Raw genomic sequence first — 46,507 nt, 5'->3', positions numbered from 1 at the left:
CTCAGGCTTGGGATACTTTTATGTCCCTTGTTGCTACTACTCGTAAGTTAGGAATCAGCTTTTTTGAATATATCCGTGACCGCATTTCTCAACTTGGGAATATTCCCTCTTTATCAACTATTATTCAGGAAAAATCTGCTCTTAATCCTTTTGGTTTTTCATGGATGACTCAAGAACTCCTTACCCCGGAATATTGAGGGGATACGAAATTTATATACAAAGATGGCAAATTGAATTGCTATGGAAGTTCTTAAAAATGCACCTAAAGTTAGACAGACTTATGACAAAGAATGAGAATGGAATTAGAATTCAAATAATGTGCTGTTTAATCGCTTATTTGATATTGCAGCTAATAGAAATCCCTAGAGAATTTGGCAAAATATTATTAGATCAACTTCGTTATCTTCAGGCATATATGTGTCAAGAAATGAGTTATGTTCACTGGTTTAAAAAACTTATTTGGATCAGATAAAAATGGTACTTATAGGCTAGGTTTATCTTAATATGTAAAGTTTTGTTACGCCATTCAACATTTCTGCTTACACTTTAATCTGAATAACTCTTTCCCCGATATATTGAGGGGATACAAAAAAACCTTATGAAGAGTATGGAAAATAGCTTTCGAGTTGAACTATGTGAGAGCCAGGATGAATCACAATATCCATTGCGTCATGTGATAACTGCTACAACCAAAGAGCAGCTACAGATTTTGGTAGGCTGGAATAATACTGTAACAGACTATCAATGTATTCATGAATGGTTTGAGGAACAAACTCAACAAACGCCAGATCATATCGCGGTCGTGTTTGGTAATGAACAACTGACTTATCAGCAATTGAATCAACGAGCGAATCAACTAGCTCATCACCTACAAGCATTAGGAGTTGAACCAGAGACATTAGTGGGGATTTGTATTGAGCGATCCTTAGTAATGCTTGTAGCACTGTTGGCTGTTCTCAAAGCCGGGGGAGCTTATGTGCCTCTCGATCCGTCTTATCCGAGTGAACGTCTTGCCTATATGCTGGCAGATGCCCAAGTTTACTTGCTACTGACTACGACAAGGTTGTTAGAAACTTCCTCAGTAATTTCCCATATTGCGGAGGGATATTCCATTGTTGATCTGGATAGAGAATGGGAGACCATCTCACAAGTATCGAATCATAATCCAGTCAGTTTGGTTAAGCACCACAACTTAGCCTATGTTCTTTACACCTCCGGTTCCACCGGAAAGCCCAAAGGGGTGATGATGGAGCATTTGGCACTTCTTAATCTCATTGACTGGCATATCCATCATCGCATCACTGGTGCAAAGACCCTGCAATTTGCTCCTCTTAGTTTTGACATCTCCTTTCATGAGATTTTTTCCACTTGGTGTTCAGGTGGCACGTTAGTCTTGATATCTGACGAACAACGACGTAATCCTGAAGCTCTCTTAAATATCATTTGGGAACAAGGGATTGAAAAGCTATATTTGCCCTTTGCAGCACTTCAGCAGTTAGCTCAAGTGGCTATCCGTAGACCGTTGCAAACAAAGCTGCGAGAAATTATGACAGCAGGAGAACAATTGCAAATTCTGCCAAATATTGCTCAATTCTTCCAGCAAACTGGTTGTAGACTGCACAACCATTATGGAGCTACTGAATGTCAAGATGTCACAAGCTTTACATTGTCATCAGACGTGAACGATTGGGATCTCCTTCCCCCTATTGGTCGTCCTATCCATAACACTGAGATTTATATCTTAGATGAGTTGCACCAACTTCTTTCTCCTGGGGTTGCAGGCGAGTTGTACATCGGTGGAAAGGGAATTTCTAGAGGCTATCTTAATCGTCCAGAACTCACCAAAGAGCGATTTATTACCAATCCTTTCGGTTCTGGTCTTCTTTATAAAACAGGAGATTTAGCTCGCTGTTTGCCAGATGGTAACCTTCAGCACTTAGGACGTAGTGATAGTCAGGTGAAAGTGCGAGGATTCCGAATTGAACTAGGTGAGATTGAAGGGCTGTTAGCCAAGCATTCAATGGTGCAAGAGAGTGCTGTCATTTTGCGAGAGGATGTTCTGGGTAACAAGCGGTTAGTAGCCTATATAGTATCATCCCAGGATACGATTACTCATGATTTGGAAGTGATTGTCCACAGTTATTTACGCGATTGTCTGCCTGACTACATGATACCTGCGGCTCTAGTGTTACTTGATCAAATGCCCCTGACACCCAGTGGTAAGTTAGATCGACGAAGTTTACCTGTTCCTAAACGATCGCTGTCGGTATTGACAACTGAACTAGTTCTCCCTCAAACTGAAACAGAAAAAAAGATTACTGAGGTTTGGCAGTATATCCTACAGTTAGATGAGGTGAGCGTCAATCACAATTTTTTTGAGGTGGGCGGCACTTCTTTGTTACTGCTGCAAGTCTATGAAAAACTTACAAATATTTTTGGCGATCGCCTGACAACAATTACAACTTTATTTGAATATCCAACAATCCAAACACTAGCCCAACAGTTAAGTCAGAACACATCAAAACCTAAAGCTACAAATCAGAACTTACTTTCTGGTAACCGCTGCTTTACGGTAGCTCAACAACAAAAGAAACTCCGACAAGCACATCGTGCTCGTCAAAGATAGGAAACGCGATCTATGGTGACTACTTTAATGGGTGAAACACTGATTAATCTACTATTGCTGTGTATTCTTTTGGGGATATGTCTTGTAGCTGAATGGACTTCCCACAAATGGCAGGAAGCTATTCTTTGGCTAAGTACCGCAGGATTACTGATTTTATTGGTTACAGCAATAATTTTACATGACTGGACGCGTGTAGGAATTTTGGTGATTGGCATTTTTTTAGAATCTCTATGGTTCCGACAATCGAATCATTGGACATCGAAGGAGACACTCATAACTTTGGGTATTAATGCGTTTTCCGGGATGATCACGATCTCCCTTCAGGCATTTCTGTTTGGTGTATTGCTCAAAGAGTTTCCGTCAGGAACAGGTCATTGGGGATTAGTTGCCTTATCTACACCTTTGACGTTACAAATTGTTATTTACTTAATATTAGAAGATTTCAAACGGTATTGTTTTCACAGATTAGATCATTCTTCCGCGTTTTTTTGGCGGTTTCACAAAATACATCATGGCGTGACTGAACTCAACTGTATTACTGGCAGCCGTGACCATCCTGTTTTTAATCTAGGTCACCTCACCTCAGATATTGGGCTGGCCTATCTTCTGGGTGTTACCAATGAGGCGTTAGTGATTGGTCTGAGCATTCGTATGGTTTTTGGAGGTATTCTCCCGCATTTAAATGTGGACTTTCCCAATACGAAAAAGACCTTTCCTTGGTGGGCTTACCTGATTGCTACTCCCAACTTTCACGCTTGGCACCACACAGTTCATTGCCGCTATGATGCCAACCTCGCAGATGTTTTTCCCATCTGGGATGTCCTGTTTGGAACCTTTGAAATGCCCCGTGGGAGTTCTTGTGATTGGCAGTTTGGCTTGAATAAGTCTGAACAAATTCCCCAATCAGTTGTCGGGCAAATTGTTTCTCCCTTTCAGACCAGTAACACTATTGCCCCAAACAACTCAATTTAAATTTTCTCTGCACCAGAGTTAATAGGACTTACGCACTATACAAATTAGACATGATATGCGTCAACGGAAATAATCATTTCCAGCTTTATTAGTAGGGTGCGTCAGATGGAAAAATATGGCGAATGTGGTTAAATTATCGGGTCTGACGCACCCTACAAAAGACGAAAAACCGCAATCCATATTTAGTAAATGTTGTCAATGCGTAAGTCCTAGTTAAGTACCTGAGCAAAATTAATTTAACATTTTTAGAACAAACAAAAATCTCTGTATTTCTTATCTGTTCCCTGTTCCCTCTCCCAAATATAAAATTTATTTTGCACGACTACTTACCAAGTTTTCTAGGAATTAAAGATCGATGAGTCTTCTACCAAATAACGATTCACAACAGCAGTTTAACGAATCAGATATTGCCATTGTGGGAATGTCATGCCGCTTTCCAGGCGCAGAGAATATTGATGAGTTTTGGAAAAATCTGTCTAATGGGGTAGAATCAATTTCCTTTTTTTCTGATCAAGAGCTTGACTTCTTTGATCCCAGCCTGCTGAGTCATCCAAATTACGTCAAAGCGGGGGCTGTACTAGCCAATATTGACCTGTTTGATGCCGACTTCTTCAGCTACAGTGCCAAAGAAGCCGAGATTATGGACCCCCAGCAGCGAATTTTCTTGGAATGTGCCTGGGAAGCTCTGGAGAGTGCTGGCTATAACCCAGAAATTCGCAAAGAGTCAGTAGGGGTTTATGCAGGGTCAAGTCTGAGTACCTATTTAATCAATAATGTTTGTCCAAGTCGGGGGTTTTCACCCCAGCGACCATTTCTCAGCCATCGCCTGTTTAGAGCCGCCAGCGATTTACATATAGAACAGGGTAATGGCTCAGATCATTTACCCATGAGGGTTTCCTATAAATTGGGTTTAACAGGTCCGAGTGTAAATGTGCAAACCACCTGTTCTACTTCCTTGGTTGCGGTGCATTTAGCCTGTCAAAGTTTGCATTTCGGTGAATGTGATGTGGCATTAGCTGGAGGTATTTCCATATTTGTTCCCCATCGCATTGGCTATCTTTATCGAGAAGGCATGATTTTGTCGCCAGATGGACATTGTCGAGCGTTTGATGCTGATGCTCAAGGAACTGTTTTTGGGAATGGTGCCGGTGTTGTTGTTCTCAAATTACTGAGTAAAGCTCTTGCAGAAGGCGATACCATCCATGCTGTCATCAAAGGATCAGCAGTGAATAACGATGGGGCGCACAAAATGAGCTACACATCTCCGAGCATTCACGGACAGGTTGCGGCAATTTCGGAAGCCTTGGCGGTATCGGGAGTTGATGCCAGTACAGTCAGCTATGTAGAAGCCCACGGAACCGGAACTGCTCTGGGCGATCCCATTGAAATAACCGCTCTTACCCAAGCATTTCGCCAAAGTACAGAGGAGAACACAGACAAAAATGGATTCTGTGCCATCGGTTCAGTTAAAACCAATATTGGACATTTAGATGACGCATCAGGGATTGCAGGACTGATTAAGACGGTGTTATCGCTCAAACATCATGCTATTCCCCCTAGCTTAAACTTTAGCCGACCGAATCCCAATATTGACTTTGCGAATACACCCTTTTATGTAAATACCGATTTAGCAGAATGGAAGCGCGGCGAAATGCCTCGTCGTGCAGGGGTCAGTTCCTTTGGCATGGGTGGTACGAATTGCCACATAGTTTTAGAAGAATCTCCTCAGACAAGAGCGCGATTACGTTCGCGGAGCGTCCCGGAGGGAACTAGCACTACTGCAAGCAGTTCGCACTCACTAGAACGAAAATTACATTTATTAACATTATCCGCCAAAACAGAGACAGCACTAAAAGAGTTAGTCCAAAGGTATGTGGATTATCTAGATACCAATCTCGATGTGGATATAGGGAATATTTGCTTCACTGCTAATACAGGACGTAAACACTTTCATCACCGATTGGCTATAGTTGCTGACTCTAAAGCGAATGTGCGATCGCAATTGCAGGTATTTATTCAAAACGAGTATAAAAAGCAGAAATTAACGCGCCCCAAAGCTCATGTACTCAAAGCTGTGACTACCAAGAAAATTGGCTTTCTCTTCACTGGGCAAGGCTCACAGTACATTAGTATGGGTCGTCAACTCTACGAGAGTGAGCCGACTTTTCGAGAAAATCTGGATCGCTGCAATCAGATTTTAAATGAATATCTAGAGGTTTCTTTACTAGAAATACTATATCCAGACAATTCAGACAGTCCTTCAGAACTAGATAGTACAGCTTACACACAACCTGCTCTCTTTGCACTAGAATATTCTTTAGCTCAGTTATGGAAATCCTGGGGTATTCAACCCGATGTGGTTATAGGTCACAGTGTTGGTGAGTATGTGGCAGCTTGCATTGCGGGAATTTTTAGCTTAGAGGACGGATTAAAGCTCATTGCCCATCGAAGTAGATTGATGCAAGCATTACCCCAAAATGGTGAGATGGTTGCAGTATTAGCTCCTGAACAAGAAGTGCTATCAGCAATTCGTCCCTATGCTCAACAGGTGTCTTTGGCAGCAATCAATGGAACACAAAGTATTGTTATTTCTGGGCATCAGGAAGCAATTCAAGCCACCTGTGCTATTTTTGAAACCCAAGGGGTGAAAACCAAGAAACTCAGAGTTTCCCATGGGTTTCACTCACCCCTAATGGAGCCAATGCTGGCTGAATTTGAGCAGGTGGCTCGACAAGTCCACTTTTCACCACCGCAGATTCCCCTGATTAGCAATGTTACAGGAGAAATAATCACAGATGCAATTACCACCCCAGAGTATTGGTGTCAGCATATTCTTCAGCCTGTTAGATTTGCTCAAAGCATGGAAAGGCTGGGACAACTGGGGGTTGAAGTATTTATAGAAATTGGTCCTCAATCCACTTTGCTGGGTATGGGTCGTCAGTGTCTCCCTGCTGACGATTATAGATTGTGGCTACCTAGCTTACATCCAGAGCAAGGAGATTGGCAAACATTACTCACAAGTTTAGCTGAACTTTACCTACATGGTGTGACAATCAATTGGGAGGGCTTTGACCGAGACTGCCTACGGCAAAGGGTAGTCTTGCCCACCTATCCCTTCCAACGCCGTCAGTATTGGGTAGACGCTCCAGCTACACATCAAACGCCTGTTGCGTTACCTTTGAACAATTCTAGTACACTCGATGGTTCGCACCATCCTTTACTAGGTGAGCCTTTATCCTTGGCTGGAACTCGCGAGTTACGTTTCCAGGGACAAATTAGCAAATATTTTCCGGTATGGTTAAGCGATCATCGTGTTTTTGAAACCACGATTTTGCCGGGAACTGCTTATTTGGATATGGCATTGGCGGCAGGAGCCACGATTGCCCAATCTGGTCAAAGTTGTCGGCTTGAAGGAGTAACCATCCAGAAGGCGCTGGTTATTCCGGAGGAAGGCGAAACCAAGCCCCTACAGATGGTGTTGCAACCAGAAGACTCGACAACTTACGCCTTCCAAATTTTCAGCCCAGATCCGTCACCACCAGAGGACAAAGGACAACCTGCTTGGAACCTCCATGCAGCAGGCAAACTCTATTTGTCCAAGACAGAAACGCCAGCGACGGTGAATTTAAAGGAACTACAACAGCAAATAACAGAAGAAATTTCCGTTGCTGACCTTTACCACAAGTTTCAACAACAGCAAATTGACTACGGTTTAAGTTTCCGGGCAGTGAAGCAAGTATGGCGGAATCAAGACAGAGCGCTGGGTCACATCGTCCTCCCGGAGTCTGTGGCACTAGACCTAGACAATTATCAGCTACATCCAGTATTATTAGATATCTGTTTACAAGTTTTAGATGCAACGCTTTTAGAAGAACAGGAAGAAACTTATGTCCCTGTCCTTTTCCAGGAGTTACGGTTTTTTGGTCAGCCCAGTAACCAGATGTGGTGTGATGCCAACTTGCATAAGCGTGAATCTGATCGCCCAGAAACCCTTAATGCAGATATTAAGTTGTTCAGTCCTCAAGGACAACTCATTGCAGAGATGAATGGGCTGCAACTGAAACGGGTTCGCCGTCAAACGATGTTCGGCAAGAACCAGAATACTGAGCAGGATTGGCTCTACGAAGTGGAGTGGCGTGAGCAAAACCACAAGTCCATAACGATTGATAACTATCACTCCCAACCTCGCCATTGGCTCATCTTTGCAGATAGTTCTCATATTGGTCAGGAGTTGGCTGCTCTGCTGCGTGATCAGGGTGAAATTTGCATTCTTGTCCTGCCTGGTCAGGACTATGAAGCAATCTCCGCCCACGAGTACCACCTCAATCCTGCGGCCCCTGAACATTTTCAGCAACTGTTGGTATCTCTACCGTTGATTGAGGGAATCGTTCACGCTTGGGGCTGGGAACAGCCAGAAACCCTAACACCAGAGATCCTTGAGCAAAGGGCTTTGCTAAGTTGTGGCAGCGTGTTGCACTTGGTGCAAACCTTGGCAAAAAGCAATATATCTGTACCGCCGCTGTGGATAATCACTAAAGGTGGACAGGCGATCCAAGAACATTCGGTGCAGGCGTTAATACCTTCCCTAGTGTGGGGGATGGGTAAAACAATTGCCTTAGAGCATCCAGCTATGCGAGTAATTCGGATCGATTTAGATCCGGGGGTAACAACTACTGAGTCAGCTCTTGCTGTGTTCGCGGAAGTATTCCCTCCTCTGTCAGCAGATACTATGGAAGACCAAATTGCCTTCCGTAACCAGGTCCGCTATGTAGCTAGATTGGTTCGCCGCCAAAGCTCCAATGCGTTAGGCGGGCAAACGGCATTGGCAATTCCTGAAAATCAGCCCTTTCGGTTGGCGATCGCCAATCGAGGAACACCAGATAACCTGCAACTACAAGCCACTAACCGCCAACAAATTGCAGACGGGGAAGTGGAAATAAGAGTTTACTCCGCAGGACTTAACTTTATTGATGTCTTGAATGTCTTGGGACTCTATCCCGGTGAACCGCCCCTGGGGATTGAATGTGCAGGTGAGATCGTTGCCATTGGTGCAGGAGTGATTGGGTTAGAGATTGGGGATGCAGTGATAGCGATAGCCAGCGGCGGCTTCAGTCAATATGTGACAGTGGATGCTAACTTAGTCGTGCTAAAGCCAACTACCCTCACCTTTGAGGAAGCTGCCACAATCCCAGAGTCTTTTTTAACAGCATACTGGAGTCTGCATCACTTAGCCAAGATTGCTCCTGGTGATCGGGTGCTAATTCATGCTGCTGCTGGCGGGGTAGGTCAAGCTGCTGTGCAGTTGGCACTTCTAGCAGGTGCAGAGGTATTTGCTACTGCTAGTCCCAGCAAATGGGCTGTCCTGGAAGCGATGGGGGTCAAGGTGGTGATGAACTCTCGCACCCTGGATTTTGCCCAGGAGATCATAGCACTCACTCAAGGGCAGGGAGTTGATATTATCCTCAATTCACTCACAGGAGAGGGTTTCATTGCCAGTAGTTTGAGTGTACTTGCCGAAAATGGGCGCTTTCTGGAACTCGCCAAGCGCGATATCTGGAGTCCTGAGCAAATGACGCATTTACGACCAGATGTGTCCTACTTCAAGATAGATACTACCAAAGCTTGCCAAGAGGAAGCACCAGCAATCCAGTTGATGCTGCGCCATCTTGTGCAGCAGTTTGAGAACCATGACTTAAAACCGCTGGCGAAAACTGTCTTCCCCATCCAGTCTGCGGTAACTGCGTTTCGCTATATGCAACAAGCAAAACACATCGGTAAGATTGTTTTAACTTTGCCAGCATCAGCTTTGGTGCAAGGCGATGGCAGCTATCTGATCACGGGTGGCTTCGGAGGATTAGGATTGCTGGTTGCTCGTTGGTTGGTAGAACAGGGCGCACGTTATCTTATTTTGATGGGACGTAGTGATATTCCAGCAGCAATCGCTCCTCAAATCAGTGAGATGGAGCAAGCGGGAGCTACTGTGATCACCATTCAGGCTGATGTGTCTAATTTATTAGAAGCTACAGCAGTATTTTCCCATTTGACTAAAACTGCTCCGCCGTTGCGAGGCATTATTCATGCGGCAGGTGTCTTGGATGATGGGGTACTGCAACAACAAACCTGGCAACGCTTTATACAGGTTATGGCTCCTAAGGTGCAAGGGGCTTGGAATCTCCACACCTTAACTAAGAACCAACCGTTAGATTTCTTCGTGCTGTTTTCTTCCAGTGCATCCTTGCTAGGCACAGCAGGACAAGCCAACTATGGGGCGGCAAATGCTTTTCTCGATGCCCTAGCATCCTACAGACGCAGACAAGGGCTATCTGGCTTAAGTATTAATTGGGGTCCGTGGGCAGAAGTGGGAATGACCGCAAAACTGCAACTGGGCGATCGCCTCCGCCAAAAAGGCGAAGATAGCATTCCCCCCCAACAAGGTTTGCAAATCCTGGGGAAGCTCCTACACCAGTCACCCGTGCAGGTAGGAGTTATGCCGATGAACTGGGAACGTTTTCTAGAAAGACAACAGAGGCTCACTCCCTTTTTCAGCGAGTTGTACGATCCCTTAGCACAGAGGGTTGGGCAGTTATCTGCCATTGAGTTTCGTAAACACTTAGAAACCCTACCTCTTGAAGAATGCAAAGCAGCTTTGAAAACTCATGTGTGTACCCAAGCGGCAAAAATTCTCGGTATCGGGACTCCACAGCAAGTGCCTACGGACCAACGGCTGGTGGATTTAGGACTGGACTCCCTGATGGCAATTGAATTTTTGAGTTTGGTGCAATCGAGTATGGGAACTTCGTTAAGTTCTGTGTTGTTGTTTAATTATCCCACTGTAGATGCACTGGTTGATTATTTGTGCCAACAATTTGTTGCTCCTGAAGATGCTGATAGCCTTCCCATTAGCCTGGGGAAGGGCAGTCATGGGGCTTTGCAGGTGACAAATAATGGGGTTAACACTCAACATCACTCTACGATCATTGCCATTCAGCCCCAGGGGACAAAAATACCTTTGTTCTGTGTAGCTGGCATTTTGGGAAGTGTGTTTGATTTCTATGGCTTGGCACGCCACATTGGTGCAGATCAACCCTTCTACGGATTGCGATCGCTGGGGCTAATGGTTGGGGAGCAAGCCTTAACTCCCATGGCTGATATTGCGGCTTACCATATTAAGGCGATCCAAGAAATTCAACCGCAAGGCCCCTACCAATTGGCTGGGCATTCGTTCGGAGGAAAAGTCGCTTTTGAGATTGCTCAACAACTTAGCCATCAAGGACAGGAAGTATCTTTACTGGCGATCATGGATATTCCTGCGGTACTTGCAGGAAGCGATCGCGTGATCGCAACTTGGGATGATGTACAGTACATCACAAAATTGGCAGAAATTTATGGAGGTGCTAGTGGTAAGCAATTAGAGACTTCCCCAGAGATTTTGTCCAAGTTAGATACAGAGGCTCAACTAAAGCTGTTATTAGAGCAAGTACAAACAACTGGTCAGAAACTAACTCTACCTGAATTGCAACAGATTTTCTCCGTTTATCGCGCCAACATGATTGCAGATACAGCCTATGTCCCGCAGCCTACGGACATTCCTATTACCCTCTTCAGAGGCAAGGAAATGGGGCAGCTCGATTTTCTCCCCGATGCTGCTACAACCCAAACAGATCCCACTTGGGGTTGGCATCAGGTTTCTACTCAACCCATCCAGCTTCATCTTGTCCCTGGCAATCATTTCACAATGGTAAAAGAACCGTATGTGCAAGTTCTGGCTCAAAAACTCAAGACTATTCTGGCATTAAAGGTTGCTGATGGTAAGGTTTAGATTCAAGTTAATAGACCTATTTGTGACTTGAAGCATTTTATGATTCAAGTCACACTATTTGCAAAAGTCTAATACCAATTTTATGTGAGGCTGCACAGTCTAGCCAAATAGATTGATCCCTCTTTATCTGTGTTTATCTGTGTTCATCTGCGGTCGATTATTCTTGATATTTTATTCGCTGTATTGATAATTTACCTGGAAATAATTTCAAAATTGTGAGTGAATAAAAATAGACCAAAGCTGAGAAAAAATCATGTTGACATTTGACGCGAAAGTTCATACTGTACGACCTCTTTCCCAGGAGCAAATTGCTCAATATCACAAAGATGGTTTTCTGATCGTGCGAGGATTTTTCGACCTAGATGAAATTGAGCCACTGCGTAAAGCTTGCGAACAAGACCCAAATGTCATGGGCTATCAAACCAACATCGTTGATAGCTTTGGCAAAATTTATAAGGTGACAACTTGGACTGATTTAGAACAAACCTATCTAGGAGTTTTGCCGAGAATTGCCCGCATAGTAGATGGAACAGAAGCTCTCTTGGGAGAGGAGAGCTACCATTGGCATTCCAAGATTCTCAAAAAAGACCCCTACAGTGAAGGGACTGTAGATTGGCATCAGGATTGCGCCTTCTGGTACCAAAATGGTTGTCTATTTCCCCATTTTGCAACTTGCACGATCGCCATTACTGCAAATACCAAAGAAAACGGCTGTATCCAAATGGTCAAGGGGTCTCATCTCGCTAGTCGCTTTGATATGTCCAGAGGAGATCAAGCGGTATTTGCTGATCCAAAACGTGTCAAAGAAATTCTCAAGCGCCTAGAACTCGTGTATTGCGAGATGGAACCAGGCGATGTGATGTTTTTCCACGGTAATACTTTGCACTGTTCTGGACCCAACCTCACAGATCAAACTCGGACAGTGGTTCATTGTCATTACAATGCTGTTTCTAATGCACCCTTTTGGGTTGAAGGACAGGAGCATCATCAGTACAAGCCCATTCAAAAACTACCTGATTCTGTGATTAAAGATGGTAGCTACACATCCGTATTTGAACAACACAACTTCCATCCAAGTGAAGAGGGAGAAACAGGAGATGGTGGACTCGGTATCTTCAAGAAACAGGATTGGTATGTTAGCTCGGAAGAAGACTACAGCGGCAAAGAAAGCCCCTTTGCCAATCTAGAAGTTTCTGTTTCTGGTTGATTTTTGTCTTGTTGATTCACTTTCATAGGATTAGAATATGTTGTGTAAAGATAACCACGTATTAACTCGCGAAGAAAATAGTGTTTTGAATCTGGAGGAATATCGCCAGGGCAAAACCCATTTAAACAGCCGTCCGCTGTATGTCATGGTGGAATTGACTCAGGGTTGCAACTTGCACTGCACGATGTGTCGTCCCGAAGTCATCACGATTCAGTCCCGAATGATGTCAGAAGACATTTATCACCGGATTGCTCAAGAACTCTTTCCCACCGCTGAAATGGTAGATTTGCGAGGAGATGGTGAAAGCCTGATCCTGCCACAGATTTGCAAATACATTGAAGTGGCTGCTGAATATGGAGTGGCGATTCGCTTTGTCAGTAATATGTCTTTCCAACGCGATGAAGTCATTGATTTACTGATCAAACATGGTTGTTACCTATCAATTTCAGTTGATAGCCCCGATCCAGATGTCTTTGCTCACCTGCGTCGTGGCGGTAATCTGAGCAAGGTAGAACGAAATCTGCGAAAGTTGGCTGCGGGCTATCGCGAACACTGGGGTTCAACAGATCGCATCAATCTCACCACAACCGTGCAACGCCCAGCGCTAGAGTCACTACCCGATCTCGTTGATTTTGCTGCGGATATCGGCATTCAAGAAATTCGCCTAGCCTCAGTTCATGCCTCGCCTGATTCGCCCTTAAGTTTATATAATCATGATGCTGAGGTGGACGCGACCCTCAAGCAAATGCAAGAGCGCAGTCGGCTACATGGGGTGAAAGTCGTTGCCGCCACCCAAATCGGCACTATCCCGCAAAAACCCGACGATAGCTCCGCTTGCTTACATCCCTGGAGTTATGTGTCTTTTAAATATGACGGGTTTATTGGGTTCTGTGATCACTTGATTGGGTCAGGATCAGAAGTTTACCACCTGGGTAACATTGACGAATCTTCTTTCGAGGAAGTTTGGAATGGTGAGAAATGGCAAACTTTACGCCAGGAGCATCTCACCAGCCGTTGTTCCCATGCACCGCATTTTAAAGAGTGTAGCTGGTGCTACAAGAATCGCTATATTGATTTTGAGCATTTCTTCTTACCCGAAGCCAAGGGTCAGATTTACGCACTGTAATCCTCAATGACTCCATAAATCTGATCGTGAGTTCTTTCTCGAAAATGTCTGTTTTATCCGATGCTTCACCAGAAAAGTTACCTATCAAGTCGGAAGATTTGTGGTCTTTTATCTCATTGCTAGGATCACTGATCGCGTTTTCCTTCGTTCCTGTTTTTACCAAATGGGGTGCAATGGAAACGAGTTCAGGAACCGCAATCTTTGACCGCTTTTTTCTAACAACGATCATCTTAGGTTTGATTTGGGGATTACTGGCTATATATCGTCAATTGGCTAATTGTCCAAATCAATCTCCCCCCCTATCTCCGCCGCTTTATCACCGTGTTCAATTACTGGGATTATTTCTGGTAACGGGGAATTTTTTGGCGGGAATGTTGATCACCTTAGCTTGGTCTTTAAGTCAAACCACTGTAGCCAATTGTGAACTAATAAATAATCTCACGCCTGTTTTCACAGTTCTGGGGGGATGGTTACTATTCAAACAGTGCTTTGACAGGCGTTTTCTTATAGGGTGTGCGATCGCCGTTTCAGGATTGTTGATAATCGGATTTAATGACTTTCAAATCGGTATTGATAAGTTACAAGGTGATTTTCTAGCACTTGTCTCGGCACTTTTCCTAGCAGCATATTTACTAGGAGCAGAACAACTCCGAACTCAGTTACAGACAGATACTGTACTGCTAGGATGCTTTGCTTGTGGAACACCATTGACGTTAATGGTTCTGGTAATAACCCAAGAAAATCTACTGCCGACTTCGTTACCAGGCTGGATAGCTATTGTGAGTATGTCAGTTTCCGGTTTGCTTGCTCAAGGACTACTGTTATATAGCCTCAAGCGGCTTTCATCAGGATTTGTCGCCCTGGTTTTTTTACTAACACCATTTACGACTGCCATAATCGCTGGGATAATGTTCTCAGAAACTTTAAGCTTGTCTAATTTACTTGCTTTTTGCGTAGTTGTACTGGGGCTATCTCTGAGTATTTCTAGCTCGTCTGGGGTTAAGGAAATTGAGGAGAGTGTTTAATTTTAGTTCGCTCTCTTTCTGAGAAAGATATTTATAAAGGGACAAAAGATGCTGCTACAAACCAAGCAATTGGGACTTCCGGCAAAATATTATACAGATTCAGAAATCTTTGCTCATGAGCTAAAAACCGTTTGGCGTAGTACCTGGCAATTGATTGGTCGGCAAGAAACTATTCCCGAACCAGGTGATTACCTGACTTATACCTTGGGAGAAGAGCCAATTTTTGTGATCCGGGCAACTGATGGGTCTCTTCAAGCCATGCACAATGTCTGTCCCCATCGTGGAGCAAAGTTATTAGAGGGAGAAGGTAACTGTGCTCATCACAAAATTACCTGTCCTTATCACGCCTGGACATACAGCTTAGACGGTCAGCTTATAGGCATTACCAAGCCTAAGCTTTTTCCGAACCTAGACAAATCCCAAATTCACCTAGTTCGAGCAAGAGTAGAAACCTGGGGTGGGTTTATTTTTGTCAATCCCGATGCCAACGGAGAATCCCTCGATGATTACTTGGCGGGTATGCCTGCTTTCTTGGAACATTATGATCAGGATTGGAATTCCCTCCGAGAAGTTGACCGTTGGTTCTATGATCAACCGATTAACTGGAAATTGATCGTGGAAAATTATGTTGAGGATTACCATTTTGAGGTAGTCCACAATCAGGGGTTTGGGACAGTTTACGATAGTGATAACATCCGCAGCCTCCCCACAGGTCGCCACCTCCGAATTGAGGTTCCCTATACGAATAATCAGGGAGGAGAATTCTTTACCAGTTTTTCAGAAGCAGGGAAGGTTTCACATCAGGGCTATATTTTCCCAAATATGATGCTGAACCCACACAAAAAATTTCTCTCTGTCTTTCATCTGATTCCCTTGGATGCGGGTAACACTAGGGTGGAGATCATTATTTACCAAGCTCCTTCTCAATTTGCAGGTATTCCCTATCGCTCCCAAGAGTTTCGTCAGGGATTTGATGTCCTCATGGAAGAGGATTTTTCCATTTGTCGGCAAATTCAAGCCGGACTCCATTCACGCGCCTATCAGGTAACACAACTTGCCGAGGAGCATGAACTGGGAGTTGATCATTTTCACAACGTTCTCTCGGAATATATCTGACTAATTCGGTCTTGAAACTAGTTATTTGTCAGCAAATATTCAAAGATAACAAACTACAAAGCACAAGCTAGAAGTTTATCCAGGAAGGCAGGAAGGAGGAAGAAAACTGCGCTCTGTTTCCTGCCTCCTTCAACTAAAATCCCATTTTTCCAGGAATCAAATGTCATGATTATCAGAAAATTAAGCGAAATTATCAACTCTGAACGCGATGTTGCTTGGGGCAATGGGCAAAGTCGCCGGTTTCTGCTTGCTAGAGATGGTATGGGTTATTCTCTCACAGATACGATCATAGATGCAGGCACGGAATCTCTTTTGGAATACACAAATCATCTAGAAGCTTGCTACTGCATTGAAGGTGAAGGGGAAGTCGAAGTTGATGGGATTGTCTACTCGATGGAGCCGGGTACTATGTATGCTCTGAACCAACAGGAAAAGCATTATCTGCGGGCAAAGACTCGGATGCGGCTGATTTGCGTCTTTAATCCCCCACTTCAAGGTCATGAGTCCCACAAGTTAGGAAATAAAAACAGTTCCAGTTATCAGATTCAGGAGTTGCCGGCAACTCGGTAGGATTATTCCATATGCAAGGACTAAAGTCATCTCTGATATTAGTTGTGCTGATCGTCCTTTTGTGGCTAGGGTTGAGTTCTTTAGGGTTTCCTACCTTAGCTTCACCACTGACGATTCTGCCTCAACCAGACCGTCCTTTTGGCGGCAAAATCAGTCGAACAGATCAAGATCCCCCCTGATGGGGCTGAGGGAAGTCTCATGACTCATGGTGGACGATTTGGTGGCTATGGGCTGTTTATGGAAAATGGCAAGCTAATTTACGTTTATTTTAGAGAATAGGGAGATTTAATGCAGCAGATAGCTTATAATGTTATACTCAAAATTACTGGCATTGTGGCGATCGCGTCCATCTTTACAGCTACCCTATCCCTCCTTTCCCATCTCAATCTCGACTATTTCGTATTAGCCTACCTATGCGGATTAGGTGTGCTAATGAGTGCAGTGTTTTTTATTTACTTCATCATTGTAAATATTCATACTGTCAGTCCGGTTAAGGTAGAGCAATTAAGTTCAGAAACGCCAGAAGTTGCCGTTATCGTTCCTATTTATAACGAAGATATTCATTTTTTAAAGGCAACAGTTGACAGCATTGTTGAGCAGGATTATCCCATAGATAAAATTAAGCTGTTCATTGCTAATGATGCTCGCAGAGATGAGATTGCAACGTTTACAACCATTTTGCAGTCTGCTTACCCAAAACTCTCCTGCTATCATGTTCTACCACCTTCTAAAGATTCTTCAGATCGGGAAGGTGAGGCAAAAGCTGGCGCACTCAATGCAGCTTGGAAGGAACTTCGTAATCTTTTTCCCGGTATAAATTACATAGAAACACGAGACTGTGATGATTGTGTAGGTGATCCACAGTTTCTGAGAAAATGTACAACCTATCTGATTAATCACCCCACTGTAGGCTTAGTACAAACTTATAAAGAAACGCAGCTTGTAGACGAGTCAGATCCCTTTGATACGCGAGAGGTATTTTTACAATCTTATGTTCTACCGGGGAAAATATGGTTAGGAGGCGTGTTTTCACTGGGATCAGGGACTGTCTATCATCAGCAATCACTTGTGGATGTAGGGGGCTTTGATGCTTGGAATATGGTTGAAGATGTAACCACTACAGTCCGTATTCTCCAAAAAGGTTGGACTTCTCAAGCACTTGATTTGGTAGGTGTCTCCACTCAAGCCCCTGTGACTGATCTGGAAAACTTTTTAAAGCAACGTTCTGTTTGGTCTTTAGATGCTTTGCGATTAGTATTTTTTGCTGATTTGTCAGGACTGAGCCTTAAGCAACAGCTAGCTTTTTGTACAAAAGGGATAAAAGAACTGCTCTATCCTATATCAATATTTCTCTTGAATGTGACGATCGCTATTTCTTTAATAATTGGTAAACCAATGTTTCTGAGTGTACCGCCAATTGTCTTTGTAGCGATCGCCGCAATAGCTCTTTTCGAGTTAGTTACTCTCAAAGGTAATATGATCTTTGGTTGGAAACACAAAACCCTGGAATTAGCTCTTCTATTTGCCAATCTTAAAATGATTGGGGTTGCTATTATGAATGGCAAGAACAAGAAACCCAAATACGTTGTAACCAGAAAGACGGCTAAATATCAATCCTATCTTCACTATTGTCAATTTCATGCTGCACTCTTAGTTCTATTGCTTTTAGGACTTGTTCGAGTTTTAATCACAGGAATAGTCCTAGAACATAGCATATTCTTTGTAGCTGCTATTTACTGGTCAATCAGATTAGTTGATGTCATGCGTTTAGCTTTGTATCAACCTCGCCCAAAGGATATAATGGCGTGAATAAACATAGTGAATTGATTACTTGGTTGTCGCTCACCTTAACATTTTTGATCATCTAGTATTTGTTTAATTAAGATTGAGAATTCAAACCCATGAAAATGCAAGAATCTGGTGTGACTGTTTGGTTTACTGGTTTAAGTGGTGCTGGTAAAACTACTATTTGTAGAGATGTAGAGCAAAAGCTTCGGGAACAGGGCAATAAAGTTGAAGTTCTTGATGGTGATATTGTCCGTCAGAACTTAACTAAGGGTTTAGGTTTCAGCAAGGAAGATAGAGACGAAAATATTCGTCGTATAGGCTTTGTTGCTCAATTATTGACTCGCAATGGTGTGATTGTTTTAGTTGCAGCCATTTCTCCCTACCGAGATATCCGTAATGAAGTTCGGCAGAAAATTGGTAATTTCATTGAGGTTTATGTCAATACTCCGTTAGATGTTTGTGAACAACGAGATGTCAAGGGCTTATATCAAAAAGCTAGATCAGGGGAAATTAAAAACTTCACTGGAATTAATGATCCCTATGAACCACCAACTTATCCAGAAGTTGAATGTAAAACAGATCATGAGAACCTAGATGAGAGTGTAAGCAAAGTTTTAAAGGCAATATTTGAAGTTAATAACGATACTGCTAGATTGCTTACTCACGCACAGGTTCATTGTGTATAGTTATTCTATCTCTAATACACCTATAACTTGGTTGAAAAGTTGCTCTTGATGATCTGTTGAGGATGACTAGAGAATTGATTTAATTCATGTCTATTTCAAATGGCTTAAAAAATGAAAATTGCAATCATTATAGTCTATTTTGGGCAATGGCCTGTATGGTTTCCAGCTTTTCTGGAATCCTGCCGATATAACTCTTCAGTGAATTGGCTATTTTTTACCGACACAAGGCTGAAATCATGTATCTTCACTTCATGACTTGGAAAGATACATTAAAAACGTGCCATTTTGATTACTCAAGCAAACCTGATTCTTTTTATATCTCCTATTCTCATATTGGATTAACTCACTCTTCTCTCGTCTAACGATTCTTATCCCACTGTCAAAGAAGTAACTTTCCCACCTGATCCGACTACTCCCGTGGATCTAACTCAATACCGTATTCAGTCCATTAACTCACATAAGACTTTATATATACATCATGACTCAAACAGCAATTTCTCAATCTGAGAATAGTGTCGATATTGGCTTACTAGCTCGTGATGCTGGTATTGCCTTAATTTTACAGGCGAGTGGTGATGCCCTTGCCTATATGCTTCAATTTGCACTGATCTGGTGGATGGGGTCAACCGAATATGGTGTTTATAATTACGCACTCTCTTGGTCCTACTTATTAGCAATTTTTGCAGGTTTAGGTTTGCCTCATGCGGTTTTGCGCTTGGTTTCAGAATACAAGGTTCAACAAAATTGGGGGATGTTGCGGGGGATAATTCGGGGAAGTTGGCTACTGGTTTTTCTATCAGGCTGCGTGGTTTCTCTTCTAGGAAGTGTGATTGTTTTAATCATTAATCGGTATTACGAATCGGACTATACGACTCCTCTGCTCATTGGTCTGTGGATGGTGCTATTACAGGCTTTAACTCAGCTACAGTTAGAAACTTCTAGAGCCTTGGAAGATATTACACTAGCCTTTGCACCCTCACGTATTTTATCGCCTGCCTTAATTCTGCTTGGAGGTTTTCTTCTTTTCACCAAAAACCATTCTTTGAGCAGTGTACCAGTAATTTTGCTGTCAACACTGATCTTACTGGGAGTTGTTTTGTTGCAGTTATGGTTGTTGAGAAGAAAGCTCAACCAAACTGTTGAAGCTGCCACGCCTACCTACGCTTATCGTGAGTGGTTAAACCTTGCTCTCCCTTTATTGCTTCAATCTGCTTTCATTGTGATTTTGTTTCGTACTGACATTTTGATGATTGGTTCGTTAGTTGGTGCAGAAGCAGCAGGCGTTTACTCCGCAGCTAGCAACACTGCCGTGTGGGTTGCCTTCTTTTTGCAAATTATCAATATTGTGGCAGCACCTGCATTTGCAACTCTCCACGCTCGCGGTGATCACCAGGGACTACAAGCGGTTGTATCAACTACAGCTTTGTGGGTTCTCTGGCCATCTCTAATTATTGCAGCCATCTTGATCATTTTTTCCCGGCCAATTCTAGCGATGTTTGGACCAGAGTTTGTCGCAGCCGACTGGGTGCTAAAAATTCTAGTGATTGGTGAAGTGATTAATGTTTTATTTGGTCCTGTGAGCTTTTTACTGGGGATGACCGGACATCAAAATAAGTCAGCAATCGTATTTGCATTTAGCGCTTTAATTAATCTAATTCTCAATCCGATTGGAATCATGTTTTTTGGAATACTGGGTTCCGCAATGGCAACGGTTTTTTCCATGTTCGTTTGGAAAGTTTGGTTAAGTATTTTAGCAAAGAACAATGTGGGAGTTAATTCTTGGGCTTTGTATGGTTTATTTAATTTAGAAGAAAAGAGGAACCAGGAAAAGCACGCGCCTTGAACACAGAATACCGATTCAGTATTTCTGTTATAGTTGCCTTACCAGAATCATCATTTAGTATGATTGAATAGAATATTAATTTGGTCTATTTAACAAAAATGAAGCTCAAAGGATTGTCAGCTTATCTTCAGGAAAAGAAACACATACCAGCACTAGCTAATATAGATGGAGATAGGGAAAAGATAGTTAAAGATTGCATTTTCATCACAGCTCGCTATAGAACAGGTTCAACTTACCTGTATTCTTTGTTTTCGAGCCTAGCCAATACCATTGCTTTTTACGAGCCTTTGAACTATCACGTATTGGATTGGTTGGAAAAAGATGATTTGGAACATCAAAAAACTCAACTGTGGCTGTCTCATAACCTTCAGGATGGTTATTTTTATGAGTACAAATCTCTTGAGCGTGAGGTTTTAACAAAATACTTCAAGCGAAAGTTTGGAATTGAAAGGATGGTTTTGTCTGCAACTGAAGATCACTCTGAGTTGAAAGATTATCTCAATTTTTTACTTTCAACCTATCCTCAAAAATTGAAAGTTTTACAATTTAATCGCATTGATTTTCGTCTGGCTTGGATTAAAGCTAATTTTCCGGGAGCCTTAATTGTGAATTTAAGACGTAATCCTAGGGATATTTATGCTTCTTTCGTTGGACTTTACTTACGTTCTGGCAATGGCGATCGCACCAATTTAAATGATGGAATTGAGAAAGTCATTGACTTTGTAGGGTTAAATGAAGAACTAAATGCACTATCAGAAGTGTCAGTTCCTCAATTTTCTCTCCATGACCTTAACAGCTATGAAAAGATATATCTACTCAATCAGTTGAGTCATCAATGGTCCGATCAGTTTGCTGATCTCGTGCTTGAGTATGAAGCATTGATTCAAGACCCTGTTGGGGAATTGTCTAAAATCATATCCCACATTCCAAAATTTGAATTAAAATTTTCTGGTGAAATGCCAAAACCAAGAAAAGACAGAATAAATGTTTGGCAAGAATATCATCCAGAAATCTGGTTTCAAGAGTGTGAAGTTAAGTGTAATTCCTTACTAGAAAAACACTTTTAGTTGAAGATAAAATCTTCAAATAGAGAATCTATTTCATGATAAAATACTGTAGTAAAAAGTGAAATTATTAAACTCAAAACCAGAGCTTATCTTAACCAAACTGCTTCAAAATGGCTTGCGTCAATTGGGTTTGTTAGAGCCTCATTAAGATATCTCTTTTGGTATTTATTTGGTATCAAGACCTCAAATTTTTTCTCAAGGCGAAAACTTTAGAGACTGTCTTTGATGTGGATGCCCATGTTGGACAAACAGCTAAGCTAATTACTCAACACTTTCCTGATAGCACAATCTATTCATTTGAGCCTGTTCCCAAAACGTTTGACTTATTGACTGAGCGGATGAAGCCTTTTACAAATGTTAAGTCAGTTAAGATCGAGTTTTTGTACTCTATCTGTGGATTTTTCGCTTGCGTGCCGCCATGTTTTTTACGTGTTATACTAAGTTGTCTTGGATTGTATTATTGGCTTGGAAGTCAATGCAGTAGTGAATTTAATTGCAAATAAAACTAACTTTGGTAATTTAGTATCATGTTCAAATTTTAGGTGATTCTTGCCATTGTGGCTCGACTGACGTTGATTTACTTTTTTCCCGATCTTCGGCTTTGTTTGCATGTGGGAACGGCTCATTTGGGATTTCTTTTTCTAAAAAGGGACACAGACGCTCCCATCCATCTCCCTTTGCCAAATTTAAAATCAATAAATCACTTGGGCGTTCTTTAAAGTAAGCGAGAACTTCCTTATTGTGGTTTTCAAATCTGTTAACATATATTTCTTCATTGCCCTTCGGACAACCAACACCATATATCCATTTTCTCATGGGAGTTTCCTGAACCCCGAAGTGACGCACTTGACTTCTAATCCAAGACTTTGAATCTCTTAATGTAAGTATAAATTTACTACCGGGATATTTTGTGTCCAATTCTTTGTAAATGATTGGCCAAGGGTTATCTTGAAAGGCATCGTACTGCTCTACAAGAGCATAGGCCATGACAAATACGTTTTGGCTAATATTCAGGTCTTGTACACCATTTGGGCCAGTGACGCTATAGCCAAGCTTCTTTAATGCTACAGCAAGGGATGTTGTGCCAGTTTTGTGAAAGCCAATACAAAATATTTTTGTTAACATGGGGTTGTTTGCATAACCCCTCGAAAAAGGGGATTAAGAGTTTAATGGCTGAAAAGTGGCAGATATATGTCTCATTACTCCTTAGACTTTGAGGGAATTGCATTTTGAGACATAAAAAGAGAGATAATAAAGGTCTGTCTCAGAAAGTACAGTTTCTGAGACACGGTTATGGGAAAATCTTTGCTAACAAGGATTTGAAGGTAATAATGCCAAACCTCGTTTTTGCTATTCCCCCTTTTCGAGGGTTTGTACAAAAAACCCCAGAAGCTTTTGCTCTACTGCTTTGCAAATAGTAGTTTTACCAGCACCACTTAAACCAGTAAACCAAACAGTCACACCAGATTGTTGCATTTTCATGAATTGAAATCCTGATTTAATTTAAATTAGACCAATATTGATGTTAATTGTCAATATTTACAGCTTATGTGTGATACCAATTATTTGTGAGGGTGCATATTATTTATTTCCACCCCACCCCTAGCCCCTCCGGTGCAAGCGAGGAGGGGAACTGGATTTCCAGTTAAATTGTATTTATGCATCTTGCTCTTCAATTGGTCTGAGGTTGATACAAAGCTAAACGCATGACATCAACTAATCTAATTGACCAGTAAATAGCCGCTACCAAGAATATGCTATGTTCTAGAGCTATTCCTGTGGATATAACTCGCACAATTCCCATGATTAATAGAATTAAGAGAGCAATATGTAATCGACAATAGCGAAGATAGGATTGATGTTTAGCCGTCTTTCTTGTCACAACGTACTTGGGTTTTTTGTTTCTGCCATTGACAATAGCAACCCAAACCATTTTGAGATTAGCAAATAAAAGGGCTAATTCTAGGGTTTTGTGTTTCCAACCAAAAAGAATGTTACCTTTAAAAACCAATAACTGGGGTCAAATGAGCAGCCATACAGAAAGTTACGATAAGGACTTTATGAACTGCTAGTAACATCCTGATTGGCATGGATAAAACTGTACCATTTGAACGCCTCTAGTTTTTGTAGCCTGAAATCCTTATGGCTACGTTGTCAAATGCTGTATTAAATAAACTTGGGGTTAATTGGTACGTTGAGAATTACCAAAAATATTGATTGACAGAATGCTTATCCAGTATAGGTTGCAACCTTAGCGTAACTTTCTGTACGATTGCTCATTTACCCCCGGTATTAACAGAGTTTTGAATTAGAAATTTTATTGTGATCAAATCAATCACCATCATTTACTTTTGTACAATTGTATAAAAGTAGAATAGTTCAAAGATATAAAAATATAGTAGTCTAATAATAGTAAAGTATTTTCGTACTTAGATACAATCGTATTATGTCAAACACGCCAACAGTTGTCAGCTTGGGTCTAGCAGGAGGACAGGGGAAATCGACAGTAGCACTGATGCTAGGGAGATATTTAGGGAAATTAGGAATTCCCGTCTTGTTTGTCGATGCAGATCCCCAATCAAGCTTGACTAGTTTTCTGGGAGTGAAAGTAGAACCTAATACCCCAACCCTACTGGAAGTTTTGACTCAGCCAGAAGAGAAAACGAGAATTATTGATGCCATTGCCTCAGTCCCAGACGGACAAATAGGAGAACGCACCATTAGCAATGCCAACTTGTTTTTGATTCCTTCCGATGATGGACTCGAGAGTGCTAATTACAAACTGGCATCTAGCGGACTGAGCTTATTTATCCTCAGAAATCGCCTGCAACCAATCATCAATAACTTTGGCGTAGCAATTGTAGACCCACCGCCAGAGAGATCACACTTAGCACAAACATCCTTGGGGGCAGGAGATAAGTGGGTAATTCCCGCAGAATCTAACGTCAAGGGAGTGCAATCACTCTTGCGGACATTAGAACTAATCAAAGAATTTAAACCAGCACTCCCCTATGGCGAACTGCTAGGCGTAGTCCCATTTCGCGCTCGCTGGACTGGACTGCATCCGACAAAAGCCACCCAATCCAGCATTGATACTATGCGGCAGTTAGTAAAAGATGAATTGATGTTGCCCCATATATTAGAGTCAGATGTCTACAAAAATGCTATCAATTATCGGGTTAGCCCTTCAGACTTAGGACAAGCATCACTTGAGTACGCGATTCAGATTTTAGCACAACGTTTAAAACCAGCCTTGCTAGAAAAATATGCCAAATTAATCCCCACAGAAACAGCTTAATCATTCTTACTAAAAGGCAGAACATGAATAATTTAAACGAGAACGTTAATAACATGGATATGTTAGAAGAAATCCGCCGCAGAGCTACTCAACCAACAGTGCCAACAAGACAAGATGTACTAGTACAGACCCAGCCAATTACTCCAGATACTCAAATAGCAGAGAACTCTACCGTTGTTAATAATGAAGGGTCAGAACTAAAACAACTAGCCGAGAAACTAGCCAGCTTTCCCGAAATTTCCCCACGCATCCCAGTCAGAGTAGAAGTGCCAATCAAGGAAGAAATAGACCAACTTTGCGCTCAAGAGAAAATAACCATTGAAACCTTATTAGAGGCTTTTTATATCACCTGCAAAGACAAAGATACTGTGTTCAAACAAGTCCTAAAAGAAGCTAAAAAAAGACTGAGAAATCGCAAAGAAGCAGGTAATATTCGCTCCAGCATTACTCGTTTAACTAACTTGACTAAAAGACAAAAATAGCAGCAAGCTTGTAACAGATAAATTAATAGATTGAGCAAATAAGGAGGCTGTGGCGTTAACAATTTAACTTTCAAAACTGGGAACTCCACCACCCTGGCTCATCCCAGATTTCTCACAAGAAAGAGAAGTAACCGCTCAATAAATGGGGGCGGACTACCTATTCGGGAACGATTTTACGCCATTTGAGGCTTGTCATTGAACGATTTACCCCGGATTATTGAGCGGTTACAAAGAGAAGCCAAATACATCTTTTGTTAGTTGCATGGTAATGGGTAGCGGCTCTGTTAAGTAGGTGAACAGAAAAATTTACAGGTATGTAACGGTATGTAAAGTTGTCTCAATGCGATATTCTGATTGAGTTTCAGGCATTTTGCAAAATGCAATACTCCTCATTTTTATTTTGTTCACCTACTTACCGCCAACGATTCTGTCGAAAAAGCAGACATCGCTCTCCTGATGATGTAAAATATCTTTTACATTTTATAGTATAATTAGATAAAATAAGGTCAACAACTTTGACATCTGACCAGACACCGCCCTTGAGCCTAAGAGAGATAGCGAAGCGCTCCGTAGGAATCAGATCACTCAAGGTATCGGATACCTTTGGCGAAATATTTCTTAACGCTGGAAACCCTTATGCCATTGTGGAAATCCCTCAACGAAAGTTTCCAAAAATCGCCTTTTTATGAATTCGCCAACAGTATCAGGCATCGCTCTTAAAAACCAGCCATGAAAGAAATTATTGCAGCCAACCTGCTCCGCTACCGTAAAAGTCTAGGCTTGTCTCAAGAGCAACTTGCAGAACAAGCCTCTGTAACTCGCCAGAGCATCAACAACTACGAAAACGCCAAAACCTTACCAGACAGCAAAATCCTCTCCGCCCTGGCTCGTGTTTTCGGCGTGACACTTGATGACCTGCTACGTCCCCCCAGCGGAGGACTGCCCAACTTCCGGTTTCGCGCCCATGCCTCCTTTGACAAAAACCCCCAGTTTGCAGCCCAAGTATTACGAATGCTGCCAACTTATAACGCCCTAGAACAAGCCGTTGGCTTACCGACCTACACCCCAGAAAGTACACCTTGCCACCAAGTAGAAGGCAACGAAAAGCGCATTCAGGCAATAGCAGCTTTATTTCGCCATCGCCTGGGCTTGGGAGATGCCCCCATTGCCAACTTATTTCAATCAGTAGAAGAAATCGGCTTAAAAGTTTTACGTCAACCCATTCCCATCAAAGGTTTCTTTGGTCTGAGTGCTTGCAGTGACATTGAAGGTGCATTTGTCTTAGTCAACACCCATAACATCACCATTGAACGTCAATTGTTTACCCTCGCCCATGAAATTGGACACCTCATCTTTCACCGCGTAGAGTACCAAGACACCTTAGTTGAGTCAGAAACCTCATCTGAAGAAAAAGCCCGCGAACAGGTAGCTGATTACTTTGCCAGTCATCTACTGGTTCCCCAAGCTGAATTTGAACGGATGTATGCACTTACCCAAGATATTGTCAAACTCAAACGGCATTTTCGGGTAAGTTACCTAGTCATCTTGAATCGTTTAGCAGCAATGGGAATCATTGACTTGGCCAAAGAGAAAGCCAAAATTTGTGCAATTTATAAAAAGCAACATAATGGTGAATCTTTGCAAAACTCAATGGAATTACCCCCAGCCCTAGCAGCAGCAGAATATCCAGAAAATGAACGTTATGAATTTCTAATTTGGCAGTGCTTAAAATTGGACAAGATTTCCGCAATCAAAGCCGCAGAACTGCTCAATTTAACTGTGGAAAAACTGTGGGTGCGTCATCAAGAGAATGAAGTTTATGCAGTTGCTTAATGGCACAATTCTCGACGCAACAGCACTGATTGATTTTTGCTGGCTCAACGAGTGGGGATGGCTACAACAGCACTATAACCTCTGCCAAGGTTTTGACAGATTGGAAAACAAGTTTACAGAAATATGGTAACTGATATCAGCTTCGATATCAAAACAGGTAAATACAGATATAGCATAGACAAATGACACCTGACAACTTCCGTAAGGAGTATTTAGTTAATTCGGGAATGTTATTACTTTATGTTTTATGATAGTCGTTATTGAAAACGTACATTATCACGAACGAACCAGTGAGGAAAAATGGCTAATCAACCACGGGTGGGAGAAATTGTCAAGACTGAGTTGGAAGCGTGTTTGGATGCCAAGATCACTCGGTATTTTGACGCGCAGTTAGACCAAGACCCGGATGTGTTGGCACAGTTGTTGGCAGATAAGCGCAATCCCAATACCAAACGGGCGTATGAGAAGGATATTCGGGATTTTTTTACGAAGATGACGGGCTTGTTGCCATCTACTGATAGTGTGCTGGAGTTTCTGCACTTGCAGCGGGAGCAAGCAGTGATGGTGGTGCTGAAATATAAGGCGATGTTGATTAAATCTGGGGTGCGGGAGGCGACGATTAATCGGCGGTTGGCGGCGATTAAGTCCTTGGCGAAGATGGGGCGGAAGTTGGGGGTATGCAACTATTCCCTGGAAGATGTGGAGGGGGAAAAGGTGAAGGCGTATCGGGATACGCGGGGTGTTGATACTAAGACGATAGCCAAGGTGATTCAGCAGTTTGATAGAGAAACGTTGATTGGTAAGCGCAATTATGCAATTTTTATGGTGCTTTGGGGTTTAGCGTTGCGTCGCCAGGAAATATGTCAGTTAAATGTGGGCGATTTTGATTTTTATGGTCGCAAGTTGCGGATTTTGGGCAAGGGTCAGGGAACGAATGAAGAGTATTTGGATATGTCTAAGGATGTGGGCATTGCCATTGCCCAATGGTTGATAGCTAGGGGGGATGTGCAGGAGAATTTACCGATTTTTACGGCGTTGGATTTTCATAATTCTGGGCATAGATTGACGGCGGATGGGATCTATAAAATTGTGTCGGCGAGTTTTAAGGCGGTGGGGGTGAAGAAACCTATGTCACCGCATAGGGTCAGGCATTCGGCGATTACGGCGGCGCTTGATGCGACTGATGGGAATATTAGAAAGGTGCAGAAGTTGAGCCGTCATGCTGACCCCAGAACGTTGATGATTTATGATGATAACCGCAATAAAGATTTATGGGAAATGTCGGAATTGTTGACAGGAATGTTAAATAATCAGGAGTGATGAAAGGTAATCTGTTAACTAGCAGGTACAGCCTCCACATAATAAACTTAATTGAGATGTATCTAAGGAAACTTTAGTCACACCCTGTAAAGCATCACTTAGCTTCATTGAGGCTGTCTCCATGGTTCACGGTCTTCCCACTCATCCCGCAACTGATTTACCCATTCCTGGGCATCCATTCCCTCTAGTAAATTGGGAGCTATGCCATAAAAATCAGTTACCTTATACTTAGGCTTTGGAGTTATCGCAACAGCTTCCACAGATTGCTTCATCTGCTTCACTAAATGCTCTAATACCTGCATCTGTTCCACTAGAGTCAATTGATCTATTTCACTTAAAACACGCTCAATTGAAAGGCTCAAAATTTTCTCTCCCTAAATGTGGGGGCAGAATTGATATTATCTAGTTCCGACAGTTTCAGATATTTCCTTAACTCCATTTTTATCTAAACTTTTATCTCCCTGTTTAAACTCATCTAGTAAATTATAAAAATATTCAAACCCTGCCTTTTCATCTTGACAATAAACCATAATCATCTTCGCCCAAGAACTGACGGTTGTTATCCCCAACTTCTGCTGTAACCAAGGCTGAAACTCACCATAAAAATCATCATCCTCCTGAGTGGTTTCAATTTCTAACTCACTACGGGCGCATTCATACCCCACCAAAAACATAAATAAATCGCTCACCGAAGGACGACCAATATACATTCCTGGCTTAGTTCTAATCTTTTCTAAAATCTTAAAAACTCCACTCATTATCTTTTCCTCCTTGGCAAAGCTGTTAATTCAATACTACTCGATTCAGCCTTTATTGGGCATTACAGATAACTATATTTCAAGTGTTTCAGTCTTCTTCCTCCTCGTTAACCGAGCAGTATTGGCTGTTCATTTACCTTCACTTCTATTTGATAACTCTTTTTTATAACGTATCTAACTCCTCTAAATAAAAGCCACCACTGCGACAAGAAAAATCTTTTTTCCACTCATCACGGGGTAATCCTTGACGGGAGAGATTGTCAAAAACTAATCCTAAAACTTCTACTCCGTAATGAACTCCGTTATCTGTGATAGATTCGTTAGGGCTGTAGCGATCACTAACGATAAAAAAATCATTTCGTCTTTTCGTCTTCAACTGAAGAATTTTCCCCTCAATCCCATTTAATTCTAACCATTGCATCACGGCTTGAGCGCATTTGTCACATTGTAGATTTGTAAATGGCGAGACAATTTCGCCAATCTGTTGATAAATCTCCTCCCTAGAAAAACGACTCACACACACCCCCTATTTTGGCTCAAACTCACCAGCAACAATCACCCACCATTTACAAGGGTTTCAAATCACTGATTTTTCACCAACTTTAATGGTGGGTTTACTTGCGCTCTTGCTGTACTAGTCATCACGTCAACTAGTTATCCTTACCATAACACCAAAGGAGGAACTGACCTCGACTTCTTTGCAGATTTCCCCATGACCAAAACTGTTAGCTAGGCTATATCTACTGATAATTTATTGGCTACCGGTTGACCCACATTCCATACTTGCGCTTTGCTAATTTCTTCATGAGCTTTTTTAAGAAAACTATGTAAACGCTGCTGACCCAAAACACCTAACTCAGCAGTTAAGAAAGCTTGAGAAAAGTTGATCCGGGTTGCATCAAGTAAATCCCGCTCTCGATAACTAAACTTAGGAAAGTTAATTATAGGGACTTTTTGAGCTTGAATTAACTCTTGTAAATCCTCTCGTTCATCCACGTGTTTCCAGTCATCGCATAAACCAAAATTGCGAACAAATACGTGCTTAATTTTGCCTTCAAAGTGGTTTAAAGATTGAATCAATAACTGAATGCTATCATATCCACCGTTACCAACAAACCACTTGCAGATATCAATTTTATGCTTAGTTCCCATTTCTAGGATTTGATTGCGCTCAATCCAATCATTAACTGTTTTAGTTACGTGAGCAGGTAAATTGACAATCACAGGAGTTGTCAGTGCTAAATTAAAAATTGTATCAGCAGCATAAGCTTGACGTTCTGATTCACTAAAAATTGCTGTTTGGATATTTTCAGGGTAAAATACACCCACGTCTGGGTTACTTTGGTCGGCTTCTACTAGCACGTATGGTAATTCTTTATCAAGACAATATTGCACCATGACTCGTGCAAATAATGACTTACCTACTCCACCTTTTTCACCATCAATAAAGTGAATTGTTGCCATTTTTCTAATTCCTTATTGCTAAATACTAATTAATTAGTAAATCACTGGCGATATAAAATTGTTATGTTTACTGCACCTGCGTTTGTTTGTGGTAAATTACTCTTTTTCCCTAAGATGAACCAGGGTCAAAGGTTAATGTGAGGTCAGACATCAATTGGAGAGTTGTAAGTTGAGCATACACTCAGGTTAATTGTTTGTTTCAGTAATTACCATCGTCCAATTGGCTATTAAATGGTTATCCAATTGGCTAATTTCTCGGCTTTGATGTCAAGGGCGAAGATGCAAGATGATTTCCGTATCAAGTCAATCCTATTCGGTTAAGCCTTTTTTGGGCATTATAGACAACGATATTTCAAGGGGTTTAGTCTACTTTATTTCCTTAACCGATTTGTATTGCGTATCAAGTCGCTTGAGGAGAATGAGGAGTTTGCCCTCGCTGAACCGTTGAAATTCTCCTTTCATCAAATGAGATACGAATGGCTGAGGAATGCCAAGAATTTCACTAATTTCTCGCTGTTTGAGGTGGCGTTGTTTCAAGAGGCGCAGTACCTGAATCCCTATCTGGCCTCGCGTAAAAAGTTCATCTGCATTTGTCAAACCGAGGTCGGCGAATACGTTGCCACTGCTTTCTTCAAAAACTGTTTCCTGTGTCATTGTTGTTTTTTCCTTGCTACTGCGTGCTTATAGCGTTATTCAACAAACTGCAATACTACTTATAACTCCAGTTCAGACTCACGTTTACGCTCACGCTGTCGTTGTTGCTTCTGGTGTTGTTGTGTTTCTTGTTCCCTCTGTTGCCACCGTAGCAATGCCAACAATTCCTCATGCCAATTCTGCGCTTGTGGTTTAACTCTAGTAGCTTGGGGCAACAATTCACCTACAGCACCAGCTATCTCATCTCCAGCAGCATTGTTATCATAAGCACAAACTAATTCAGGGATATCTGGCAATAACTCCATAGGTAAACCCCTGGGACTATCCACAGTCATGAACATTGTTCTTTCTTGTGGTACTCCTCCTGGTAGTCCTCGGTGTCTTTCAACTTCCAACATTGCAAAAGACAGCACATCAAGGGGTGACTTCAACAACACTACTTTTTGGATTTCATCAGTAGGTTGTCCTCCCCATTGGAGATAAAACCAACCATCACTGCGTTTTGTACCAGTGGCATATCCTGTAAAACCAGTAGCATCTCCTGTCAAAGTATTGTCTTCTTCTAAAGTAGAATCTTCTGCTCTTGTCCCTTGCAAAAACGCACCTTTAGTTTCACCATTGAGGTTTTTCAACAAAAACACTGCATTTTGTTGAGCATCAGCATAAACGCACCCCCGCTGATATAATTCTTGCACCAACTCTGTTGGCAATCCCCACTTTGTAGTTAAGTAATTGTGTACTAAATGCCAGTTCGATTTGTCTGGTACTGGGGGGACAAACTGTGGTCCAGCCTCATCTTTGAGGATATCTTGCGCTTGTTGTTTAGTATAGTGAGTGACAGCCCTCTGCATCCCATCTTCACCAAATCTATCATTCAACCAAGCGATCGCTTCTTTAAAATTGCACCCATTAACCTGCTTTACCAACGCCACAGCACCAGTATCAGTAATAGCACTAGTTTTTTGGGAGTTTGCTGCAACATTACCTATTTTCTGAGATTTGGCAGTACCAGTTTTCTGAGTATCGGCTTGCCTATCACTGGTTTTCTGAGATTTGGCAGTACCATTACCTGTTGTTTGTGTGTTGGGTGCATCCAACCTATTCTGAGTATCGGGTACAACATCACTTGTTTTTTGAGCAGCACCTGTTTTCTGAGTATCGGGTGCAAGGTGACTCCATTGAGAGCCATTTATATAGATAATGTGTTCACCCCCTTTCCAGCAGCGATAGCTGCTATTGTCTTGGTTCAGTCCCAACTGCCAAGCCACATCTTCCAGGGGCAAATCACTTAGCAAATCGCTTAATTGTTCAGTTTGCTCCTGCAACTGCTCCTTGGACGCTTCCAGTTCCTGAATCCTTTGTCGCAGAGATTCATTTTCCTTCACCAACCTTTTAGCAGTGCGCTCCATAGAACTCTTACTCTGCATCGCCCTATCTCGATCCGCAGACTTAGCCCGCATCTGTGCAATAGTCAGGTCAGAGTTCAAATCCTTTCCTTCTTCAACTATGCGATAAAAATCCTTAATATCCTGATGTTTAGCCACACTACCTTGAATACCACGCTCTAACCCCAGGTGCTGCACAGATGCAAAGTAGCTTTCTTGGAAATCTCGCATCTTCTGCCGACCATCAAAAAAATGATTGCACCGCAGTTGCCCGTTTTCATCTAGTGGCACAAAATAAGCATGAATGTGGGGGGTCACTTCATCCAAGTGCAATTCAGCCCTGACAATGCGATTGCCTACGGCACTGCTCTTTCCACTCAGATGCTCTCCACTTGCTTGAACGCGGGAGTTAGTGCTATTACCTACGGCACTGCGCGGAACGCAATCACCATATTCGTTCTCTAACCACTGCTGCGTCGCCTCCAACCAATCAGCCAACCTCTCCTCTTGATAATACCCAGCAGCCGTGGGATCAAGCGGTCGAAAGTAACTAGGAGAAGCAGTCAGCAAAATCTCCACACAGTAGATCGCATCAGTACGAATTTTTCGTTTTTGCTCATACTGCCCAATCTTCGCTAACACCAAATCCTCTAACTTTTCCTCCCTGTCAACGTTGCCAATAAACCTGATATTTTGCTGATTGGGGTCAGCATTGAGTGTTTCTCGCTGTCTGGAAGTGTGGGCAGCACTCCCAGCAATGTTGGCTCGTTTCAATTTTTTCACTCTGGCGATGGCATAAGCCATATCAGAAGCCTCCTTTCATCTCAGTTCCTCACCAATTCCACGCAGGCGACAATAGCCATCCGTAAGACACAACGCAGACAATAACAGGACAAGAGCAAAAGCAATGCCTGCGGCGGGCATCGCTAAGGAAATTTCCAGAATACAAATTACCATTGGATTGTGAGTGAACCGTATGGGTAAATGGTTGTTTGCCTTCCAATTGGTAAGATTATTTTTAGGGATAGCGATCGCTATCCCTAAAAAAGCCATCAACAAAACTTACTTACAGGCTTTTTGTGCCAAACACAGCCAGTAATTGCCTACAGAAAAACTTGAATTGCCAAAAACCTAAAAAACCGTAGTAAGTACAACTATTTTAATCCACTCAACTGTATTCCTGTTGGTAACAATAACTTGGTGCAATTTCAGCACAGGTTTAGCACAAGTTTGGTGCAAATCCTGCACTATTTAACTGACCCTCAACATCTATCTCTTGACAGTAAGTTACATCAATTGTTGTGAAAATAGCCAAATTTATGTGCTAGAAAAGATGTAATCCGGTGCTAATTCATCTCTCAATCGACCAATGAATTTTAGCTGACTAATAATTATGACAGACATATATATTAGTGTGGACGTGGGTGGGTCACAAACTAAAATTATTTATCAACTCCCAGCCCTGCCAGAACCCAAATTTTTAGTGCTGCCTCCTGCGGTTGAGGAGATTCCTAAAGTCAAGCTTGACAATTATATGTCCCGTTTGGGATGGATTGGTAGTCCTAGTCCTGAACAACAATTATGGGTGGAATGGAATGAACGTGTGGTGGTGTTGGGTGATTTTGCCGCTTGTTTTGACCCCCAAGACCGCATTAAGGAACTCAAGTATGAAAATGCTTTGTGGAAGGTGTTGGGAGCTATTGGGCTAATTATTGAAACCCACAAGGCTAAGTTTTCTACTAAAAAGCTATTAACACTAGAATTAGCACTGCTGTTGCCTTGGAATGAGTATACAGACCGCTTGCGTTTTGAGGAACAGTTACAGATCATGTTGGCTCGTTTCCAGGTGCGAGAAATGGTACTGAAGCTAAAATTAGTTAAGTTTTTGTGCCGTCCTGAAGGTGGAGGACTGGCTGCTGTACGCATTAAGCAAAAGGGTCTGGAGTGGTTGCGTTCTAAACAGTTGGGTGTGCTGATGTTTGGTCACAGAAATACTACGGCACTTTACTTTGAGCGGGGACAACTGAAGCTGGGAGATAGTCCCCTGTTGGGTTTTGCAGATATGCTAGACCAGGTGGTAGAGATGACCAGTGGACTAGACCGAGAGCGTTTGGCACAGGCGATATTTGCTGCTCGTTACGCTGCTCTTGACAAGGTATATAACCCCAATTATCCCCAAACCCGTCACCCCAATTGGGGTGAATGTGTAGCAATTCAAGCATTAGCTAGTGCTAAAGACACGAATTTAAGAACTAGGGAAATTCGAGATATTGTCCAGGCGATTGAGCGAGCGACGGCTGAATATGGGGATAAGTTAGAGCGGTGGTTAAATCGACTGCTGCCGACAAAATTGGATGAGGTGATTATTGGCGGTGGTGCTGCTTACCATTTGGAGCCGGAATTGGAAATTTATTTCAACTGTGAAGTTACGACTGCATATGAGTCTGGGTCTAGTTGGGGTTCACAAAAAAAGGTGAGAAGTAGCAGTTATCAGCGGCGCAACCAGAGCAAAAATTTCACGCCGATGATTTGGGGGGCTGGTATTGCTGACGTGGTGAAAAAAACTTTTGATTTAGATAAAGCGATAGATGGTGAACAATGTCTGTCTCAAAGGCTAATTGACTGCTTTGGGATGTTTGATTATTTGCTGGACAAAGGAAATAGTTAGCTGTTTTTGATTTTGATTAATCGTCTGTTTTTAGATAGATAAAAAGCAGGGAGGAAGCAAGGGTCAATGAATAAAATCAGGAAAAAACGGAAGAGTTTAAGTTTGCGTCTTCAGCCTTATGAAGGCGAACCAATGGCGGAGGTGGTTGATTATTTGAATTCTCTCTCAAAGGAGGAGGTTAATCGCAAGGTATCGGATATTTTGGTAGCAGCTTTGTTACCTTTGGCTCGATATCACAGTGGGGAGTATACACCGGAACAATTGCGGTTTGCTTGTTGGGAATCACAGGATGTTTTAAATAAACATGGCAGTAATCTGCGCTTGGCTTTGGGTGTGGAACAGCCACAGTTTGTGCTACCAAATTATGTTACGTCTGTGGCTCCAGTGATGAGTTCAGCTAATAGTAATACCCATAATGGTATGACAGATTTAGAGTCAGATACATTGGTAGAAGAACAAGAAAAGCAGCGTCCTTCTACTTTAATCCAAGGTCAGGCTTCATCTCAGGATTTGGATGGACTGTTTGGGGATGCTTAACATTTTACGTTGCTGTCACCAGTGGTCAGAACTAAACGAAAAGTGCAACTATAACTGCTACTGTAGTGATAGCTGATTTGGTGGCATTACAATGTTGTAATAGCTCATTGGGTAGCATTCAAACCCCCAATGATAGAACCGAACACAAGCAAGGTCAAACAAAATAAAAAGCAGTAGATAGGTTCATACAGGGGGAATATATGGGAGAAGCAAAGCGACGGAAACTTTTAGACACTAATTACGGACAAGCTAGAAATCTTGCACCTAATTCCTACCGTGTGGAATTAGAAGCGGATGCCTACAAAATTTTTGCCAAGGTAAAAGATGAATTTACTAAAAGTGATTACGGAGGAACTGCCACTTTAAAAAACAAGCGATTTGATGTCCAATGGTATGGTGAAACTGACGATACTACTGCAAAAGAATTCTACATCATCGCTGACTTCCTCAAACGCCAAGCTGTTGAGATAATGAAACATTTCATGATGCCTGAAGCGTTATATACATGGACTGCTATCGTTGATAGTGAGAACAATTTAACAATTACAATTAAAGCAGATAGAGAATACCAGGTGTTCAAAGTTTAATGTTTGATGCGTTGTTTGATGTTTGATGCGTTTAACTAAGTTTAGCTAATGAGATGAGTTGAAAACTCAAAGACTAAACAGCCTTTGATGAAGACGTGTTAATAGATGGCTCATTATCTAACTATATTGAGTGCGATATCACTCGTTGACTCAATGGAATGTTTTAGCGTTGGGATGAAATTAAATTTCAAAATACATAAACATAATCTAAAATTAAAGAGAGTATTGCATTGGTTGATGAAAATATATGACAACCGCAACACCAACAATTAATCCTGTTATTATCCCAGAAAAGCTCCCGTTTCTGGAGTCCATCTGTTGGCAGACGGCAGATGTTTATCGGTTTACTCCAGAAGAAATGTTAAGTCGCTATGAGCGTGGTTGGCAATATCACAAGCTATTTAATAATCTTGAGGGTGAAGAACTCAATTTCCTTCAGGAACTTGCTAGACTCTATCAATCTTGGCTGCAAGTTTATTTATGACTGAATAATTACTAATATTTCAGGCGGAAACCCTACGCTAACATAATACTGCTACGCGGAGGCACTATTATCAATTACGAATTATTTTGATCTTCTATGAAAGAACTCCACCTGAACAATACTTTTGTTGGGTTACGCTGTTGCTTAACCCAACTTACATCTATTAATCTGATTCTGGTAAATTAGAATTAACAAGCTGTGCAAATTCTTCTAAAGAACTAATGCTAATTGTTGATATTAGAAGTTGTTCTAAAAAAGATGTCTTATCAATTTGATTAATGCTGGCAATCAAATTTTCGGGAATATCACCAAACCGCACTTGTACAAGTTTGATAATATCTTGTTTCCGAGTTTTTTCTATAGTCCGTCTTTCAATGTTAGTTAATAATGGCATTTTTCGTTCCTCTTGATAATTAGCTAATTTTTCTTCAAAACTTAATTGCAAGTCTTCAGATAAAGCCATCATTAAATCAATGACCTTATACAAATCAACAATTTCTTTACGGTTATAACCTCTTTCATAAAGTAATCTAGCTAAGTTCCATTTCCACTGTTCCCTAGCTGACAAATTGCTATTAGTGGCTTTAGTCTTTAAATGTGCCATTACCACTATAGCAAAAATATTATTACTTTGCTCTAACTCCTCCCATTGATAATCTAGAAGCTTGACGATAGAAAAATTAAAGATTAATTGACTACTTCCTAAACCATACTGGTAAGAACTAGGTCGCCAACTTTTAGTTCCATCTCCTAGTATGGCTAAACTAATCACTGGTTTTTGATATAAATCAAAAGAACGATAGTTGTAGATAAACATTCTTTGGGAAAATTCTTTATCATATTGACTTTGTACTTCTACATGAATTAATATCCAAACCTCTTGATTATCTAATAACCACACTTGAAATAATTTATCAGCGTGGCGGGTTTTGCTGTCGGCAGATGCAGTAATCTGTTCTAATTCTTTATCTAGAGAAATGGGGGTTTTAGTCCAATCTATTTGTTGATAGATTTCTGGATAAAAGAAGGCGAGAAATGAATCAAAATAATCTCCTATTGCTTCTTTCCAGGTTTCATCATAGTTAGCTGTAATTTCCGTCATTGTGATAAAAATAGTGTCAATAATTTTCTAATATTTGTGCAAGTACCTCTTGCACAATTTCAAGAGTTGGGTAAATTCAGGAAAAACCCATCATATATTTATATGATATCCCAAGTATTTATATTATATCCCAACCCGCGCATATTCTCCCGAATCATCCCATCTAATTTGGTAGTTTCTGTAAATTGCTTTTCTAATTTTGCAAGTAAGTACATTAGTATGGTTTGTTGTTTTAATGTAGATGCTTATTTCTACCACTGCACTACTAAGAAGATAATTTTATTTCTTTAATCACGTTATTATCTGACCAGTAAAAATCATCGTCATAAAATTTCAACTTTTCTCACGAGCATTTACAAGTTCAACAAAAAAATCTCAAGTTGAATCAATCATACTCACATTTTTAATGAAACAGTTTCATCAAAAAAATGTGCCATTTCAACGCCAATTGAATGCCAAATCAGTGCCAACTCAACGCCACTTCAATGCCAATACTACGCCATACTTACGCCAATATTACATTATTAAGTACATTATGTATATATTTAACCTGTCAATAAAAGAGCTTATTGACAAAATAATGGTCAAAAAATGCCAATCCAACGCCATCTCAACGCCAATTGAATGCCAAATCAACGCCAATTGAATTGTTGATTCGAGCAGTCGAAAAGAACGTTTGGCGCGTAGCAAGCTATGTTGCAATGTGCATCTCCCTGGTAAGAAGACATTACCCAAACCAGCAAAAAATCCCAGCGTTTTGGGTTTACTGTTTCTCAGTAGATAATTGAACCGAGAATCGTTGGTTTATCATCTGCGGCGATTGCTTTCAGCACTACGCTTCCGCGCAATTGCTTTACTTGAGTTTGCTGTTTTAATGTAGATGACTGAACAAAGAATCTCCGTAGTTGTCTTCCTGGAGAATATCAAGTTAACAATTCATTGGTAAAACCGACTCGCTTAACCAATCATAAAACTGTGGCATTAATTCCTCCAGCGAGCGCAATTCTTGAGCAGCAATGTCCTCCAGCAACAACACAGTACCCCATCTTCTATCTTCACTCCAGGAACGAAGAACTGACTTTATCGCCTCTACCCCCTTTTTAAAACTCGTTCTCAGTAACTCAACACAATGAATCAAAAGAGTTTCATCGCCATCATCCGGTTGAAACTGCCTAAAATCGACTCTATCAGCATCATTAACTAAAGAAGGGTCATTACCATTTCTAGAACAAGCTGCAAAATCGACTAGATCAACCGTAGTATTCACCCCCTCCCCTAGAGGTTTCCCTATACCATTAGGGGGGGGAGTGGATACGGGGTCAGGAGGTGGCGCAACCCCATATCTAGACTGCATTCCAGCCTGATAACGCCGTTGTGATTCCTGAGCTTGCTGCGCCCTTTCCTGCTTCATGTTCCGCTTATGCTCTCGGTGAGCAATTACCTGGAGGGCAAAATCCAATTCCACCTGAGAAAGGAAGAAAAGTTTTACCTGTTTCCCACGTGGACCCTCCTTGCGGTCATCCAGCTTTAATCCCAGTTGGTCTAATAAAGTCCCCAACAACCAGATGGGTTGACATTTATCTGGAACTGTAAAGCCCAAAATAGTTTTTATATACACCCCGTATTCTTTAGCAAGTGCTACCATTCTCAATAAATCAGGATCACGAGCAGTAACTTCCTCTCCGGCTACTAACCGTTTTAAAATGTGATGCAGTCCCAAATTAAACCTAGCTAACCATTTAGCTGAATAATTACCCCAGTCCATACATAAAGGCAAATGTTCTCGCTCTTGGCGGTCTTTCTCTGCCACAATTGTTGGTGGGGCTGGGTATTGTCTATTGCTATTAGTGTCAAAAATTGTTCCATCTGGTTCTTTGAGGATGGCCTCAAATGCGGAAATGGCTCGACTTAATTTACCACCAGCATCTTTTTCTACTAGTGATTCTGTTACTTCCATACCATAAGTATCTTGAAGGCGGAATTTCTCACATTCAAACACTTCTTCTGGTTTAAGGTAATCTTTATTTTGACGCTGACGATATTCCGTAGGGGAGATATTCTTAGCTTTAGTTATTGCTGAGTAATAAGCCGTATCTAAAGCCGCAGCAGCTTTTTTCATCTGGTCTAGGGCAAATGTATCTTCATCACCACCCATAGAGATGATTTTATTCCCCATTTCTGTTAATAGATCTTGTAAATCAGTCCGCAGATTGTTGATAGAGCGGTTACGGGCAGCGAGAATTTGACAATAAGTATCTAATGCCCAATCTTTTTCTACGCCTCTGCGTCCAGTTTCTTTGTCAATGCGGATGAGGAAAGCCGTAACTTCGTTGGTTTGCAGGATTCGTTCTTTGATTTTCTGGGCGTTGGTTTCCTGATAACCAAAGGGAGGACGGGGGGCAACCCATACATGAATGGGGACGTGGGGACGATAACGATACAGTTGTTGGGCGCATTCGGTAGCGGTTTGGGATTTGGCGTGAAAGATGCCATATACTACGTCAAAGTGATATTCGTTGATGTCTACTCCTGTACCGAGACTGGGGGAGGTTAACAGGGCATCAACATCTTTGACGGCGTTGGTAATATCTTTGATGAAGGCTACGTTTTCTTCGCTACCTGAGTTGTCTGAGTGAATAGACCATAATCTCAGTCTGGATGTGGTGCTTTTGTGAGCGTTAGTGTTTGACTGAGCGTTCACTTCTAAGTCTGAATGGTGTTGGGTATCGGGTGTGGGGGAATGATTTGATGATGTGGAATTTACCTGTAATATTTGAGAATTTTCATTTTTATCTGTTGCAGATAATGCTGAATTTACCTGTGACAAAGTTTGAGTTGCGCCATCTTTAACTACCGTAAAGGTATCCAGTCCCTCTGCTCCCCTGCTCCCCTGCTCCCCTGCTACCTGCTCCCTGCTACCTGCCTCTTCTATCCGTACTTTCATGGTAAGGGATTGTTCTAATTTCTTAATGAAACGCTTGGAGTCAGAAGCTACCATGATTTTCTGTTTGTTCATCAGCGCGGCGGAAATCTGGGCAACTATGGCTGAGGAGTTATTGCCTTCATACCAATAAATTAAGCGATCGCCATTTCTCCAATCGTTTTTGAGAATAAATGGTTTTTCCCCTAGTGGACGCATGGCTCGGAAGAATTCTACTGTGATGTCGTCCATATGAGCATCAGCGATGACTACTAGCGTGGCGTTATAAACGATATATTCCAGCACTTCCAGTATTTGCGCTCGATATTCTTTACAGGTTTTACTGTGCAATAGGTGAGTTAAGTATTGGCAAGCTTCATCAATGAACACGCATCCGTAGTTAAGCATTTGGGTGTTTAACTTGTGTAAGCTGTCAATGGTGATGCTGAGAGCTTGTGCTTTGGCTAAACCTCCATAACTTAAATCAGAGTACATATCTGTTTTAAGACGGGTTGCTAAGTTTTTCAGCAGGTTAACCCGATGTCCGGTGTTGAGGAATTTGACATCAGGATTTGCTTCACGCCATTGAGCCATGCGTCCGGTTTTGTTTGTCCCCATGTCGCTGGACAATACTACCAGTCCAGAAGAGGGAAGTTTTTCAGCTGATGATAGGTATTTGACGTTGACACGAATATCTGGTTTGTATTTACTGCTTAATCCCCTATGCCTAGTGTGGAATAAGCGTTGGTATTGTTTTAAGCTAATTGCATCATCAATTATGGTGGTCAGTAAGGCGTTTATTTGATTAATTGAAACTGCTACATTCTGATTAACTGCAAGATGTTGTTCTGTTAATTGACTAGGTTCTGTTAATTGATTGTTTTCAACTTGTGAATTTTGATTAATTGCTTGACGGCATTTTGTTTCTGGATAATTTTCAGTAGGTTGATTGCTTTTGAGTAATGAATCCTGATTAATTACTTCATGCTGTTCTGTAACTTGACCGTTATTGGTAAGTTTATTGTTGTCAACTAGTGAGTTTTGATTATGATTAACTGTTTGATGACATTCTATGACTTGACCGTTATCGGTTAATTGATCGTTTTCAACTGGTGAAATCTGATTAATTACCTGATGACATTCTATTAATTGACCATTGTTGTTTAATTGACTGCCTTCAACTGGTGAAATCTGATTAATTGCTTGAGTGTGGGTATTAGTTCGATTATCCTCAATGAATTGACTGTATTTAACTGTTTGTCCACTTTCGATTAATTTACTGCGTTCAACAATAAAATCATCTACGCCTTTTTCAGGACCTGGTAGCAGTGCGACTTCACAGGTACAACCTACAGCTTCAATGGTTTTGCCTGTACGCAAGGTGGCTTGGAATATTGACCAACGGGTTTTGGATTTGGTTTCGTAGTCGAAGAGAATAATGAATTTACGCCCTGGTTGGGCAAGGGGCATGATATCGGGGTGTAAGCGTTCGTCAAAGTCTTTTTTGCCAATGCGTCCGCTCCAAATGCCTGGGAGTGCGATCGCTACAAATCCCTGACTTAATAAACTAGCTGCTTTTTTCTCCCCTTCACACAAAATAATGGGAATTTCTGGGTGCATCACGACCCATTCCCAAAATGAAGGGGGAGTTTCGACTATTTCTTTTTGTTGTTGATTATTGCTCAATAACCGCACGACCCACTTCCAAAATGAGAGTGGAGTTTCTGCTATTTCTTTTTGTTGTTGGTTTTTGTGCTTGCTTAATAGCAGCAGTACCCATTCTCCAAATGAGAATGGAGTTGCTACTGTCTCTGTTTGTTGTTGGTTATTGCTTAATAGCATTACTAACCATTTCCACAATGAGAATGGAGTTTCTGCTATTTCTGTTTGTTGTTTGTTATTACTCCATAGCAACAGTACCAATGCCCAAAATAAGATGGGAGTTTCCCAAAACGAGAGGGGATTTAATTTGTCTTGTAAATGCTGTGCTGGGGAAGAATGATCTTGTTTGATATTGTAACGTTTTGCAACTAGCTCCCCAAGACAGTCGGGAACATCAAAGTAGGTGACACGGTTGGGTGTTTTTGGTGGTGATTCGTATTTAACTATTTTGCCATTTTTGTCAATACGCCCTTGGGTGGGTTTGAATCGTCCCCACTCCATTGGTTGCCAGTTGTTAAAGGGGTCAAGTCCTGAAATCCACATTCCCCCCTCTGTGACGTATTGGTACAGTTTAAGAAAGGGGCTGGTGACTCTACCTGTGTTTAAGCGAGGGATGGCGTTGGAAATGAACAGGTAGTTGAGGACTGTATCGCCGGCGATGTGGATGAAGTTGCGCTCTATCAGTTCTGGATGGATAGCGCTACTAACCGCTAGTTCGTGGTATTCGGCTTCTGTGAGGTTGTTGGGGAGTTGAACCGGAGACGGGCTGTTTGTTTGCTGTTCTGGATTATTTTGAGAAGCTGATGTTTGGCTGTTTGCTTGCTGCTCTAGAAGAAGGACTGGAGCAGGAGACTGGCTGTTACTCGCTGGAGAAAGTTTTGAGGTAGAAGATGTTTGGCTTTGGTTGTTGTCGTTAATCACGGTAGATTCCTCTTGATACTTGGTTTTTATGGGTATCAGAGGGGGTAATCGTGCTGCACTTACATATTTATGAGATTTGCTGCTGCTTCTTTCTGGGTTTGTTTATTTTTTGGCGAGGAATAAATAATCTTAGGATTTACACAGGTTATCTAAAAATCAGGGGTTTGGTCAGTTCTTGTTGGGGAGATGGGGGAGACAAGAAAGAGAATAATTCCTCTTTGTCGCTCTGCACTCCACACCCTATCTTTTTTCCAGATCCCGTGAATAGTAAGAGTTAGGAGGTCGTCAAAACTGATAAAACTCTTACTGCACACCACTTTCTACACTTTGTTCCCTGTCTCAAACGTCATGAAAGGTGGGTAAATCTTCAGTCAGATTATTTATTTTCTAAAATATTCCAGTCGGAAGGGTTGAAATGTTGCAACAATCTGCTTTAATATAGGAGAACGACTCTCCCTCGGAGAGCAACATGAAATAATCTCAAGAAAGCCAATTGGTGGGATAGCGACCAAACTAAACGCCACTTCTTCGGTTTCTTTGAAATTAACCCCGCTCGGATACTATTGAGCAAAGTTGAAACCGGCAATTCTATGATGGGACAAAGCGTGTACTATTTAGTATCGTTTTGTCCTTTTGCCGTTTTTGTGGTTGTTATCTCTTCACCTCCATTACTCATTTTATTTACGTATTAGCAAGATCATACAGAACTTTTGCACCGATGCAACCTAACATTAGTTTGATTTTTAACTTTAATTTGGCTACATCTGTTTATACAAGCTGTGATTATCCACCTGTAGTATAACTGTTGTTCAAGTAGCAGTAGCCGCATCTGCGGCTGGTGTTTTTGGTTTTTTCTCAAAAGTCTGGATATTAGGCTCTAATAGCACAAATCCGTTATCGGTGGCTTCTCCCAACTTGCCAGCAATCGCTCCCACCCATTGAGGATAGTTGGCTTGGGCATCAGTCAGTTTCTTCCAAACTTTCGGTTTGACTGTGACGCTAATAATCCGACCATCGCAATCAACCTCGAACTGTTGCCAGCCGTTTTCTATCGTTTTAGCTTCTGGCAACTCACTAATTTTGATTGTTACTTCTAATTTTCCTGTAATCATAGTTACTTCAGCAAAGTTTTTCCAGCATAATGCAGAGATTACCTAATCTCAGCATACTTTGTCCTCACAAGACAAGTTCCAAAAGGCTATTTATTGCTTACCCCAAATTGACATACTGGACAACCAACCAGACAACAGCGAAAACCTTACCGCTATTACTGTTATGGCTGGTTTGGTTGAGAAAATGATGGGGTATATGGCTAGACTGTGGTCGGGTAGCAGGACTATATCGCTATAATCCCGCCCCCTCAGAACCGGACTTGCGCCTTACAACGCATCCGGCTCAAGCAAGTCATAAACTATGGATTGTTCCAGAATGTATTTGCTGATGACAGTACAGATGTACGAGTTGTAGGTTGCCGTAATTGTCACCACCACCCTGCGATTTTGGCTTTTTATGATGAAGATGTAACTCCTCATCGTTTAATAGAGATTCCCCACATATAGGACAGACATATTGTTGCCTTTGGGCTATCTTCTGCCTACTTTTGATTAGTTCGGATTTAGTTTTAGCTGCCTGCCGTTTAATCCAGTAGTCCCTTAATTTTGGGTCATCGGGTGATGATTTACCCCTAACAAGAATGTGCCTTTCAATCTTGAACCAGGAAAATTTCAACAGATAGGCTCCGGTTTGTTTATTACCGAAAACCCATCGGTCAAATGGTCTATCAAGATTTAAATTCCCCCAGTATTTCGCCTTACGCCAGCTATCAGATTTATTTCGATGAGTGCGTTTGGGGTAAAGACAAGGTACGCGCAAAATTTAGCACGACGTAAAGTTTTGTAACGTAGTCATGTATTTATCTCTGACAAACATTCAAATATTGCCTAGTTTGGTTCATTTTAGGCAATGTTATGAGATCAATTGAGCGGAATAACAAAGGTTTTGTCCTTTCTTGATAAAAGTCTTCAACTTCCGTTTTCGGCAATGTTTTACAAGATGGGATAAATAAGCGGGAAGCTTTTATAAGACTGAAAGCCTTACTCAGTGTGCTTTTTTAGCATATAGACACAGGCGATAACGTTGAATTTGTTACAAAACTTTACGTCATGCTAAATTTTGCGCGAATCTTGTCTTTACCCCTCCTTGCCCGGTTACATTTCTAGGCTAAATGCTTCCTTGGGCTTTACTTTCCGCTTCACACATCACCGTTACCAGTGGTGCATGGGAATGTTAGGAACAGTCTTGGACACCAGACTGGAGGAATCGGTTCCTCACTCATCTTTTGGAAGCTTTGCATATAGGTGCTTCCAACCCATCGTGTCGCACCCAAAACGGGAGAATCGTACGCTAAGGAATTAAACCAAGTGCTGAAAGCAATGTACAACAATACTTTCAGCCATCGCTCCTCATCATTTTTTGATTCTTAGAGGGTGCAAATTATCAACACTGCTCACAAGGTGCTGTTATCTACAAATTCCAGCATATACTTTGTGAGCTTTCTTACAACAGCCTCCCACTTTTAAAACATCCT

The 46,507-nt window shown here is 41.7% G+C and carries 35 protein-coding genes and 2 pseudogenes; 24 read left to right on the top strand and 13 right to left on the bottom strand.

Translation table 11 applies throughout. The features are described 5' to 3' along the window. From FJR11_RS22085 to FJR11_RS22020, 15 genes and pseudogenes are all read left to right on the top strand, one after another. A pseudogene (locus FJR11_RS22085) lies at positions 1-197 on the top strand (hypothetical protein); the annotation flags it as partial. A gap of 8 nt (positions 198-205) precedes the next feature. Beyond that, a pseudogene (locus tag FJR11_RS22080) lies at positions 206-472 on the top strand (transposase); the annotation flags it as partial. A 135-nt stretch (positions 473-607) separates the two neighbouring features. Further along, positions 608-2,626 carry an amino acid adenylation domain-containing protein gene (locus tag FJR11_RS22075; protein WP_168507641.1) on the top strand — a complete coding sequence of 673 codons (2,019 nt, stop codon included), beginning with the start codon at positions 608-610 and terminating at the stop codon, positions 2,624-2,626. Positions 2,627-2,638: 12 nt separating this feature from the next. Then, on the top strand, positions 2,639-3,598 hold the full coding sequence (locus tag FJR11_RS22070) for a sterol desaturase family protein (protein ID WP_168507639.1): 960 nt from the start codon (positions 2,639-2,641) through the stop codon (positions 3,596-3,598). 355 nt (positions 3,599-3,953) lie between these two features. Beyond that, positions 3,954-11,417, top strand: coding sequence for a type I polyketide synthase (locus FJR11_RS22065; RefSeq protein WP_168507637.1), 7,464 nt, complete (start codon positions 3,954-3,956; stop codon positions 11,415-11,417). Between the two features lie 253 nt (positions 11,418-11,670). Then, positions 11,671-12,624: a phytanoyl-CoA dioxygenase family protein gene (locus FJR11_RS22060; RefSeq protein WP_168507635.1), complete on the top strand. Its 954-nt coding sequence runs from the start codon at positions 11,671-11,673 to the stop codon at positions 12,622-12,624. Positions 12,625-12,661: 37 nt separating this feature from the next. Then, the gene (locus FJR11_RS22055) at positions 12,662-13,750 is read left to right on the top strand and encodes a radical SAM protein (RefSeq protein WP_168507633.1); all 1,089 of its coding nucleotides are present in this window, start codon (positions 12,662-12,664) and stop codon (positions 13,748-13,750) included. Between the two features lie 44 nt (positions 13,751-13,794). Beyond that, positions 13,795-14,775, top strand: a complete 981-nt coding sequence (locus tag FJR11_RS22050) for a DMT family transporter (protein WP_168507631.1) — start codon at positions 13,795-13,797, stop codon at positions 14,773-14,775. A 48-nt stretch (positions 14,776-14,823) separates the two neighbouring features. Continuing rightward, positions 14,824-15,891 carry an aromatic ring-hydroxylating dioxygenase subunit alpha gene (locus tag FJR11_RS22045; protein WP_168507629.1) on the top strand — a complete coding sequence of 356 codons (1,068 nt, stop codon included), beginning with the start codon at positions 14,824-14,826 and terminating at the stop codon, positions 15,889-15,891. Between the two features lie 165 nt (positions 15,892-16,056). Next, positions 16,057-16,461, top strand: coding sequence for an ectoine synthase (locus tag FJR11_RS22040; protein ID WP_168507627.1), 405 nt, complete (start codon positions 16,057-16,059; stop codon positions 16,459-16,461). Positions 16,462-16,749: 288 nt separating this feature from the next. Next, on the top strand, positions 16,750-18,270 hold the full coding sequence (locus FJR11_RS22035) for a glycosyltransferase (RefSeq protein WP_168507625.1): 1,521 nt from the start codon (positions 16,750-16,752) through the stop codon (positions 18,268-18,270). Between the two features lie 98 nt (positions 18,271-18,368). Next, positions 18,369-18,935: an adenylyl-sulfate kinase gene (gene cysC / locus FJR11_RS22030; RefSeq protein ID WP_168507645.1), complete on the top strand. Its 567-nt coding sequence runs from the start codon at positions 18,369-18,371 to the stop codon at positions 18,933-18,935. A 111-nt stretch (positions 18,936-19,046) separates the two neighbouring features. Further along, on the top strand, positions 19,047-19,190 hold the full coding sequence (locus tag FJR11_RS23950) for a DUF6625 family protein (protein WP_371417607.1): 144 nt from the start codon (positions 19,047-19,049) through the stop codon (positions 19,188-19,190). Positions 19,191-19,413: 223 nt separating this feature from the next. Next, complete coding sequence (locus FJR11_RS22025; RefSeq protein ID WP_168507623.1) at positions 19,414-20,778, top strand: oligosaccharide flippase family protein; 1,365 nt, start codon at positions 19,414-19,416, stop codon at positions 20,776-20,778. A 98-nt stretch (positions 20,779-20,876) separates the two neighbouring features. Continuing rightward, entirely contained in the window at positions 20,877-21,845 is a 969-nt protein-coding gene (locus FJR11_RS22020; protein ID WP_168507621.1) for a sulfotransferase, read from the top strand. 531 nt (positions 21,846-22,376) lie between these two features. On the opposite strand, the gene FJR11_RS22015 is transcribed toward FJR11_RS22020, so the two are convergent. The 3 genes from FJR11_RS22015 to FJR11_RS22005 all read right to left on the bottom strand — a co-directional run bounded on the left by FJR11_RS22015 (position 22,377) and on the right by FJR11_RS22005 (position 23,778). Further along, positions 22,377-22,970, bottom strand: coding sequence for a sulfotransferase family protein (locus FJR11_RS22015; RefSeq protein WP_168507619.1), 594 nt, complete (start codon positions 22,968-22,970; stop codon positions 22,377-22,379). Between the two features lie 225 nt (positions 22,971-23,195). After that, the gene (locus FJR11_RS22010) at positions 23,196-23,327 is read right to left on the bottom strand and encodes an adenylyl-sulfate kinase (RefSeq protein WP_254444821.1); all 132 of its coding nucleotides are present in this window, start codon (positions 23,325-23,327) and stop codon (positions 23,196-23,198) included. A gap of 190 nt (positions 23,328-23,517) precedes the next feature. After that, entirely contained in the window at positions 23,518-23,778 is a 261-nt protein-coding gene (locus FJR11_RS22005) for a hypothetical protein (RefSeq protein WP_168507617.1), read from the bottom strand. A 513-nt stretch (positions 23,779-24,291) separates the two neighbouring features. On the opposite strand from FJR11_RS22005, the gene FJR11_RS22000 reads away from it, so the two are divergent. The 4 genes from FJR11_RS22000 to FJR11_RS21980 all read left to right on the top strand — a co-directional run bounded on the left by FJR11_RS22000 (position 24,292) and on the right by FJR11_RS21980 (position 28,778). Further along, positions 24,292-25,143, top strand: coding sequence for a ParA family protein (locus FJR11_RS22000; RefSeq protein ID WP_168507615.1), 852 nt, complete (start codon positions 24,292-24,294; stop codon positions 25,141-25,143). A 23-nt stretch (positions 25,144-25,166) separates the two neighbouring features. After that, entirely contained in the window at positions 25,167-25,625 is a 459-nt protein-coding gene (locus FJR11_RS21995) for a hypothetical protein (protein ID WP_168507613.1), read from the top strand. Positions 25,626-26,354: 729 nt separating this feature from the next. Continuing rightward, positions 26,355-27,458: an XRE family transcriptional regulator gene (locus tag FJR11_RS21990; RefSeq protein WP_168507611.1), complete on the top strand. Its 1,104-nt coding sequence runs from the start codon at positions 26,355-26,357 to the stop codon at positions 27,456-27,458. Between the two features lie 300 nt (positions 27,459-27,758). Further along, positions 27,759-28,778 carry a tyrosine-type recombinase/integrase gene (locus tag FJR11_RS21980; protein WP_168507609.1) on the top strand — a complete coding sequence of 340 codons (1,020 nt, stop codon included), beginning with the start codon at positions 27,759-27,761 and terminating at the stop codon, positions 28,776-28,778. Between the two features lie 104 nt (positions 28,779-28,882). Here the strand turns inward: FJR11_RS21980 and FJR11_RS21975 are convergent, their stop codons facing one another. The 6 genes from FJR11_RS21975 to FJR11_RS21950 form a co-directional block, all read right to left on the bottom strand. Then, on the bottom strand, positions 28,883-29,140 hold the full coding sequence (locus tag FJR11_RS21975) for a hypothetical protein (protein WP_168507607.1): 258 nt from the start codon (positions 29,138-29,140) through the stop codon (positions 28,883-28,885). A gap of 36 nt (positions 29,141-29,176) precedes the next feature. After that, positions 29,177-29,536: a hypothetical protein gene (locus FJR11_RS21970; protein ID WP_168507605.1), complete on the bottom strand. Its 360-nt coding sequence runs from the start codon at positions 29,534-29,536 to the stop codon at positions 29,177-29,179. A gap of 163 nt (positions 29,537-29,699) precedes the next feature. After that, positions 29,700-30,053: a papain fold toxin domain-containing protein gene (locus FJR11_RS21965; protein ID WP_168507603.1), complete on the bottom strand. Its 354-nt coding sequence runs from the start codon at positions 30,051-30,053 to the stop codon at positions 29,700-29,702. Positions 30,054-30,265: 212 nt separating this feature from the next. Then, positions 30,266-31,000: a mobilization protein gene (locus FJR11_RS21960; protein ID WP_168507601.1), complete on the bottom strand. Its 735-nt coding sequence runs from the start codon at positions 30,998-31,000 to the stop codon at positions 30,266-30,268. A gap of 366 nt (positions 31,001-31,366) precedes the next feature. Continuing rightward, the gene (locus FJR11_RS21955) at positions 31,367-31,654 is read right to left on the bottom strand and encodes a helix-turn-helix domain-containing protein (protein ID WP_168507599.1); all 288 of its coding nucleotides are present in this window, start codon (positions 31,652-31,654) and stop codon (positions 31,367-31,369) included. A 59-nt stretch (positions 31,655-31,713) separates the two neighbouring features. Continuing rightward, positions 31,714-33,843, bottom strand: coding sequence for a plasmid recombination protein (locus FJR11_RS21950; protein ID WP_168507597.1), 2,130 nt, complete (start codon positions 33,841-33,843; stop codon positions 31,714-31,716). 172 nt (positions 33,844-34,015) lie between these two features. Between FJR11_RS21950 and FJR11_RS23800 the strand changes: the two genes are divergently transcribed. From FJR11_RS23800 to FJR11_RS21930, 5 genes are all read left to right on the top strand, one after another. Further along, complete coding sequence (locus FJR11_RS23800; RefSeq protein ID WP_256366782.1) at positions 34,016-34,138, top strand: hypothetical protein; 123 nt, start codon at positions 34,016-34,018, stop codon at positions 34,136-34,138. Positions 34,139-34,432: 294 nt separating this feature from the next. Beyond that, positions 34,433-35,707 carry a ParM/StbA family protein gene (locus FJR11_RS21945; RefSeq protein ID WP_168507595.1) on the top strand — a complete coding sequence of 425 codons (1,275 nt, stop codon included), beginning with the start codon at positions 34,433-34,435 and terminating at the stop codon, positions 35,705-35,707. A gap of 66 nt (positions 35,708-35,773) precedes the next feature. Next, positions 35,774-36,244 (top strand): hypothetical protein, encoded by a 471-nt coding sequence (locus FJR11_RS21940; protein WP_168507593.1) that lies wholly within the window; start codon positions 35,774-35,776, stop codon positions 36,242-36,244. 200 nt (positions 36,245-36,444) lie between these two features. Then, positions 36,445-36,831, top strand: coding sequence for a hypothetical protein (locus FJR11_RS21935; protein WP_168507591.1), 387 nt, complete (start codon positions 36,445-36,447; stop codon positions 36,829-36,831). Positions 36,832-37,078: 247 nt separating this feature from the next. Next, a complete protein-coding gene (locus FJR11_RS21930) occupies positions 37,079-37,315 on the top strand; it encodes a hypothetical protein (protein WP_168507589.1) in 237 nt (78 codons plus the stop codon). 163 nt (positions 37,316-37,478) lie between these two features. Here FJR11_RS21930 and FJR11_RS21925 read toward each other — a convergent pair whose 3' ends face one another. The 4 genes from FJR11_RS21925 to FJR11_RS21900 form a co-directional block, all read right to left on the bottom strand. Next, positions 37,479-38,417, bottom strand: a complete 939-nt coding sequence (locus FJR11_RS21925) for a hypothetical protein (RefSeq protein ID WP_168507587.1) — start codon at positions 38,415-38,417, stop codon at positions 37,479-37,481. 928 nt (positions 38,418-39,345) lie between these two features. Continuing rightward, positions 39,346-43,920: a DUF3854 domain-containing protein gene (locus FJR11_RS23675; protein WP_371417606.1), complete on the bottom strand. Its 4,575-nt coding sequence runs from the start codon at positions 43,918-43,920 to the stop codon at positions 39,346-39,348. 809 nt (positions 43,921-44,729) lie between these two features. Further along, on the bottom strand, positions 44,730-45,032 hold the full coding sequence (locus FJR11_RS21905) for a fertility inhibition FinO-like protein (protein WP_168507585.1): 303 nt from the start codon (positions 45,030-45,032) through the stop codon (positions 44,730-44,732). A 292-nt stretch (positions 45,033-45,324) separates the two neighbouring features. Further along, positions 45,325-45,648, bottom strand: coding sequence for an HNH endonuclease (locus FJR11_RS21900; RefSeq protein ID WP_254444822.1), 324 nt, complete (start codon positions 45,646-45,648; stop codon positions 45,325-45,327). Positions 45,649-46,507: the final 859 nt, after the last annotated feature.

Origin of the sequence: Anabaena sp. UHCC 0187 (genome assembly GCF_009712035.1) — a bacterium.
In the GTDB taxonomy this organism is placed as follows: domain Bacteria; phylum Cyanobacteriota; class Cyanobacteriia; order Cyanobacteriales; family Nostocaceae; genus Dolichospermum.
The sequence above is the reverse complement of the archived record's forward strand: the minus strand, read 5'-3'. Positions and strand labels throughout refer to the sequence as shown.

What these genes read in the sequence shown, in the direction of transcription:
- FJR11_RS22070 (WP_168507639.1), top strand. Translation starts at nt 2,639, where the DNA reads ATGGTGACTACTTTAATGGGTGAAACACTGATTAATCTACTATTGCTG.
- FJR11_RS21905 (WP_168507585.1), bottom strand. Translation starts at nt 45,032, where the DNA reads ATGATTACAGGAAAATTAGAAGTAACAATCAAAATTAGTGAGTTGCCA.
- FJR11_RS22000 (WP_168507615.1), top strand. Translation starts at nt 24,292, where the DNA reads ATGTCAAACACGCCAACAGTTGTCAGCTTGGGTCTAGCAGGAGGACAG.
- FJR11_RS22020 (WP_168507621.1), top strand. Translation starts at nt 20,877, where the DNA reads ATGAAGCTCAAAGGATTGTCAGCTTATCTTCAGGAAAAGAAACACATA.
- FJR11_RS21935 (WP_168507591.1), top strand. Translation starts at nt 36,445, where the DNA reads ATGGGAGAAGCAAAGCGACGGAAACTTTTAGACACTAATTACGGACAA.
- FJR11_RS22010 (WP_254444821.1), bottom strand. Translation starts at nt 23,327, where the DNA reads ATGAAAATGCAACAATCTGGTGTGACTGTTTGGTTTACTGGTTTAAGT.
- FJR11_RS22025 (WP_168507623.1), top strand. Translation starts at nt 19,414, where the DNA reads ATGACTCAAACAGCAATTTCTCAATCTGAGAATAGTGTCGATATTGGC.
- cysC (WP_168507645.1), top strand. Translation starts at nt 18,369, where the DNA reads ATGCAAGAATCTGGTGTGACTGTTTGGTTTACTGGTTTAAGTGGTGCT.
- FJR11_RS22045 (WP_168507629.1), top strand. Translation starts at nt 14,824, where the DNA reads ATGCTGCTACAAACCAAGCAATTGGGACTTCCGGCAAAATATTATACA.
- FJR11_RS21950 (WP_168507597.1), bottom strand. Translation starts at nt 33,843, where the DNA reads ATGGCTTATGCCATCGCCAGAGTGAAAAAATTGAAACGAGCCAACATT.
- FJR11_RS23950 (WP_371417607.1), top strand. Translation starts at nt 19,047, where the DNA reads ATGAAAATTGCAATCATTATAGTCTATTTTGGGCAATGGCCTGTATGG.
- FJR11_RS21925 (WP_168507587.1), bottom strand. Translation starts at nt 38,417, where the DNA reads ATGACGGAAATTACAGCTAACTATGATGAAACCTGGAAAGAAGCAATA.
- FJR11_RS21970 (WP_168507605.1), bottom strand. Translation starts at nt 29,536, where the DNA reads ATGAGTGGAGTTTTTAAGATTTTAGAAAAGATTAGAACTAAGCCAGGA.
- FJR11_RS21980 (WP_168507609.1), top strand. Translation starts at nt 27,759, where the DNA reads ATGGCTAATCAACCACGGGTGGGAGAAATTGTCAAGACTGAGTTGGAA.
- FJR11_RS21990 (WP_168507611.1), top strand. Translation starts at nt 26,355, where the DNA reads ATGAAAGAAATTATTGCAGCCAACCTGCTCCGCTACCGTAAAAGTCTA.
- FJR11_RS23800 (WP_256366782.1), top strand. Translation starts at nt 34,016, where the DNA reads ATGGGTAAATGGTTGTTTGCCTTCCAATTGGTAAGATTATTTTTAGGG.
- FJR11_RS21960 (WP_168507601.1), bottom strand. Translation starts at nt 31,000, where the DNA reads ATGGCAACAATTCACTTTATTGATGGTGAAAAAGGTGGAGTAGGTAAG.
- FJR11_RS21945 (WP_168507595.1), top strand. Translation starts at nt 34,433, where the DNA reads ATGACAGACATATATATTAGTGTGGACGTGGGTGGGTCACAAACTAAA.
- FJR11_RS22015 (WP_168507619.1), bottom strand. Translation starts at nt 22,970, where the DNA reads ATGTTAACAAAAATATTTTGTATTGGCTTTCACAAAACTGGCACAACA.
- FJR11_RS22065 (WP_168507637.1), top strand. Translation starts at nt 3,954, where the DNA reads ATGAGTCTTCTACCAAATAACGATTCACAACAGCAGTTTAACGAATCA.
- FJR11_RS21930 (WP_168507589.1), top strand. Translation starts at nt 37,079, where the DNA reads ATGACAACCGCAACACCAACAATTAATCCTGTTATTATCCCAGAAAAG.
- FJR11_RS21940 (WP_168507593.1), top strand. Translation starts at nt 35,774, where the DNA reads ATGAATAAAATCAGGAAAAAACGGAAGAGTTTAAGTTTGCGTCTTCAG.
- FJR11_RS22055 (WP_168507633.1), top strand. Translation starts at nt 12,662, where the DNA reads ATGTTGTGTAAAGATAACCACGTATTAACTCGCGAAGAAAATAGTGTT.
- FJR11_RS21955 (WP_168507599.1), bottom strand. Translation starts at nt 31,654, where the DNA reads ATGACACAGGAAACAGTTTTTGAAGAAAGCAGTGGCAACGTATTCGCC.
- FJR11_RS21995 (WP_168507613.1), top strand. Translation starts at nt 25,167, where the DNA reads ATGAATAATTTAAACGAGAACGTTAATAACATGGATATGTTAGAAGAA.
- FJR11_RS22075 (WP_168507641.1), top strand. Translation starts at nt 608, where the DNA reads ATGGAAAATAGCTTTCGAGTTGAACTATGTGAGAGCCAGGATGAATCA.
- FJR11_RS22035 (WP_168507625.1), top strand. Translation starts at nt 16,750, where the DNA reads ATGCAGCAGATAGCTTATAATGTTATACTCAAAATTACTGGCATTGTG.
- FJR11_RS22050 (WP_168507631.1), top strand. Translation starts at nt 13,795, where the DNA reads ATGTCTGTTTTATCCGATGCTTCACCAGAAAAGTTACCTATCAAGTCG.
- FJR11_RS22060 (WP_168507635.1), top strand. Translation starts at nt 11,671, where the DNA reads ATGTTGACATTTGACGCGAAAGTTCATACTGTACGACCTCTTTCCCAG.
- FJR11_RS22040 (WP_168507627.1), top strand. Translation starts at nt 16,057, where the DNA reads ATGATTATCAGAAAATTAAGCGAAATTATCAACTCTGAACGCGATGTT.
- FJR11_RS22005 (WP_168507617.1), bottom strand. Translation starts at nt 23,778, where the DNA reads ATGGTTTGGGTTGCTATTGTCAATGGCAGAAACAAAAAACCCAAGTAC.